We start from the raw sequence: 57,671 nt of genomic DNA on the forward strand, positions 1-57,671 counted from the left end.
ACACTGAACTCCCCTAAGTCTAGCCCGGGGGCTGCAAAATCAACAGGCTTTGTTGTTCTTCATGAGCGAACAGATTCTTCCAAGGAGTAGCACGTTGGCACAACTTATTGATTCAACTCGCAACGTGTTAAACGCCTTCATAAGGTGGTTGCCCGCCACCGTTGACCGTCGTGTTCGGGTTGCGGCCTGGGGCACCTTCGTTGTGCAGACCCTGATTGTGGTCACCGGCGGGGCTGTTCGCCTCACGGCCAGTGGCCTGGGCTGTCCGACGTGGCCCAAGTGCACCGCTGACTCTCTCGTGAACACCTCCGAGATGGGAATTCACGGCGTCATCGAGTTCGGTAACCGAATGCTCACGTTTGTGCTCGTGATCGTTGCCATTGCGGCGTTCGTTCTCATCCTGCGGATGCGGAAGCAACGTCGTGATCTCTTCTGGCTCACCCTGCTCATCGGCCTGGGTATTCCCGCGCAGGCGGTTATTGGCGGTATCTCTGTTCTCATGAAGTTGAACCCCTACGTGGTTGGATTTCACTTCGTGGTCTCCATCGGTTTGATCATCCTCTCGACGATCTTGGTTTTTCGCGTCTACCGTGGCAACGCACCACGATCGTGGCGGGTATCGCCGGCACTGGTCTGGATTGCGTGGCTTATGGCTGCTTTTCAGACAGTCACACTCACCGTGGGAATTCTGACTACCGGCTCAGGACCGCACGCCGGGGACGCCGCCGCACCACGAAACGGACTCGACAGCGAGCTTCTGCAACACATTCACTCGTACCCCGCTTACATTGCGCTGGGGCTCGCGGTACTGCTTCTGGTATTGGCCGGTATTTTTCGGCAATCGGCGCTGCGCAAGGCAATGATTGCCCTCATCGCCATAAACATTGCTCAGGCAGTTGTCGGCATCGCCCAATCTCGTCTGGGGCTGCCGGAGCTACTGGTGGGCACGCACATGTTCCTAGCGTGCCTCGTCACGGCCGCGGTGACGCTGGTGCTACTCAACCTCCGAAAGCCCGTTTAGCTTTTTTCTAAAGTTGTTGCGTTCGCTTGGCATGCGCAATCGCCGAGCCCATTGTGATGCGGCGGTGAGTGCCACGGTATTCGGCCTCAAGAAGGCCTTTGTCAATCAATTGGATGACATAGGTGCGCGAAATCCCTAAGAACTCGGCGGTTTGTCCGGTCGTCATGAGTTCATCCACCGAACCTACGAGCACTCCCTTGCCTTCGGCCAGTCGGGTCAACATGTCGATGACGGACTGCACAATGTTCTCTGATATGTCCAGCTCGTGGCCATTGATCACGAGGCTGTGGTCGACGTCACCCGGAAGCGTCTCGAGGGAATGGGCCAAAGCCCGCCGATCCGAATCCGAAAGCTGCAATGTGGCGCGCTTTTCGTAAATGCTCATGTGCTAGAGAATCCTTGTGTTAAAAGGGAAGGAGCGGATCAATCGCAATCACGAGAAAGATAATAGAAAGATAGGCGTTTGAGCCGTGGAAGAGGCGCATGGGCGACGGGTCAGTGTGACGAATGGCGCGTCCATATAACCGGTGGCTCTCGGTGACAAACCAAATTCCCGCAACCAGGGCGACGGCACTATAAAGAACGCCCATTTGGGCAACGGGAATCAAAAGAAGGGTTGCCGCGAGCGTCGCCCAGGCGTAGAGCACTATCTGCAAACCGACGGTGACCCGACCGCGAACGACCGTCAGCATGGGGACGCCAGCATCCTTGTAATCCTGACGATAACGCCAGGACAGGGGCCAGTAATGCGGTGGTGTCCACAAGAAAATAATGGCGAACAGGATGACCGGCGCCCACGTGAGGGAATCGGTCACGGCCGCCCAGCCGATAAGAACCGGGAAGCCTCCGGCAGCGCCGCCCCAGACGATATTCTGCGGGGTGCGTCGCTTGAGAAGAAGAGTGTAGATGACGACGTAGAACGCAATCGCGCCCACGGAGAGCAACGTCGCCAGAAGATTCGTGAAGACGGCAAGCCAAATGGTGGAAACAATCGCCAATGTCCAGGCGAACACAAACGCCTCGCGATCGCTGAGCTCTCCGGTCACGAGAGGTCGACCCTTGGTTCTGCGCATGAGGCGGTCGATATCGCGGTCAATATAACAGTTGAACGCTCCCGCGGCACCGGCGCTCATCGAGCCCCCGATGAGCACGGCGAGAACGAGAAGGAGATTCGGAATGCCCCCTTGGGCTAAGAACATGGTGGGCACGGTGACGGCCAGCAAAAGCTCCATGACGCGGGGCTTCGTGAGAGAAAGATACGCGGCTGCCTTACGACGGAACCCAATGTGCTGGGCTCCTAGTCGAGGATCAAGGGCAACGTTCATGGTTCCTCTAAGGCAGGTGTTTACAAGGTCGTCAAAATTCTACGTCACAATGCACGGTAGCAACGAGCCCGAGACAAGTCGTTCTGTTGTCGAAAACCCTATAATTGAGGGACGGTGTTGGGTGACCCCTGGCAGGAACATTCTCTGAATTTCCACTCAGTGCGAGTGGTCACTGGCTTGTCGGTGTCATGTTCTTCCCAACATTTCCTGCGAATAATCTTCGCGCTGAAAAACGACACCTCGAAGGGCCACCAACACATGGCACATCTTGACTGGAATGAACTCGACAGCAAAGCAGTAGATACGGCCAAGATTCTTGCTGCGGATGCCGTTGAGAAAGTAGGAAATGGCCACCCCGGCACCGCGATGAGTTTGGCTCCCGCGGCATATCTCCTCTTCCAAAAGATCATGCGCCGTGACCCCAGCGACGACACCTGGGTTGGCCGTGACCGCTTTATTCTCTCCGTCGGTCACTCTTCGTTGACGCAATACGTGCAGTTGTATCTGGGCGGCTACGGTCTTGATCTGGAAGACCTCAAGGCGTTGCGTACCTGGGGCTCCCTCACTCCCGGCCACCCGGAATACGGTCACACCAAAGGGGTCGAAATTACCACCGGTCCCCTCGGCCAAGGCCTGGCATCGGCCGTGGGCTTCGCCTACGCTTCCCGTTTCGAACGCGGCCTCTTCGACCCCACGGCTGACACCGGCATGAGCCCCTTCGATCACTTTGTTTATGTGATTGCGGGCGATGGCGACATGCAGGAGGGCGTCACGGCAGAGGCTTCCTCTCTTGCCGGCCACCAGCAGCTCGGCAACCTGATTGCCATCTACGACTCAAACCAGATTTCGATTGAGGATGACACCACCATTGCCTTCACCGAAGATGTGGCGAAGCGCTACGCGGCCTACGACTGGCATGTTCAGACGGTCGATTGGAAGAAGACCGGTGTGTACGTTGAAGACGTAGCCGCCCTCAACGACGCGATTGCAGCAGCCCAGGGTGTCACCGACAAACCTTCGCTCATCATTCTGAAGACCATCATCGGGTGGCCGTCGCCCAAAAAACAGAACACCGGCAAGATTCACGGGTCTGCCCTTGGCGCCGAGGAACTCGCCGGACTCAAAAGTGTTCTGGGCTTTGACCCCGAGCAGAACTTCGCTGTCTCTAACGACGTCATCGCCCACACCCGCGGCGCTCTTGCTCGTGGGGCCAACGCGCGTGCCGAATGGCAAAAGGGCTTCGATGCCTGGGCGCTCGCCAACCCCGAAAACAAACGACTCTTTGATCGCCTCGAGACCGGTGCCCTTCCGACCGGTGTCGAAGCAGCACTGCCCGTCTTCGCGGGGGGAACCGAGGTTTCGACCCGCGCCGCATCCGGCAAGGTATTGAACGCCCTCGGGCCCGTTATCCCTGAGCTGTGGGGCGGATCGGCTGACCTTGCCGAGTCGAACAACACCACGATCGAAGGAAACAAGAGCTTTGTTCCCGCGCAGTGGTCAACCCATGAGTGGACCGGAGACATCTACGGTCGCGTTTTGCATTTTGGAATTCGCGAACATGCCATGGGCGCCATCCTGAACGGCATCGTCTTGCACGGCAAGACCCGCGCGTTCGGCGGAACGTTCCTCATCTTCAGTGACTACATGCGCCCAGCGGTTCGTCTGGCGGCCCTCATGAAGGTGCCCTCGATCTTCGTCTGGACCCACGACTCTGTTGCCCTCGGCGAAGACGGGCCCACTCACCAGCCGATTGAACAGCTTGCAACATTGCGGGCCATTCCCGGACTGGATGTCGTTCGGCCAGCCGATGCCAATGAGGTCGCCTACGCCTGGAAGACCATTCTGGAGCGCCGCGAAGGTCCTGCAGGAATTGCGTTGACCCGTCAAAACATTCCTGTGTACGAACGTGGTGACGGCGTTGCCACCGGCGACACGTTTGCTCATGCTCGCGAGACGGCGAAGGGTGCCTACGTGCTCATCGATGCCGCCAACGGTATGCCCGATGTCATCTTCATTGCCACGGGATCCGAGGTTCAGCTCGCGGTTGCCGCTCGCGAGCAACTTGCTACTGAGGGTGTTCACGCTCGTGTCGTCTCGGTCCCCTGCCTCGAGTGGTTCCACGAGCAATCTACTGCGTACCAAGAAAGTGTCTTGCCCGCCGCCATTACGGCTCGTGTCTCGATTGAGGCCGGCCTTGCCCTCACGTGGGACAAGCTCGTGGGAACCCGTGGTCGCAGCGTCTCAATCGAGCACTTTGGTGCTTCTGCTGACTACAAAACCCTCTTCAGCAAGTTTGGGATCACTACCGACCATGCCGTTGCGGCAGCGCACGAATCCATCGCCGCACTTTAATCCTTTTTCACCCTTAGCTAGGAGTACACGAACACATGTCAGAAACTTCCACCACCCACCTTTCCGCCGCAGGCGTTAGCATTTGGCTCGATGACCTTTCTCGTTCGGCGCTGACGTCTGGTTCCTTGCAGAGATTCATCGACGAGATGAATGTCGTCGGCGTAACCACGAACCCGACCATCTTCGCTGGCGCTTTGACCGATGGTCGAAGCTACGCCGACCAGGTTGCGCAGCTCGCTACTGCCGGCGTAAGCGCCGATGAAGCAGTCTTCGAAATTACAACGGATGACGTGGCGAACGCCTGCACCATGTTCCGTGGCATCTACGACGCCACTAACGGTGTCGATGGTCGCGTCTCCATCGAGGTATCCCCCACCCTTGCGCACGATGCTCCCGGAACGATCGCCGAGGCTAAACGCCTCTGGGCAAAGGTTGACCGCGAGAACGCGCTCATCAAGATTCCCGCTACGCTCGCAGGTCTCGATGCCATCACCGAGGTCATCGGTGCCGGTATTAGCGTCAACGTCACGTTGATTTTCAGCCTGGACCGTCACAAGGACGTCATCGATGCTTACCTTGCCGGGCTGGAAAAGGCCCGCACTGCCGGTATCAACCTGGCAGAAATTCACTCCGTTGCCTCATTCTTCGTGTCACGCGTTGACACCGAGGTTGATGCGCGTCTTGTCAAAATCGGAACTCCTGAGGCGCTTGAGCTCAAGAGCAAGGCTGGAATTGCCAACGCACGTCTCGCGTACCAGCTGTTTGAGAACGAGTTCAACACACCGCGAGCAGTCTCATTGCTCGCCTCTGGTGCGAACCCGCAACGTCCCCTTTGGGCTTCGACCGGTGTCAAAGATCCGTCGCTTCCCGACACTCTGTATGTCACGGAACTCGTGGCCGCGGGGGTCGTGAACACCATGCCCGAAAAGACGCTTCGGGCTACTTTCGATCACGGAATCGTCACGGGCGACTCCATCACCGTCAACTACGGCGATGCCGAGGCCGTGTTCGCTGCTCTCGCGGCGGTTGGTGTGGACATTGATGATGTCACCGCTCAGCTCGAGCGAGAGGGTGTCGAAAAGTTCATCATCTCGTGGGGCGAACTCCTGGATACCGTTCGCATTGCCATGGAAGGCGCAAAATGAGTTTTCGCATTCGTGTCTCGGGGGCGGCCGAAGAAGCAGTTAACCGTCATCTTCCCTCTCTCGTCGCTGATCTCGTGGCCTCGAGTATTACCGATCTGAACCCAACCCTCTGGGGTGTCGCTGCTGTCGATGAGGCAGCGGTGCGTCTGGGGTGGACGGAGTCTGTTGCTGTGTCTCGTCCGCTGGTCGCCGAGATCGAAGCGCTGCGTGATGAGCTCCGGGCTCAGGGGCTGACCCACATCGTTTTGGCGGGAATGGGCGGATCCTCCCTCGCGCCTGAGGTCATCACCCGGACATCCGGTGTTGAACTCACGGTTCTGGACTCAACGGAACCCGGACAGGTTGCCGATGCCCTGTCGGATCGTCTGGAATCCACGGTCTTGGTGGTTTCGAGCAAGTCGGGATCGACTGTAGAGACTGATTCGCAGCGTCGTGTTTATGAAGGTGCTTTCCGCGCGGCTGGTATCGATCCGGTTGGGCGCATCATCATCGTTACCGATCCCGGGTCACCGTTGGACGTATCGGCTCGTGCCGCGGGCTATCGCGTCTTCAACGCGGATCCCAATATCGGCGGGCGATACTCGGCACTCTCGGCATTCGGGTTGGTGCCCTCGGGCCTCGCCGGGGTCAACGTGGGTGAGCTTCTTGATGAAGCCGAAGCCATCATGCTTCTCCTCGCCATCGACAACGAAGACAACCCGGGTCTTATTCTCGGTTCCGCCATTGCCGGGACGATCCCCCTGCGGGACAAATTAGGGCTTGTCCCCGATGGTACTCACCTCGTCGGATTCCCGGATTGGGTCGAGCAACTCATCGCGGAGTCCACCGGCAAGGAAGGCACCGGGATCCTTCCCGTTGTGCTGGATGTTGTGGCCCCCGAGCTCAGCGAGAATCTTCCGGATCTGCAGATTGTGCGCCTCGTAGAGGACGCCCATGAGCACCACCTGCTGAACCGCGATCGGCACGAAGGTGAGATCCTGGTTTCCGGCACCTTGGGCGCGCAATTCCTCGTCTGGGAATACGCGACGGTCATCGCGGGCCGCATCCTCGGAATTAACCCGTTTGATCAGCCCGATGTCGAATCGGCAAAGATTGCGTCGCGCAGCCTTCTCGATTCCCGCCCGGCGCCAACCGCGCCCATTTTTGTGGCGGATGGTATTGAAGTTCGGGCGCACGGTGAATTTCTGGGCGAGGCATCGACCGTACGAGATGCCATTTCGGCGATTCTGGGCGAAGTCCCCGAAAACGGCTACGTCTCTATTCACGCGTATGTCAACCGTGTCGCGATGCCACAGCTCTCGGGTGTCCGTCAGCTCGTTGCGGCTCGAGCTGGGCGCCCCGTCACCTTTGGTTGGGGGCCACGGTTCTTGCACTCCACCGGGCAATTCCACAAGGGTGGACCGGCTGTAGGGGTCTTCATCCAGATCCTTCAGGCTTCCGAATTTGAGGTTGTCATTCCCGAGCGTCCCTTCACCTTTGGGGAGCTCATTGCTGCTCAGGCTGCGGGAGACGCGAATGTCCTTGCGGACCACGGTCGCCCCGTGCTCACGCTGACGCTCACTCATCCAGAAGCTGACCTGACGTCACTTTTTGAAGCATTCAACTAGATCACTCGGCGTTCCCCAACTTCGGTTCAACCTGTACAAGGAGTTTAATGTCGCCTGTTGACATCACACCCGAATTCAACCCCCTTCGCGTTGCCGAGGATCGTCGGCTGAACCGCATTGCCGGGCCCTCCGGGCTCGTCATCTTTGGTGTGACGGGAGACCTGTCACGCAAGAAATTGATGCCGGCGGTTTACGACCTGGCGAACCGCGGACTGCTTCCCCCGGGGTTTGCCCTCGTGGGGTTTGCGCGGCGTGATTGGGTTCATGAGGACTTTGCTCAGGTCGTGCATGACTCCGTCAAGCAATACGCCCGGACAGAGTTCAAAGAGGACGTCTGGAAGCAGCTTGCGAAGGGCATCCGTTTCGTTAAAGGGACGTTTGACGATGACGCTTCCTTTGACCGTCTGAAGTCCACGATTGAGGAGCTGGATCGCAAACGAGGAACCATGGGGAATCATGCGTTCTACCTGTCGATTCCCCCGCGATCATTTCCCCAAGTGACGGAGCAGCTCCGTCGGTCTGGTCTCGCCGAACAGGTCGTGGGCCAATGGCGTCGCGTGGTGATTGAGAAACCTTTCGGCAGTGACCTCAAGACGGCGCGCGAATTGAATGATGTTGTGGAGTCCGTTTTCCCGCCGGACGCGGTCTTTCGAATCGATCACTACCTCGGCAAAGAGACCGTTCAGAATATCTTGGCGTTGCGTTTTGCTAATCAACTTTTTGAACCACTGTGGAATGCGGAGCACGTGGATCACGTGCAAATCACCATGGCCGAAGATATTGGTGTCGGGGGGCGCGCCGGATATTACGACGGCATTGGTGCCGCCAGAGACGTCATCCAGAATCATCTTCTGCAACTCCTGGCCTTGACCGCAATGGAGGAGCCCATCTCCTTTAACGCGGAAGATCTTCGTGCCGAGAAAGAGAAAGTCTTGGCAGCGGTTCGCCTTCCGAAGGACTTGGGTGCTGCTACGGCTCGCGGTCAGTACTCGAGCGGCTGGCAAGGCGGCGAAAAGGTCGTCGGTTTTCTGGAGGAAGACGGCATGAACCCGGAGTCCATGACCGAAACGTATGCGGCCATGCGTCTCGACATTGGAACCCGTCGGTGGGCCGGGGTGCCCTTCTACCTTCGGGCGGGAAAGCGGCTCGGGAGACGAGTGACCGAGATCGCCGTCGTCTTCAAGCGCGCACCCCAGTATCTTTTTGCTGACCACCAGACGTCTGCTCTGGGACAAAATGCTCTCGTTATTCGGGTCCAACCTGATGAGGGTGTCACCATTCGCTTCGGTTCTAAAGTGCCCGGCGCCGGCATGCAGGTGCGCGATGTGACCATGGACTTCGGTTATGGCCACGCTTTCACTGAGGCCAGCCCCGAGGCCTATGAGCGCCTTATCCTTGACGTCCTCCTGGGCGATCCTCCCCTGTTTCCCCGTCATGAGGAAGTGGAATTGAGCTGGAAGATTCTCGACCCCATTGAGGAGTTCTGGCGTGCTCAAGGACAACCCGAGCAGTACAGCCCGGGAACGTGGGGCCCCTCCTCCGCTGACGAAATGATGGCCCGTGACGGCCGAGTTTGGAGACGTCCATGATCGTCGAATTCCCGAACACGACATCCGCCAAGGTTGCCAAGGAACTGGTCAAGATTCGTGAAGAAGGTGGCGCTGTTGCGCTCGGGAGGGTGCTGACCCTGCTTATCGCAACGCATCCCGGTGAAGAAGAAGAGGCTATTTCGGCCGCCAACGAGGCGTCGCGGGAACATCCCATGCGCGTCATTGTGGTGAGCATTCCCGAGGAATCCACGGGCATCACAAACCGTCTCGACGCCGAAGTGCGGGTCGGCGGCGACGCCGGGGCAAGCGATGTCATCGTTCTGCGCGCCTATGGTGATGTCGCCTCCGACCCGCAAGGTCTCGTGATGGGCCTGCTGCTGCCCGACGCCCCCGTCGTGGCGTGGTGGCCTGGCAAGGCTCCCGCGATCGTTTCCCAGTCGTCTTTGGGGCAAATTTCCCAGTGTCGCATCACGGATGCGGCCACGCAGATTGATCCCATTGCCACGATTGAGGCGCTGGCCAAGACCTATTCCCCGGGCGATGCGGACTTCGCGTGGACGCGACTCACGTTATGGCGCACGCAACTCGCCGCCGTTCTCGATCAGCCGCCCTACGAGCCGATTATCGAGGCTCACGTGACGTCTACGCTCGATTTCCCGTCAGCCAAGTTGCTGGCCGCCTGGCTGCAGCTTCAGCTCAAGGTGCCGGTGTCCTGTGATCACGGGCACAAGTCCAGCACGTGGCAGGGAATCTTAGGAGTTCGACTCGTCCGCGCTTCTGGTGAAATCCAGCTCCAACGCGTTGAACCAGGAATCGCGCGCTTGAGCCAGCCTAACCAGCCCACCCACGACATCTCGATGCCGTTGCGCAACCTCCGTGACTGCCTCTCTGAGGAGTTGCGTCGACTAGACCCCGATACGGTCTACGGCCGCGTCATTCAAGAGGGCATCCCCCTCGTCAGCGTTAAGGCGTAACTTTCGTGAGTGCCGTTTCGGGCGAAGGCGTTATTCGCGTTGACCACGGCGTGACGCGCGAACTGATGGTGGCGGCAGGTCCCGAAGCCCTGATTGCAATCATCGATCAGCGTTTTGAGAGCGTGGTTTCGGAACTGCTCGAAACTCAAGCCCTGGTTCATGTCGTGCTCACGGGAGGGACGATCGGAATCGGTCTTCTTCGCCCCTTAGACGGTGAGAATCGTCTCGATTGGTCGCGCATTCACGTGTGGTGGGGCGATGAGCGCTGGGTTGCGGCCGGTCACTCCGACCGAAACGAGGGCCAGGCGGCACAAGCGCTGTTGAACCGTGTTCCCATCCCCACTGATAACGTGCACCGCTTTCCTGCGTCGGATGCTGGACTCACCCTTGATCAAGCGGCGCGGGCGTACCAATCAGAACTAGAGAGCTTTGCTCCCGCCTTGAAGCGTGCCGATTTTCTCGGCGCAACCTTCAACGGCACGGAAGCCTTCCGTACACCAGCCTTCGACATCACCTTTCTCGGGGTCGGGCCGGATGCGCACGTGGCAAGCCTCTTCCCCGGACTCGGGGGAATTTCGGCCAAGAACGCTTCGGTCATTGCCATTCGTGACTCCCCCAAGCCACCCGCCGAACGTCTAAGCCTCACGTTGCCGGTTATCAACGCGTCTGCGCGGGTCTGGGTGGTCGCCGCGGGCGCCGACAAGGCCGAAGCTGTTCATCAGGCGTTCCATGCCTCAGATCCCGCCACAGCGCCCGTGAGTGGTGTTCACGGAACCCTGGAGACGGTTATCTTTGCGGATGCTGCGGCAGCGGCGCGGCTTTAGAGCTTAAACGACGTCTCACTCAATGTTCCGTTCGGCCGTTCCGGCCCTCCCGTTGGATTAAGCAAAAGAATGTCCTCGCGTTTAAGACGTGAAGACATTTCTTTTGAGTACGTTTTTGATTACGCCTTGGCGGTGCCGCGACGAACGCGGAGCTGGTGCAAGGCGTCATCAAGAATCTGCTCGGCCTCTTCGGTCGTGCGACGCTCCTTGACATAGGCCAAGTGCGTTTTGTAGGGCTCGAGCTTTGCGAGCTGAGGAGGATTGGCTTGATCGCGACCAGCAGGAAGGCCCGACTGGGGGCTGTCAATAGTCTCGGGGATTTCATCCTCGGGAAGAGTTGCCGAGAAGAAACGTTGCGTGTGGTTCCCCAACGCGTCCCAATATGAGACCGCTACGCGATCAGCGTGAACGCCATGATCTTGTTCGCCCATGGGACCAGCGCCAACGCGCGAACCCCGAATTGCACTGCCGCCCGAGGCCATTATGCTCCTTGAAACTTAGTAATGAGGCCCAGGATCACGATGCACGTGATCCAGATGAGGCCCAAAATGATGGTGATGCGGTTAAGGTTTCGCTCGGCGACCCCGGAAGAACCAAGGGTTGATGACATACCGCCGCCGAACATGTCGGAGACACCGCCGCCACGTCCCTTGTGCAGCAGGATGAGGAGCGTCAGCAGGAGGCTGGTAATACCCAGCAGGACCTGCATGATGACTTGGAGGATCTCCACAGAAAAAACCTTTCACACGTTCTTGGTACACCCGACGAACACTGTCGCAGTGCGCCTTGTAACTATATCTGACTAGATGACGTGCTTTTGAAATCGAGCAATGCTGGAAAACTCGGCCACGTCGAGGCTAGCCCCGCCGACAAGGGCGCCATCGATGTTCGTTTGGCGCATGAACCCCGCAATATTCGTTGACTTCACCGAACCGCCATAGAGGATTCGGGTTCGCTCCGCCGCGTCTGTTCCGAGTTCTTCGGCCAAAGCAACGCGAAGAGCGGCACAGACTTGTTCGGCTTGCTCCTCTGTTGCCGCGAGCCCCGAGCCGATTGCCCAGACGGGCTCGTAGGCGATGACAATATTTGCGTCAGCGGAAACTCCGGCGAGGGCAGCGCGCATTTGAGCTACGGGCACGGCGCTCGGACCAAATTCCTCGAGGTCCTCGGCCGTTTCCCCGACACACAACACGGGAACAACGTTGTGCTTGAGCGCAGCCTTGACCTTGGCATTCAAGAGTTCGTCGTTCTCACCGTGGTACTGGCGTCGCTCGGAGTGGCCCACAATGACGTAGGTGCACTCAAGCTTGGCGAGAAACGCGCCGGAAATCTCGCCGGTATAGGCACCGGAATCGTGAGCCGAGAGGTCTTGGCCACCGTAGACAATGTCGAGCTTGTCCGCCGCGATCAGGTTTTGCACGCTGCGGAGATCGGTAAAAGGCGGGAAGACGGCCACTTCGGCCTGGGTGTAATCGTGGTGGGCGTCTTTGAGCGTCCACGCCAGCTTCTGAACGAAAGCGATGGCTTGGAGGTGATCCAAGTTCATCTTCCAGTTGCCCGCAAGTAGGGGCGTGCGTACAGTTACCATCCGAGGACCTCCAGGCCTGGCAGACGCTTGCCTTCGAGGAACTCGAGGCTGGCACCGCCTCCGGTTGAAATGTGACCAAATTGGTCATCAGTGAAGCCAAGAACGCGAACGGCAGCGGCCGAGTCGCCGCCACCAACGACCGAGAGGCCGTCGACTTCAGTGAGCGCTGCGGCAATAGCACGCGTTCCTTGGGCAAAAGCAGGGAATTCAAACACGCCAGCCGGTCCGTTCCAGAATACCGTCTTGGAAGCACGGATGCGACGGGCGAAGTCTTCGGCCGTTGCCGGGCCAATATCGAGTCCCAGGCCTTTTTCCGCGAAGGGAGTATCTTCAATGCCGTCGATGGGGGTGACGACGAAGTCTGCGTCTGGCCCAAACTTGGCGGCGACGACAATATCGGTCGGAAGCACAATTTCAACACCGCGTTCGGCAGCATCGGTTAGATAGCCACGAACCGTATCGAGTTGGTCAACCTCTAGAAGGCTCGCCCCTACCTTGTGGCCAGCCGCCGCCAGGAACGTAAAGACCATTCCGCCACCGACCAATATAGTGTCGACCCGGGGCAGGAGATGAGCAATGACGCCCAACTTGTCGCTGACCTTGGAACCGCCGAGAACGACCGTGTAGGGGCGCTCGGGGTTCTCCGTCAAACGATCCAGAACTTTGAGTTCCGTTTCTATCAGCAGGCCAGCGGCGCTGGGCAAAAGTTCGGCCAGCTCAAAAACGCTGGCCTGTTTGCGGTGAACGACACCGAAGCCGTCGGAAACAAAGGCATCGCCAAACGCCGCAAGCTGTGAGGCAAAAACCCGCCGCTGGTCGGCATCCTTGGAGGTTTCACCCGGGTTGAAACGCAGGTTCTCAAGGACGGCGAGTTCGCCATCTTCGAGAGCGGCAACGGCCGTTTTTGCCGAGTCCCCCACAGTGTCCGTGGCGAAGGCTACAGGTTTACCGATGAGCTCGGCCAAGCGCTCGGCAGCCGGCTTCAAGCTAAAGCGAGCTTCTGGAGCGCCGTCAGGGCGCCCGAGGTGCGAAATTATCACAACTCGAGCTCCCTGAGCGAGCAGAGCATTCAGTGTGGGCAGTGACGCCCGGATGCGACCATCATCCGAAATTTTTGAATCTGACAGTGGAACGTTCAGATCACAGCGAACGATGACGCGTTTTCCGGAAAGGGATCCCAAGGATTCCAAGGTGCGCAGGGCCAACAGTGCTCGTTTCTCTAGAAGTGGTGCAGAGACTGTATTTACAGAGTTTCTGCGACGTACTCGGTGATGTCGACAAGACGGTTGGAGTAACCCCACTCGTTGTCGTACCAGCTGGAGATCTTGACCTGGTTGCCCAGGATGCGCAGGAGCCCGGCATCGAAGATCGAGGAGTGAGGGTCGGTCACGATGTCGCTGGAGACAATCTCATCTTCGGTGTACTTGAGGATGCCTTTGAGCGGACCCTCGGCGGCAGCCTTGAAGGCAGTTTTGACCTGCTCAGCGGTGACGGGTGTCTCCACCTGAATCGTGAGGTCGGTGATCGAACCGGTGGGAACGGGAACGCGAAGTGCGAATCCGTCGAGCTTGCCCTGCAGTTCGGGGAGGACCTTGCCAATTGTCTTGGCGGCGCCGGTGCTGGAAGGCACGATGTTGATTGCGGCAGCACGCGCACGGCGGAGGTCGTTGTGCGGGCCATCCTGAAGGTTCTGGTCGGCTGTGTATGCGTGAACCGTCGTCATCAGGCCCGTAACGATTCCGAACTCCTCGTTGAAAACCTTGACCAGCGGCGCGAGACAGTTGGTCGTGCAGGAGGCGTTGGAAATGATGTGGTCCGTTGCGCCGTTGTAGGTCGTGTGGTTGACCCCCATAACGAACGTTGCGATGTCGTCTCCGGTGGGAGGCGCGGACAGGATGACCTTCTTGGCACCAGCGTCAATGTGCTTCTGCGCGGCAACGCGGCTCGTGAAGTGTCCAGTTGACTCAATGACAACGTCTACTCCGAGGGCACCCCAAGTAAGGTTTGCCGGGTCGCGCTCGGCAAGAACACGGATCTTCTTGCCATTGACGATGATGTTCTCAGCGTCGTGGCTTACCTCTGCGTCAAGGCGACCGGTGACCGAGTCGTACTTGAGGAGGTGGGCGAGCACCTTGGTGTCGCTGAGGTCGTTGACAGCAACGATCTCAATGTCAGCGCCCTGCGCCATTGCGGCGCGGAAGTAGTTACGACCAATACGGCCAAAACCGTTAATACCAACTTTTACAGTCACTTCGTCTCCAAGTGAAATGGGGGCGAATCAGGAGGGCTAATTCGCATTAATTGAAAGGGAACATTTCGGAACAACCGGCGATGTGGCCGGGAGAACAAGAGAGGGTGCCCTGAAAAACTCTCAGGACACCCATGTCTAATTACGAGAATAGCAGGACGCTTGCTGCACCCTTGCGTGACGCCTCGAAGCGCGCAGAAACATCTGCCCAGTTGATGATGTTCCAGAAGGCAGTGACGTAGTCGCCCTTTACATTCTTGTAGTCCAAGTAGAAGGCATGTTCCCACATGTCGAGCATGAGCAAGGGGACGGTACCGGCGGCAATGTTACCTTGCTGGTCATAGAGCTGCTCAATGATGAGCTGCTTTCCCACGGCGTCATACGCGAGGAATGCCCAGCCGGAACCCTGAAGGCCCAAAGCGGCAGCGTTGAAGTGGGCACGAAATTTGTCAAACGAACCAAAGAATTCGTCGATGGCGGCAGCAAGCTCGCCTGAGGGGCGCTCTTCGGAGTCAGGGGTGAGATTCTTCCAAAAAATGGAGTGGTTCGTGTGTCCACCGAGGTGAAAAGCGAGATCCTTTTGCAACTTGTTGATGTTGGTAAAATCGCCTGCGTCGCGGGCTTCGGCGAGTTTGTCGAGGGCGGTGTTCGCGCCATCGACATAGGCTTTGTGATGCTTGCTGTGGTGCAGTTCCATAATTGTCGCGCTGATATGCGGCGCGAGGGCGGCGTAGTCGTAGGTCAGTTCCGGTAGCGAATATGTAGCCACAGTGTTATCTCCTTGATTGAGAGGCCGTGCGCCGGACGTAATAATCGTCGGCCACACGCCCCAGTTTACTCTTGCGAAAAGGGTTATTCCACGTCGAAGTCATCTGGTACAGCAGACTCTGTGCCAGGGATACCGAGCTCTAGTGCACGCTTATCGGCCATGGCCAGGAGGCGGCGAATACGACCGGCAACGGCATCTTTTGTCATGGGGGGATCAGCGTGGTGCCCGAGCTCGTCGAGGCTGGCGTCTCGAAAATTCAATCGCAAGGCACCGGCGTATTTGAGGTGGTCCGGAATATCTTCGCCGAGAATCTCGAGAGCGAGAGCCACTCGGGCGCAGGCGGCGACGGCGGCTTGGGCCGAGCGACGAAGGTTAGCATCGTCGAAGTTGACGAGCCGGTTTGCGGTGGCGCGAACTTCTCGACGTTGGCGCAATTCCTCCCATTTGTGAACGGTCTCCTTGGCGCCCATGATCGTCAGCACGGCGCTAATGGCCTCGTCTTCACGGATCACAACACGGTGAACACCACGAACCTCCCGCGCTTTCGCAGCGATCCGAAGGCGGTTGGCAGCGCCGACGAGGGCCATCGCCGCTTCATTAGTCGGGCACACTATTTCAAGGGCGGCCGAGCGACCGGGATCCGTGAGGGTTCCGGTCGCAAGGAAAGCCCCGCGCCAGATGGCGGAGAGGTCTTCGAGGTTTCCGGTTGTGAGTTTATTGGGCAGGCCACGAATGGGCCGACGCCTCGCATCTAACAAACCTGTTTGGCGGGCCAGGGTCTCGCCCCCTTCGACAACGCGCACGAGGTAGGTGGGGGCAGTTTTGGCTCCGGAATTGGAAGAGATTTTACCTTCACTCCGCACACCATAGATCTCCGCTAGATCCTTGCGAACCCGTGTTGCGAGTTCCTGCGAGTCGAGTTCTGCTTCGACCGCAATGCGACCCGAAATCGTGTGGAGCCCTCCCGCAAACCGCAGAATAGTCGCGAGTTCGGCCGTGCGAACGCTGGTCTTGCCGGCACCAACGGTAATGAGCTCTTGTTTGACGTTGTCTGTTAATCCCACGCTAAATTCCTCTGTCTACCAACTGAAAACTGAAATGAACTATTCGCGCCCGAGGTCGCGATGTTTGATGCGAACAACGACACCAGGAAGTTTGGCCAGCTCAATTGCTAAAGCCTGCGCTAGTGCAACGGAGCGATGTTTTCCTCCGGTGCAGCCAATCGCAATTGTGGCGTGGCGCTTGTTTTCGCGCTGGTAGCCCGCCATGACCGGAGATAAAGCCACCGCATAGGCCTGAACAAATTCGCTTGCTCCGGGCTGGGACAGAACGTACTCGGAAACTTCCTTGTCGAGTCCCGTAAATGCCCGAAGCTCCGGCATCCAGAAGGGGTTGGGCAGAAAACGCCCATCGGCAATGAGGTCAACATCGGTTGGTGTTCCGTATTTGAAGCCGAAACTCATCAACGTCAGACGTACGCCGGCCGTGTCTTCTTGTGCGAATGTTTCAGTGATATTCGTGGCCAGCTGGTGAATATTGAGGTCGCTGGTATCGATGACCATGTCGCTATTTTCTCGCATCTCTCGCATGCGTGAACGTTCAGCCACGATGCCATCAATAATGGTGCCGTCACCTTGCAAGGGGTGTGGCCTGCGCACGGACTCGAAGCGACGAACGAGAGACTCATCGGTGGCATCAAGAAAGAGAATGCGTAACTTGGTGCCCGAACGAATCGATTGAATAATTTCTTGCAGGTCAGCAAAAAAGTTGCGACCACGAACATCCACGACAGCAGCGATTTTCGGAAGGTTTGTTCCGGCCTTTTCTGCTAGTTCGACCAAAGGCCTTAGCATCTGGGGCGGGAGGTTGTCGACGACGTACCAACCGAGGTCTTCAAGGGCATTGCCTACGGTTGAACGCCCGGCACCGGACATGCCCGTCACAATGAGCACCTCTTGCTCGGTGTTGGTCGTTTCTGGCATAGCCACCTTCGTCTTTTATTTGCTTCGTTAAACTCTACTCACTCGCGACACGCCCGGGCGACCTAAGCCTTCAACGCATCCTTGATAGTTGTCGCCAGAGCGTGATTGATTCCCGAAAGCGATGCAATTTCTTCCACCGTCGCATTCTTCAAGACCGTGACAGAACCAAAATGACTGAGCAGTTTCTTGATGCGAGTGGGCCCTAAACCGGGAATGTCATTCAGCACGGTATTGATGTCGCGCTTGCGACTGGTTCGTTGAAAGGAGATGGCAAAGCGGTGAGCCTCGTCGCGGACCTGTTGAAGCAGGAAGAGACCCTCCGAGTTGCGGGGCAAGATGATGGGATACGACTCCCCAGCCACCCACACTTCCTCGAGACGTTTGGCGAGACCAACGAGAGGAATGTGGCCGAGGCCAGCTTCGGCGAGGGCCCGTTGAGCTGCGTTGACCTGGGGCTGTCCTCCATCGACGATGAGGAGCCCCGGGGGATACGCGAAGGATTTCTTTTTTGGCACGGTCGTGACAATCTCCCCCTCGGCGACCGGATCGATTTCCCCGCTGAAGCGGGGAGCCTCCGGGTCCTGTACGGCTCCCGTGAGGTAGGCCAAGCGACGGGAGAGGACCTGGTGCATGGCGTCAGTGTCGTCTCGTGCCTCGGGAATGGCGAACTTGCGATAGTCACTTTTTTTGGCGAGACCGTCTTCGAAGACAACCATGGAAGCGACGATGCGCGTGCCCGAAAGGTGAGAGACGTCGAAGCACTCGATGCGGAGCGGGGACGCTGGCAGACCGAGAGCGATCTCAAGTTCGGCCAACGCTTTGCTCCGGGAGATGTAATCGGCGCTGCGTCTGGTCTTGAACAGCATGAGGGCCTGTTTTGCGTTTTTTTCGACCGTTGCGGCGAGGGCTGCCAAGTCGCCCCTGGATGCCACTCTCAATTTGACCCGTGCTGCGCGGGGGTCACTTGTTCGTTCGCGACGAATCTCTGTCAGCCAGTCTCGAACGGCATCCTCGTCATCGGGGATCAGTGGCACGATGACGTCCCGGGGCGGCGAATCCTCTGTCTCATATGCCACGCGAAGCATATTGTCGACAAGCTCGCCATCCTCTACGTCTAGGGCGATATCCACAGTCCAGGAACGAACACCACGCACACGGCCACCGCGCACGATGAACTGCTGCACGGCCGCGGAGAGTTCGTCACGGGCGAGACCAAAGACATCGGCATCAACTTCTTCGGGTAAGACCACGGAGCTCTTCGAGGCGACAGTCTCCAGGGCCGCAATGTTGTCGCGATATTTTGCGGCGCCTTCGTAATCCTGGTTTTCTGACGCATCAAACATTTTCTGTTTGAGCTGCTTGAGGTGTCCATCATTTTTTCCGCTCATGAAGGCCGAAAGGTCTAAGGCGATGGAACGGTGCTCTTCCGGAGTCACGCGACCAGCACAGGGCGCCGCGCAACGACCGATGTCACCGAGGAGGCAGGGACGCTTTGCTGCCTCCGCTTTCTTATAGATTCCATCACTGCAGCTGCGCATCGGAAAGACGGGAAGGATGAGATCAAGCGTCTCGCGAATGGCCCAGGTCTTCGTGTAGGGCCCAAAGTATCGGGCGTTTGGAATCTTGTGGTTGCGGGTAATGAGAACCCGGGGCACCTTCTCCCCCAACGTCAAGGCAAGGTAAGGGTAGGACTTGTCGTCCCGGAACTGGATGTTGAACGGAGGCTCAAACTCCTTGATCCAGGTGAACTCCAGCTGCAGCGCCTCGAATTCAGTACGGACGACCGTCCACTCCACGCTTGCGGCTGACGTGACCATCCGACGAGTTCGCTCGTGGAGTTTTTCCAGCGGAGCAAAATAACTCGTGAGGCGGGCACGCAGGTTCTTGGCCTTGCCGACGTACAGAATGCGCGCGGTCGCATCCCGAAATCGGTACACCCCCGGATTCGTGGGGATGTCACCGGTTTTGGGGCGATAGCTGAGCATGTCGGCCATAGGCGTCGTTAGACCTTGAGAATCTCGCGGAGGAAGGTTGCCGTATGGCTCTTCTTAGATTTTGCAACGGTTTCGGGGGTTCCCACAGCGATGATCTGGCCTCCCCCGGCGCCACCTTCCGGACCCATATCGATGAGCCAATCGGCACTCTTGATGACGTCAAGGTTGTGCTCAATAACGATGACGGTGTTGCCCTTCTCAACGAGGGAGTTCAGCACCAAAAGCAATTTGCGCACGTCTTCGAAGTGAAGACCCGTGGTGGGCTCATCCAGAACATAGACGCTGCGGCCGTTGGAGCGCTTCTGCAACTCTGTTGCAAGCTTCACTCGCTGGGCCTCGCCGCCGGAGAGTGTCGTGGCACTCTGACCGAGACGAACGTAGCCGAGGCCCACCTCGACGAGGGTGAGGAGGAAACGGTGGATGGACGAAATGGGTTCGAAGAAGTCTGCTGCTTCGCTGATGGGCATATTCAGTACCTCGGCAATGTTTTTGCCCTTGTACTTCACCTGCAGAGTGTCGCGGTTATAGCGGGCACCGTGGCAGACATCGCAGTCCACATAGACATCCGGCAAGAAGTTCATCTCGATCTTGATCGTGCCATCACCGGAACACGCCTCGCACCGGCCGCCCTTGACGTTGAAGCTGTAGCGACCGGGAAGGTAACCACGTGTCTTGGATTCGGTGGTCTCCGAGAACAGAGTGCGAATCTTGTCGAAAACACCCGTGTAGGTCGCCGGGTTCGATCGGGGGGTGCGACCGATGGGGTTCTGGTCGACGTGGATGACCTTGTCGAGGTTTTCCAGGCCCGTGACGCGGGTGTGCTTTCCGGCCACCGTGCGGGCACCGTTGAGCTTGTTGGCAAGCACCTTATAGAGAATGTCGTTGATGAGCGATGACTTGCCCGAACCAGAGACGCCTGTCACAGCAACGAATAGGCCGAGGGGGAACGTGGCCGTGACTTTGCGCAGGTTATTGGCCTGGGCGCCGATGACGGTGATTTCGCGGCCGGGTTCGGCCTGACGCCGCTGGGGGGGAATCGCGATTGACTTGCGACCGGAAATGTAGTCGGCTGTGAGAGACTCGGTGTTCTTCAGGAGAGACTCGTAATCTCCTGAGTGCACAACCTTGCCGCCGTTGACGCCGGCACCCGGGCCAATGTCAACAATCCAGTCTGCGGTCTGGATGGTGTCTTCGTCGTGCTCCACGACAATCAGCGTGTTGCCGAGGTCTCTGAGTTTGAGGAGGGTATCGATGAGTCTGCGGTTGTCTCGTTGGTGCAGACCGATGCTGGGCTCATCCAAAACATAGAGAACTCCGGTCAGGCCTGAACCAATCTGGGTCGCAAGACGGATTCTCTGCGCCTCTCCGCCGGAGAGAGATCCAGCGGCACGCGCGAGATTCAAGTACGTCAGGCCCACTTCGATGAGGAAGTCGAGACGCGCACGAATCTCTCGCAGAACCTGAGCGGCGATGTGCGCCTCGCGGTCTGTGAGGACGAGCTCATCCATGAAGGTACGGGCAGCTGTCAAAGGAAGTTCGGCGATGTCGGCAATCGACTTGTCGTTGATGAGAACCGCGAGAACCTCGGGGCGCAGACGTTTGCCACCACAGTCGATGCATGGAACCTCACGCAGGTACTCTGCCCAGCGGGCGCGTTGAACATCGGTCTCGGCCTGCAGATACTGACGCTCAATGTAGGGAACGACACCCTCGAAGCCCGAGCTATAGGCAACCTCGCGGCCGTAGCGGTTCTTCCAGCGCACCTTGACGTTGAAGTTGTTGCCGTTCATGACGGCCGTGCGCACGCCGGCCGGCAGCTTGTTCCAGGGGGTGTCGAGCGAGAAGTCGAGGTCATCGGCCAGGCCGGTGAGTAATTTCTCATAGTACTGAAAGAGGCCCTTGCCCTGAGTTGCCCACGGGATGATGACGCCCTCGTTGACGCTAAAGTCGGGGTCGCCGAGAAGGAGGTCTTCATCCACGGACATTCGAGTGCCGAGCCCCGAGCACGTGGGGCAGGATCCAAACGGTGCGTTGAAGGAGAAGGTGCGAGGCTCGAACTCGGCCACGGAGATGGGGTGGTTGTTCGGGCACGATAGTTTCTCGGAGAAGGACAGCCACGCATCGTCGCCTTCCTCGTCGATGAAATTGATCATGACGGTACCGCTGGAGAGTTTGAGGGCCGTCTCGAGTGAGTCGGTGAGGCGCGAGAGTAGTTCCGGGCCAGCAACAAGACGATCCACGATGACGGAGATATCGTGCTTGAAGCTTTTCTTGAGCAACGGTGGTGCGCTGAGCTGAATCTGATCGCCGTCGACGAGAGCACGGGCGTAGCCGCTTGCGGCCAGCTCGGCGAAGAGCTCAACGAACTCGCCCTTCTTCTGGCTCACAATGGGGGCTACGACTTGGTAACGGGTCTCGGGCTCAAGTTCCATCAGGTGGTCGGCAATTTGCTGAACCGACTGAGCTTGAATCTTCTCGCCGCACTCAGGGCAGTGGGGAATACCGATGCGGGCCCAGAGAAGACGCATGTAGTCGTATATTTCGGTAATCGTGCCTACGGTCGAGCGCGGGTTGCGGTTCGTTGATTTCTGGTCAATGGAGACGGCCGGACTCAAACCCTCGATGAAGTCCACATCGGGTCGATCTACCTGGCCGAGAAACTGGCGGGCGTAGGCCGAAAGAGACTCAACGTAACGACGTTGTCCCTCGGCAAAAATGGTGTCAAAGGCGAGAGAAGACTTTCCCGAACCTGATAGTCCCGTGAAAACAACGAGAGAATCGCGAGGAATCTCTAGATCAATGTTTTGCAGATTGTGAACCCTGGCGCCTTTGACGCTGAGCGTGGAATGAGAGGTTACCTTCGAGACAGACACCCTTCAAGTCTACGAGTGTAAAGACACTGCTTGAGGCGTGGTCAGCCTTCGTGGACAGTCTTCATGACTAGGCATGCCCTGCCTTCTCAATCTGGCGCAATTCACGTTTCATCTCGGAGACCTCATCCCGCAAGCGAGCGGCGAGCTCGAACTTCAGCTGTGCGGCAGCCTCCAGCATCTGGGTGTTCAGATCGGAGATGATGCCTTCCAATTCCCGAGCACCCTCCTGGCCGATACCGGTGCGCACGGGAGCGCTCTTGCCGCCGCCGGACTTGTTCTTGCCCGAACCGCTGGAACGCGCCAGGAGATCGGCAGTGTCGGCATCCTCCCGCGACAGCATGGCCGTAATATCGGCAATCTTCTTGCGCAACGGCTGAGGGTCAATTCCGTGTTCGGTGTTGTACGCAACCTGGCGCTCGCGACGACGGTTAGTCTCGTCGATAGCAAGTGTCATCGATCGCGTCATCACGTCGGCGTACATGTGAACCTCGCCGGACACGTTTCGGGCAGCGCGCCCGATGGTCTGGATGAGGGAGGTCGCCGACCGCAGGAAGCCCTCCTTATCGGCATCCAAAATGGCCACGAGTGAGACCTCGGGGAGGTCGAGACCCTCACGCAAGAGGTTAATCCCCACGAGCACGTCGTAAACGCCCTGACGCAGTTCGGTCAGCAGTTCCACGCGGCGCAGAGTGTCGACGTCGGAGTGAAGATAGCGAACGCGCACTCCGGCTTCGGTGAGAAAGTCGGTGAGCTCCTCCGCCATTTTCTTGGTGAGAGTAGTGACGAGAATGCGCTCATCCTTGGCAGCACGAACACGAATCTGCTCCAGCAGATCATCAATTTGGCCCTTGGAGGGTTTGACGACGACCTGGGGGTCGATCAGGCCGGTGGGGCGGATGATCTGCTCGACGACGCCATCCGCAATTTCCATTTCGAACTTTCCGGGGGTAGCCGAGAGGTAGACCGTCTGGCCGACGCGTTCCTTGAACTCATCGAACCGAAGGGGCCGGTTATCCAGAGCACTGGGCAGGCGAAACCCATGTTCGACGAGCGTGCGTTTGCGCGAGGCGTCGCCAGCGTGCATCGCACCAATTTGGGGAACGGTGACGTGGGATTCGTCGATGACGCACAGAAAATCATCCGGAAAGTAATCGAGAAGACACTTGGGAGCCTCGCCGGGTTCGCGAACGTCGATGTGGCGAGAGTAGTTTTCAATGCCCGAACAGAAGCCGATCTGTTCCATCATCTCAAGGTCAAAGGTTGTGCGCATCCGGATGCGCTGGGCCTCGAGAAGCTTCCCCTCCTTTTCTAGCTCGGCGACGCGAACCTCCATCTCGGCTCGTATCGTGATGACCGCGTTTTTCATGATGTCGGGATCGGCCACGTAGTGGGAACCGGGAAATACTGAGACAAACTCAAGCTTCTCCACAACATCCCCGGTGAGAGGATGGAGGCTATAGAGCGCCTCCACCTCGTCGCCAAAGAACTCTATGCGGATGGCGAGCTCTTCGTACATGGGAATAATCTCGATCGTGTCGCCGCGCACGCGAAAGTTGCCCCGCGAGAAATCGATGTCATTGCGTTGATATTGCATCGCCACAAATCTTCGGATCAGGTTGTCGCGCCCTAAGCGATCCCCCACGTTGAGTGTCACCATGGCATTGAGGTACTGCTCGGGAGCGCCGAGGCCATAAATGCAGGAGACCGTGGAAACGACAATGACATCTCGGCGCGTGAGCAGGGAGTTTGTGGTGGAGTGGCGAAGGCGCTCAACCTCGGAGTTGATGGAGGAGTCTTTCTCGATGAAGGTGTCGGTCTGCGGCACGTACGCTTCGGGTTGGTAGTAGTCGTAGTACGAGACGAAATATTCGACCGCATTATTGGGCATGAGTTCGCGAAATTCCGTAGCCAATTGAGCGGCCAGAGTCTTGTTGTGAGCCATGACCAAGGTCGGCCGGTTCACGGCCTCGATGAGCCACGCCGTGGTCGCAGACTTACCCGTGCCGGTGGCGCCGAGCAGAACGACATCCGTCTCACCAGCATTGATACGCCTCGTCAGATCAGCAATGGCGGTGGGCTGATCTCCGCTGGGAACGTAGTCGCTAATGACCTCGAAGGGGCGTCTTTCGCGGCGAGTATCCATGTCTCTATTGTACGAAGGGCACTGTTCAGCTTTCGCGTAATTCGTTAGAAGCGGAACCTGCGTGGGGTTTTGGTGATGGTTGCTCGGAAACTAGCCGAGTCGCCGAGCGGCGCGAATAGCGCTTTCGTGGGCTGCAGCTAGCTCAGAGTGCTGGAGAGTGACTTCGGCGGCAGGTGCCCCGAAGCGTTCGCTGAGCGTTCGGGTGGAGATGATGGTTTCCAATGACATGCCGAGCGCATCCCGCAGGATGATCGACAGGGCGGGAATCGCGTGATCATCGAACTCGGTGGGAGTACCTGTGTCATAGGCGCCACCCCGTGTTGAAATCAAAACGACGGGGCGGCCCTTCATCGGTTGCGTCTCGACAGGGCCAAATGAAGCCGTGACGGCCGGAACGTGAATATAGTCGACCCATGTCTTGAGGGTCGCGGGCATCGAGTAGTTGTAAAGCGGCACGCCGATGAGGACGACGTCGGCGCCTAGCAATTCATTGATGATCCTCTGCTGAAGAAGCTCCTGTGCGGCGTCGGGGCTGGCATCAGCCGGGCGGAGGTGGGCAGGAAAGTGCAGATTGGCATCCGTCAGGTAAGGCAAGGGCTCCCGGTGCAGGTCGCGGTAGACGACCGTGTGGTCGTTGCTGAGGTTCCGCCACGTGTCAGCAAAGGACGCCGTAATCGCCCTCGATCGTGAGGTCTTCAGGTCGGCAGAGGAATCCAGGTGCAACAAAACGGGCATGATTCAAGACTAGAGGACTGATTTTTCGACAACGCTCAACGTAGCTGGGGTGCGGGGTGCATGCTCAACCCAACGCGTCTCGCCGTCAACTTCATGCAACGTGAGCCATTCGATCATTGCCGTTGTCGCCTCGGACGCGCAGCCCTTGCATTGCCAGGCAGGAGAAATTACCCACGCAATGTCGGCCACGAGCCGCGATTGCACGGATTGCCCGGATTGCACCGTGGCCTGCACGAACCCTATTGACTCATTCGTGGCTGTGTGGCGCAGAATCCAATTGAGCCACCATTGTGATTCGTCAGCGGAGTGTCCAACGGTCTGCCGTGCATAGCGCTCCTGAAGCTCGTCGAGCGAGGGGGCTTCGCCTCCGGTAAAAACGTATAACGAAGGATGCGCCAAGACGGAAACCATGGATGGCGCGTGATTCACCGACAGAGGCTCGAGCACCAATCGTGCTGTTGAGATTCGTTCAGGATGCGGCCTGCGTGAGAAGCCTGCTCTGCCTTCAGCTTCCAACGCGAGCCCAGAATGCATCGACCTGATCGAGAGTGTGCTGCAGCTCTCCCCCGGTGTCGATGACAACATCAGCAATGGCAAGGCGTTTGGACTCAGGTGCCTGGGCTCGGATGCGAGCGCGTGCCGCTTCATCGGTCATGCCGCGCAACTCGATCATGCGCTGCACCCGAATGTCTTCGGGGGCACTCGTGACAACAATTTCGGCATAATTGTGGGCCACGTCGGCTTCCACCAGGAGGGGTACGTCGTAGACGATGACGGCGTCGGGGTTTTCAGCCTTCGCGCCGGCTAAAAGCTCGGCGGTTCGTGCCTTGACAGCGGGATGCACGATGGCGTTTAGCTCTTCCAGTTGTTCAGAATTTCCGAAGACGATGGCGCCGAGCTTTGAGCGATCCAAAGCACCGTTGGCATCGAGAAGTCCGAGACCGAATTGCGCGGCAATTGCAGCAAGTGCTGGGGTTCCGGGGGCAACAACCTCACGCGAAACGACGTCGGCGTCAATAATGATGGCCCCGTGTTCGGCCAGTCTGCGAGCCACCGTAGATTTGCCCGAGGCGATTCCACCGGTGAGACCTATGAGATACATGGCCCTAGCTTAAACGACTGTCGGCCGGACTCAAGAAAGAGCCCGGCCGACAGTGGAACGAAGAAAAATTATGCTTCGTCGTTACCGTTGGTCAGCTTCGCACGAAGGGCCGCGAGTGCCTCGTCGTCGGCAAGCGTTCCAGCCGAAGCTGATTCGCTCGAGAACGTGGATGCGTCGCTTGTGCCCGTTGCGATTGCTTCGATCTCGGCTTCGTTGGAAGCCTTGACCTGAATCTTGTGCTGCTCCCAGCGAGCTTGAGCAGCTGCGTAGTCCAGCTCCCACTTCTCGCGCTGGGTGTCGAAGCCTTCACGCCACTCGTTGGTCTCGGAGTCGAAGCCCTCGGGGTACTTGTAGTTGCCCGCCTCGTCATACTCTGTGAGCATTCCATAGAGAGCAGGCTCGAACTCGGTACCTTCGGGGTCAACACCGTCGTTAGCCTGCTTGAGGCTGAGCGAGATGCGGCGACGCTCGAGGTCAATGTCGATGACCTTGACGAATACTTCGTCGCCAACCGAAACAACCTGCTCGGCGAGCTCAACGTGCTTGCCGGAGAGCTCGGAGATGTGAACGAGACCTTCGATGCCATCGGCAACGCGAACAAAGGCGCCGAAGGGAACGAGCTTCGTGACCTTACCCGGAGCAACCTGACCGATTGCGTGGGTGCGGGCGAATACCTGCCAGGGGTCTTCCTGCGTGGCCTTGAGCGACAACGAAACGCGCTCGCGCTCCATGTCGACCTCGAGGATCTCGACGGTAACTTCCTGGCCAACTTCAACAACCTCAGAAGCGTGTTCGATGTGCTTCCAGCTGAGCTCAGAAACGTGGACGAGACCGTCAACGCCGCCGAGGTCAACGAATGCACCGAAGTTGACGATAGAGGAGACAACACCCTTGCGGATCTGGCCCTTCTGAAGGTTCGTCAGGAACGTGCTGCGGCTTTCAGACTGAGTCTGCTCGAGGAGGGCGCGACGCGACAGCACAACGTTGTTGCGGTTCTTGTCGAGTTCGAGAATCTTGGCTTCAATTTCTTGGCCAAGATAAGGCGTGAGGTCGCGGACGCGACGCAGCTCGATGAGCGATGCGGGAAGGAATCCACGAAGACCGATGTCAACGATAAGTCCACCCTTGACGACCTCGATGACCGAACCGGTAACAACACCATCGGACTCTTTGATCTTCTCAACGTCGCCCCATGCACGCTCGTACTGTGCGCGCTTCTTGGACAGGATGAGGCGGCCTTCCTTGTCCTCCTTCTGGAGAACGAGTGCCTCGATGGTGTCACCAACCTTCACAACCTCATTGGGGTCAACGTCGTGCTTGATCGACAGTTCGCGAGAGGGGATAACACCCTCGGTCTTGTAACCGACATCGAGGAGAACCTCGTCGCGGTCGATCTTTACAACGGTTCCTTCAATAAGGTCGCCGTCGTTGAAAAACTTGAGTGTTGCTTCGACAGCGGCGAGGAAATCCTCAGCCGAGCCGATGTCGTTGATGGCTACCTGTGTGGCTGCCTTTTTTGCTACTAGCGTCATGTAGAAACTGCTCCAGTATTAACTTAATTCGGGCCCATCCACACGACCTACGGTCGAGAAAAGTGGAAGGCATACGGATATAACTGCACAAAACGTGCCCTGTTAGCATAGCCGACCAAAGCCAGTCCCGCGAATGCTCGGTAACTAGTCAGGCTCTTTGGGGTGGCCGACCGTTTCCCTAAGCAGCGTGGCTTCGACGGTACTTTCGCATCAGGACAAGCAGCCCGGCGCCGATAAGCAATGTCAGGACTCCCCCAACGCCCCAAGGCAGAACATCGAATCCGGTGGTTGCCAAAACAGACCCAACGGCCGCGTATGCGAACCCGCCCGTGCTCGTCGCCGTGCCACCAGGGGTGGTTACTACAACATTCACGGCGCCTGCAGCATGTGCGGGGCTGGTCACGGTGATACTTGTCGCCGAGACCACCACCACGCTTGTGCCCGCTACACCGTCAAAGCTGACACCGGTGGCACCGGTGAAGCCTGTACCGGTCAATGTCACTGACGTGCCGCCAGCGGCTGGACCGCTAGAGGGCGTGACACCGGTCACTGTCGGTGTGTAACTGGTCATCACCCGATTCCCCGTACCGCTGTCGGCGACGGCAACGAGCAGGCCACTCGCATAGGTGACCGAGCCCCAGCTGTTGTCGACGGGGGTGGTGCGGATCGTCCAGGCGATGCCATCAGGGCTGGTCATGACCCGGTTCCCGGCACCGGTGATGGCGACGGCAACGAACAGGCCACCGCCATAGGTGACCGAGTACCAGGCGTTGTCGGCGGCGCTGGTGCGAGAGGTCCAGGCGATGCCATCAGGACTGGTCATGACCCGGTTCCCTGCACCGGTGATGGCGACGGCAACGAACAGGCCACCCGCATAGGTGACCGAGAGCCAACTGTTGTCGACGGGGGTGGTGCGGATCGTCCAGGCGATGCCATCAGGACTGGTCATCACCCGGTTCCCGGCACCGGTGTAGGCGACGGCAACGAACAGGCCACCGCCATAGGTGACCGAGTACCAGGCGTTGTCGGCAGCGCTGGTGCGGGTCGTCCAGGTGATGCCGTCAGGGCTGGTCATCACCCGGTTCCCGGTACCGGTGACGGCGACGGCAACGAACAGGCCACCGCCATAGGTGACCGAGAGCCAACTGTTGTCGACGGGAGTGGTGCGGATCGTCCAGGTGATGCCGTCAGGACTGGTCATCACCCGGTTCCCGGTACCGGTGACGGCGACGGCAACGAACAGGCCATTGCCATACGTGACCGAGACCCAGGCGTTGTCGGCAGCGCTGGTGCGGGTCGTCCAGGTGATGCCATCAGGACTGGTCATCACCCGGTCCCCGGCACCGGTGATGGCGACGGCAACGAACAGGCCACCCCCATACGTCACCGAGCGCCAGCTGTTGTCGGCGGCGCTGGTGCCGATGACCCAGTCCGTACCTGCCAGAGCCGATGCCGGCGTTGCCGTGCTGACTAAACCAGCCCCGACCACAAGCAGGATCGTCCCAAGTGCGACTAAACGTTGCGCCCAGCGAGAGCGTCTAACTATGCGACGCGCGCGGCCGGAGGGGGTAATCATGTGCTCTAAACTAGCAGGCTCGATCCCTCCTTGCTAGAAAGTCCCTAGGGCCTTTTCAAAGGCCCTGCAAACTAGCGAATTAGTGCGCTGCTTCGTTCCAGTTCTGGCCTTTGCCGACTTGAACATCCAGCGGAACGCTCAGTTTGGCGGCGTTCTCCATGCGATCGACGACGAGCTTCTCGACGACGTCCCATTCTCCCTCGAATACTTCGAGCACGAGTTCGTCGTGTACTTGAAGGAGCAGGCGTGACTTGAGATCGAGGTTGGCAATGTCTTGTTCAATACCGAACATCGCAATCTTCATGATGTCGGCGGCAGTCCCTTGCATGGGGGCATTCAAAGCTGCGCGTTCGGCGTTGTCACGAAGCACGCGGTTGGGGCTGGCGAGATCTGGGAACGGACGGCGGCGGCCGAAAAGAGTCTCCGTGTAGCCCTTGATGCGAGCATCTTCGACGACGCTGCGCAGGTAATCGCGCACTCCCCCGAATCGCTCGAAGTAATCAGACATCAGTTTCTTGGCGGCACCGTTGTCAATTTTTAACTGCTTGGCCAGACCGAAGGCGCTCAGTCCATAGGCCAGCCCGTAGCTCATGGCCTTGACATGTGAGCGCATGTCGCCCGTGACGTCTTCGGGAGCAACGCCGTAGATTTGCGATCCCACAAAACGGTGCAGGTCTTCGCCAGACTTGAAAGCCTCGATCAGCCCGGCATCCTTGGAGAAGTGCGCCATGATGCGCATTTCAATCTGGGAATAGTCGGCGGTCAATAGCGTTTGAAAACCGACCCCCACCTCAAATGCTTCACGGATGCGGCGTCCGTCGGCGGCGCGCACGGGAATGTTTTGCAGGTTGGGATTGATCGAGGAAAGGCGACCCGTGCTCGTGCCGGTCTGTACATACGTCGTGTGGATGCGGTGGTCGCTGCCGATCGCGGTGTCGAGGGATTCCACAATCTGACGAAGTTTGGTGACATCGCGGTGTTCCAGAAGATATCCCAAGAACGGATGGGGACTCTTTTCCTGGAGGTCAACGAGCGCCGCAGCATCCGTGGTGTAACCGGTCTTGGTGGCCCGGGTTTTGGGCATGTTCAACTGATCAAAGAGAACCTCTTGGAGTTGCTTGGGAGAAGCGAGGTTTACCTCTTTGCCAATTTCGGCGTAGGCGCTGGTCGCTGCGGCCGCAGCGCGATCGCCGAGCTCGGTGCTGAGAGCCGAGAGCTTCTCGTGGCTGACGGTCACACCGCGCAGTTCCATAGCGGCAAGAGCCACGAGGGTGGGGATTTCAATTTCGAGCAAAAGGGCCAGAGATCCGGCATCGAGTTGCAAACGGATGGCCTTCGACAGGCGCTCTACCAGCCAGGCATGTCCGGCGGCGCCGAGTTCATCTTCCTCGGGAACAAGTTGATTGGGGTCTGGCGTCGACAGGGTCTCACCGAGGTAGAGACCAACGAGTTCGGACAACTCGCGCTTAGAGGAGTCTGGCCGAATGATCCAATCTGCAATCTCCGTGTCGAATGCCATACCAGCTACAGGGATGCCGGCGGCAGCAAGAGTCTTTATCTGCTGCTTGGCCCCGTGCATGAGCTTGGGGCTGGGACCGGCCAGCCAGTGCACCAAGGGAGCCATATCGGCATGACCTGGCGAGAAAGGCACGAACGCCGTTTCCATTTCTGTGGCCAGCCCAAAGCCAGCAATCCCACTGGCGTAACTTTCCACGACAACGGCGACACCCAGCGGTGCGGCGTCTGTAGCGCGCTCGAGCCAGCCACGCAGTTCCTCGTCGAGAAGGTTTTGCGTGCGCGGTGCTACGCGGACCGGGTTTAGTTCTTCGGGCATCGTAGGGGCGGAATATGCGGACGCCGAGGTCGAAGACCCGTCGGAGGTTTTTGCCGCTGAGACAGCGGCGCCGGATGCGGGGAAAGAATCGGCCGACGGAGCTCCCCCGCCGAGCTTGATCACCCGCTCCAGCAACGAGCGAAACTCGAGACGGCCAAAAACTTCGCGCACCGCATCGAGGTCAAAAGCATTGCGCTCAAGGTCGTCAGGCAGAACGGGAAGCTCGACGTCGGTTACGAGGTGATTGAGGCGACGGTTGCGAACAGCATTTTCGGAGTGCTCGCGCAGGCTCTCGCCAACCTTGCCACCGATCTCATCGGCGCGGCGCAGAATTTCATCGAGAGATCCATACTCGTTCAACCATTTGACGGCTGTCTTCTCGCCGACCTTCGGAATGCCGGGAAGATTATCGCTCGTTTCCCCTACGAGAGCAGCGACCTCGGGGTACTGGTGGGGCTGAACGCCGTACCGCTCAAATACTTTTTCAGCGTCGTAACGAGTGAGCTCGGCAACCCCTTGTTTTGAGGGGTATAACAGTGTGACGTTGTGATCGATCAGTTGGATGGTGTCGCGGTCCCCCGAGACGACCAATACTTTGTAGCCGGCGGCTGAACCCTGGTGTGAGAGCGTCGCCAGAATGTCATCCGCCTCGAAGTCCTCTTTGGTGATGGTGGTAATCCCCATGGCGTGAAGAGCATCCTGCAAAAGGGGAACCTGGCCAATGAACTCGGGCGGAGTCTCGCCACGGGTTCCCTTATATTCCGCATACTCGCGCGTTCGAAACGAATAGCGCGAGATATCGAAGGCAACCCCGAGGTGCGTGGGCTTCTCTTTGGCCAGCAGGTTTAGGAGCATGGAGATGAAACCGTGGATGGCGTTTGTGTGCTGGCCATCGCGCGTCTTGAAACTGTCGAGGGGAAGCGCATAAAACGCCCGGAATGCGAGTGAATGCCCGTCGATGAGCATGAGGGTAGGCTGTTCGCTAGTGGTCACAGTCCAAGCCTACACAGGGCAGTGGGCCAGAATCTTTGAGAAGGACAGCGGCGTTATGTCAACAGAATATGTGCGTCCTCCGGCTCTCGACCTAGAGGTAATGGCCGGGCGAGGTGCGGGTCCGCTCTCCGTGAAGATGGGCATTCAATTTCACAAACTAACGGCTGAGCATTCCATTGCGACGATGCCTGTTGAAGGCAACACGCAGTCATTTGACATCTTGCACGGTGGCGCGCATGTCGTTCTTGGTGAGGGCCTAGGTTCCATTTCGGCGAACATTCACGCCGGAGAAGGCCGAAACGCTGTTGGCATCGAAATCAACGCGACGCACACAGGAAGCGCCGCTCATGGTTTTGTCATCGCCGAGTGCCGTGCTCTTCATCTCGGACGCACACTGACATCGCACGAAATTGTGGTGAGAGACGAAGACGGCCGCCGACTATCGACCATCAGAATCACAAACCTCATCAAAGAGGCGCAGTAAACGAGAGCCCGAAAAAAGGCTACTTCTTGGTCCCCAGCTGATCGACGATGGTAACGGCCACGTCTTTCATGGTGAGGCGACGATCCATGGATGCTTTCTGAATCCAGCGGAAGGCTTCGGGCTCGGTGAGGCCCATCTTTTCGTTCAGGATTCCTTTGGCGATGTCCACAATCTTGCGCGTCTCGAAGCGTTCGGACAGGTCAGCAACCTCGTTCTCAAGGGCAACAATCTGGGCCCATCGCGAAAGGGCAATTTCAATCGCGGGGAGAAGATCATTGGGAGTAAAGGGTTTTACCACGTAGGCAAGGGCGCCGGCCTCTGTGGCTCGCTCCACGAGCTCTTTCTGACTGAAAGCGGTCAACAGCACGACAGGGGCAATGTGCTCCTTGTTGAGCTTGTCCGCGGCCGTGATGCCATCCATCTTGGGCATTTTTACGTCCATGATGACCAAGTCCGGGCGTAATTCCATGGCTAAGGCAACAGCGGCCTCACCGTCGGCAGCCTCACCGACGACATCGAAGCCATTGTCACGAAGGATTTCGACAATATCCATGCGGATAAGCGACTCGTCTTCGGCTACAACTACACGGCGGGCGATGGGCTTTTCGATCTCTTGGTCAGTCACACCTCCAGCCTAGGATATTCTTGGTCGTGTTGTGTTCAGCCGAATTGGCGGAATGGCAGACGCGGAGCACTCAAAATGCTTTGTCTTCGGACGTGTGGGTTCAAGTCCCACATTCGGCACAACGAAATATGGCCCTGTTCTGAGATGAACAGGGCCATATTTTTTGTCTCTCAGAACTCTTGTGAAGCCCTAAGAAAACTCACTCAAGGTCTCTTATGGGAGATTCGCGTACGCAGGGGCTGCGGCGTTTCGTGCATCGCCCACGCGGTGCACACGAAGGTCGTTCGTGGAACCTGTGATTCCTGGGGGTGTTCCCGCGATTACCACGACCTTGTCGCCAATTTCAGCGAGACCGTTTCCGAGCAGAATTTCATCTACCTGGGCAAACATGGCATCCGTGTGCGTTACTGGCTCAACGTGGTACGACTGAACGCCCCACGTCAGTGCCATGCGGCGACGGATGTTCTCATGAGGAGTGAAGACCAACATGGGGATCGGCGAACGCAGACGTGCCATTCTGCGTGGCGAGTCACCCGACTCTGTGAAGATGCAGAGGTATTTTGCATCGACGAAGTCCGCAACCTCGGCGGCCGCCAAAGTGATGGCGCCACCCTGGGTGCGTGGCTTGGTGCCCAGCGCAGGAATGCGCTCGAGACCATGTTCCTCAGTCGATTTGATGATGCGAGCCATCGTCTCGACCGTAACGACAGGGAAGTCACCGACGCTGGTCTCGCCCGAGAGCATGACAGCGTCGGTTCCGTCGAGGACTGCATTTGCACAGTCGGAGGCCTCGGCACGGGTCGGGCGCGGGCTGGAAATCATTGATTCCAAAACCTGGGTGGCCACAATGACGGGCTTGGCCCACCGGCGAGCGAGCTCCACAGCTTGCTTCTGGACGATGGGGACTGCTTCGAGTGGCAACTCCACGCCGAGGTCTCCACGAGCCACCATGATGGCGTCAAAGGCATCCACGATGGCTTCGAGGTTCTCTACAGCCTGAGGCTTCTCGATTTTGGCGATAACGGGAAGGCGGATGCCTTCCTCATCCATGATCGCGTGAACGCGAACAATGTCGGAAGCATCACGCACGAAGCTCAAGGCGATGTAGTCGGCACCCAGGCGAATACCCCACCGCAGGTCGGCTTCGTCCTTTTCGGAGAGCGCCGGAACGTTCACTGCAACACCGGGAAGGTTAATGCCCTTGTTGTTCGAAATAGAACCGGGAACCTCTACGACGGTGGTGACAACGGTACCGTCGGTTTCGAGAACGCGTAGGCCCACTTTGCCATCATCGATCAGCAAAGGATCGCCCGGCTTCACGTCGCCGGGGAGACCCTTGAATGTGGTGGAGGAGATTTCTTTGTTACCGATGATGTCGTCAATGGTGATTTTGAAAATATCGCCTTCGGCCAAATCGTAGGGTCCGTTCTCGAACTTGCCGAGACGAATTTTGGGACCTTGAAGGTCAACCATGACCGCTACAGACTTGCCCGCGTCAGCCGCAGCACGACGAACGTTTTTGTAGACCTCTTCGTGCACGTCATAGGTGCCGTGGCTGAGGTTCATTCTGGCAACGTCAACACCGGCCTCGATGATTGCCAGGAGGCTTTCATAACTGGATGTTGCCGGCCCGAGGGTCGCGACAATTTTTGCTCTTCTCATGAAACGGTCTCTTTCATTTCGGTGGTGCAGGCGCCGAGGGAGGGATCCACGGCGAGGATACTAGACAGAAAAACCTCTGTCCGAGGCAACGATGGGAACGGGTAGGAGGGTCTCGCCTTCGAGGAAAGCATCGACCGCGGCGGCCGCAGCGCGACCTTCGGCGATGGCCCAAACGATGAGCGACTGACCGCGACCAGCGTCTCCGGCGACAAAAACACCAAGCTCACTCGTGGCGTACGTATCATCCCGCGAAAAGTTACCGCGGCCATCCGTGTGCAAGGAAAGTTGCTCTTGGGCGTGAGCCGTTTCGGGACCGGTGAAGCCCATAGCGATCAACACAAGATCGGCCGGTATTTCTCTTTCCGTTCCGGATTTTGGAACCCGGAGTCCGTCCACAAATTCTGTCTCGGCGATGCGAACGGCGCGAACGTTGCCGTTTCCATCGTTCAGGAACTCGACGGTGGAAACCAGGAACTCACGGTCACCGCCTTCTTCGTGAGCGGAAGAGATCTCGAAGAGGTTGGGGAACGTCGGCCACGGCTGGTGGTCAGCGCGCTCCTCTGGGGGGCGCGTGCCAATGGCAAGGTTCGTCACGCTCAGTGCCTGCTGGCGGTGCGCGGTTCCGATACAGTCGGCTCCGGTATCGCCACCACCGAGAATCACGACGTGCTTACCTTTGGCTGTGATCTGGTCGCTAACCGTTGCCCCTCCGACAACGCGGTTGGACTGCGTTAGAAAGTCCATAGCGAAGTGAACGCCGGCGAGATCGCGGCCTGGGATCGGAAGATCGCGGGGCACCATGGCACCCGTCGCCACAATGACGGCGTCGTAGCGTGCCTTGAGGTCGGCCCATGAAATGTCAACGCCGATGTTTATCCCGACGCGGAAGCGGGTTCCTTCGGCCTCCATCTGCACGAGACGTTTGTCAATATGGACTTTCTCCATTTTGAAATCCGGGATACCGTAACGAAGCAGTCCCCCAATTTTCTCATCGCGCTCAAAGACTGCCACCGTGTGGCCGGCGCGCGTGAGTTGCTGTGCGGCGGCGAGCCCGGCAGGCCCGGATCCGACGACCGCAATCCTCTTGCCCGTCAGACGCTCCGGGATGTGGGGTTTCACCCATCCGTTATCAAACGCGTCATCGATGATCGACACTTCAACCTGCTTGATCGTAACTGCGGGCTGGTTGATTCCCAAAACACAGGAAGACTCGCACGGAGCAGGACAGAGGCGTCCCGTGAATTCAGGGAAGTTATTGGTGGCGTGGAGGCGCTCGATTGCTCCTTCGCCGTCGCCGCGCCAGACGAGGTCGTTCCACTCAGGAATCAAATTTCCCAGGGGGCAACCCTGATGACAGAAGGGGATCCCGCAGTCCATGCAACGTCCCGCTTGACGCTTCAGTACCGCCAGGTCCCCCTTCTCATAGACCTCTTTGTAGTCCATGAGCCGAATGGGGACGGGGCGCCGTGCGGGAGTCTCTCGAACCGTTGTGTTGAGAAAGCCTTTTGGATCAGCCACCAGTTACCTCCAAGATTTTCTTCCACGTCTGTTCACCATCGGGGTCAAGACCAGCGGCTTCCGCCGAACTTCGCGTCTCCAAGACTGCCGCGTAGTCACGTGGAAGTACCTTGGTGAAGTTCACACTCTCCGTGGCGAACTCCGCCAGAAGATGCGTGGCTCGAGGTGACCCGGTCTCAGCAACGTGACGTTCGAGAAGATCCCGCACTATTTCACTGTCGGCACTGCCGAGTTCCAGGAGCCGCAATTCTCCCGAGGAGCGTGAATCCTTGTTCACCTTGGCCACGTCGAGATTGTGAATGTACGCGGTTCCGCCGGACATTCCTGCGCCTAAGTTACGACCGGTCTCTCCCAGGATGACTGCCAGTCCCCCGGTCATGTATTCGAGGGCGTGATCTCCCACACCTTCGACTACCGCCGTCGCTCCGGAGTTGCGCACGAGGAATCTCTCACCGACGCATCCGGAAATGAACATACTTCCCGAAGTCGCGCCATAGCCGATCACGTTACCGGCAATCACGTTCTCTTCGGGAGCAAATGTTGCGGCGGGGTGCGGGCGCACAATAATGCGGCCCCCGGAAAGTCCTTTTCCTACGTAGTCGTTGGAGTCACCAATGAGACGGAGCGTAATGCCGCTTGGAACGAATGCCCCAAAAGACTGTCCGGCCGAACCACGCAGGGTGATGTCGATGGTGCCTTCCGGCAGACCGTGCTCACCATATTTCAACGTAAGTTCATGGCCGAGCATCGTGCCGACAGCACGTTCCGTGTTCTGAATGGGCAAGTCGATGACCACGGATGTTCCATTGGCCAACGCACCACGACTCAAGTTGATGAGCTCGTTGTCGAAGTGCTTCTCGATCTCGTGTTCTTGCTCGCGACCGTGGCGCCGAGGCTCCGCAGCGGAGAACGTTGGGCCGACGAGAATTGGGGCGAGGTCAAGACCATCAGTTTTCCAATGCTCAATTGCCTCGTTCACGTTGAGGAGATCGTTCCGACCAATAATCTCGTCAAGGCTGTGGAAGCCGAGCTCGGAGAGGTACTGACGCACTTCCTGGGCGATGAATTCGAAGAAGTTGACGACAAATTCTGGCTTGCCAGTGAAACGCTCCCGCAGGAGTGGGTTCTGAGTGGCAACACCCACGGGGCAGGTGTCGAGGTGACAGACGCGCATCATTACGCAGCCGGAAACCACGAGCGGAGCTGTGGCGAAGCCAAACTCTTCGGCGCCAAGCAGAGCGCCAACGATAACGTCACGCCCTGTCTTCAGCTGGCCATCTACTTGGACCGAGACGCGGTCACGCATGCCGTTGAGCATGAGAGTCTGCTGGGCTTCGGCAAGGCCGAGTTCCCACGGTGTGCCAGCATGCTTGAGTGAATTGAGCGGGCTGGCGCCAGTCCCACCGTCGTGCCCGGAGATCAGGATGACGTCGGCCAAGGCCTTGGACACCCCCGCAGCAACGGCGCCAATACCGGACTGGCTCACGAGCTTGACATGAACCCTGGCCGTGGGGTTGGCGCGCTTCAAATCGAAGATGAGTTGCTTGAGATCTTCGATCGAATAGATGTCGTGGTGCGGTGGTGGTGAAATGAGCCCGACACCGGCAGTGGCATGCCGCGTGCGCGCGATCCAGGGGTAGACCTTGTTATTGGGAAGCTGGCCGCCTTCACCCGGTTTCGCACCTTGGGCCATTTTGATCTGAATATCATCGGCGTGCGTCAGGTACATACTGGTCACGCCGAAACGACCGGAGGCAACCTGCTTCACGGCACTGCGACGTTCGGGGTCCAGGAGACGGGCAACGTCTTCGCCGCCCTCGCCCGTGTTGGACTTGGCGCCAAGGCGGTTCATCGCAATCGCGAGAGTCTCGTGGGCTTCGGGTGAGATGGAGCCGTAGCTCATCGCTCCTGTAGAGAAACGCTTGACGATTGACTCAATCGACTCAACCTCATCGAGGGGAACGATCGGGCGTTCCCCCGTGTTGAATTCGAAGAGACCACGAAGGGTCATCAAGTCACGCGACTGGTCGTCGACAAGTTTCGTGTACTCGCGGAACGTGTCGTAGCGGCGCTCACGTGTGGAATGTTGAAGTTTGAAGACCGTCTCGGGGTTGAAGAGATGCGGGGCGCCATCGCGGCGCCACTGATATTCGCCGCCCGTGGCCAAACGTTCGTGGCTCGGAGCGGCACCGTCCGTTGGATACGCACTCTCGTGACGCCGACTGTTCTCCGTAGCAATGACATCGAGCCCCACACCACCAAGCTGGCTTGAGGTGCCGGTGAAGTACTGATCGATGAACGTTTGGTCCAGACCAATCGCTTCAAACGTCTGAGCGCCCGAATAGGAAGAGACAGTTGATATCCCCATCTTCGACATGATTTTAAGGACACCCTTGCCGAGTGCTTTAATCAGGTTCTTCGTGGCTTGCTCGGGGGTTACCTCTGTAATGAAGCCCGTACGAACCATTGTTTCGCAGGATTCCATGGCGAGGTAGGGGTTGACGGCTGAGGCGCCATACCCAATGAGGAGCGCAACATGATGCACCTCACGAACGTCACCGGCCTCCACAACAATCCCTACGCGCATGCGGTTTTCGGTGCGGATGAGGTGGTGATGAACGGTGGAAAGCATGAGCAGGGATGGAATGGGGGCAAATTTATTGTTGGCATCCCGGTCCGAAAGAACGATAAAGGAGGCGCCGTCATCGATGGCGTCGTCAACCTCTACACACATCGCGGCGAGACGGGCTTCCATCGCCTTGGGCCCGCTATCAACGGAATAGAGGCCCTTCAGCAACACGGACGCGCGGGAACCATTGTCGTGCCGAATGTGTTCGATCTTGGCGAGCTCGTCGTTGTTGATGACGGGAAAATCAAGGACAACTTGATGGGCGTGTTTCGCCGTTGCCGTCAAGAGGTTGCGTTCTGGACCAAGGCCCAGGCTCAGGCTCGTGACGACTTCCTCGCGAATGGAGTCCAAGGGAGGATTCGTTACTTGAGCAAACTGCTGCACGAAGTAGTCAAAGAGCAGGCGGGGTCGCTTGGACAGAATGGCGATGGGGGTATCGGAGCCCATAGCACCGAGGGGTTCGCCACCCGTGCGCGCCATGGGCGCTAGCTGAATCCGAAGCTCTTCCTCGGTGTATCCAAAGGTGCGCTGGCGCCGGGTGACTGAAGCCGGTGTGTGCACAATGTGTTCGCGCTCCGGAAGGGCCTCAAGGTTGATGCGGCTCTGATCGATCCACTCCTGCCACGGTCCGCTGCGAGCGAGGTCGTTTTTGACTTCATCATCGGTGATGATGCGACCGGCAACAGTGTCGACCAAGAACATCTGCCCGGGGCGAAGGCGACCCTTTTGCACGATGCGGGCAGGATCCACGTTGTGGACGCCAATCTCGCTGGCGACAACGATGAGGCCTTCATCCGTCACGAGGTAGCGTCCGGGGCGTAGGCCGTTGCGGTCCAGCGTGGCACCGACGAGAGAACCATCGGTGAAGGCGATGGCTGCGGGCCCATCCCACGGTTCCATCATCGAAGAGTGATACTCATAAAATGCACGACGCTCGGCGTCCATCTCGGGCTGGTTTTCCCATGCCTCGGGAACCATCATCATGATGGCGTGAGGAAGCGAACGACCCGACAGGGTTAGCAGTTCAACGACTTCGTCGAACGATGCGGAATCGCTGGCCCCCGGGGTGCAGATGGGTAGGAGGTCGGCGATGTCGCCCAACACTTCAGATTCGAGCTGGGATTGGCGCGCACGCATCCAGTTTCTATTTCCCTGCACGGTGTTAATTTCACCGTTGTGGGCGATGAAGCGGAAAGGGTGTGCCAACGGCCAAGAGGGGAACGTGTTGGTGGAATACCGAGAGTGCACCAAGGCGAGGGTGGAGGCAAAACGAATGTCTGAGAGGTCGGGGTAGAACGGTTCAAGCTGCAGAGTCGTGACCATGCCCTTATAGACCAGGGTTTGGCTTGAGAGCGAAGCAAAGTAGATGTTGCACTCCCGTTCGATGCGCTTGCGCAGCCGATACGTGAGGCGGTCGAGAGCAATCCCCGACAGGTCAGCCGTGCTGCTGGTGACAAAAAGCTGCCAAATTGCGGGCATAGCTTCGCGAGCCAAGATTCCGAGATCCTCGGGCGAGGTAGGAACGAGTCGCCAGCCGATAACGATGAGTCCCTCTTCGTGAGCCACAACCGCGAGGCGGGCAAGAATCGAATTGCGTTCGGTGTCATCGAGAGGAAGAAACGCGTTGCCAACGGCGTAGTGACCGGCAGCGGGTAGTGAAAAACCTGAAACCGCGCGCAGGAAAGCGTCGGGTACCTGAGTCATGATGCCGGCGCCATCGCCGGTTCCAGCGTCGGAACCAACGGCGCCACGGTGTTCAAGGTTGCGAAGCGAGGAGAGGGCAACATCAATGATGTCGTGCCCGGGCGTTTTGCGCAGAGTGGCGACCATGGCAAGGCCACAGGCGTCTTTCTCCGAGGCAGGGTTATAGAGACCTTGGGCCGCAGGGACCATGGAAAAGCGCTGGTAGGGAGTCGTTACCGACATCAAACCCTCCTTATAAAAAACCGGGAGCAGAAAGGGACGTCGTCGGCCCAGGGGTCAAAATTGTTGAAATAGCGGTAAATAAACGCTGGGCGGTTAGCTCACGGGCTTATTGGGTTTTCTGAATACTGTGCGCCCAGTTGTGGCGGTCGCTTTTGTTTTCGAATCTGAACTATTGGAGGCGTCGCCGCCGGTGCCCACAGTGCTGGATGTGCTACCTGAAGAGTTTAGCGCAGGTCGCGGCTCCTCCCTTCCTGCTTGGTAAACAGAAAGCTCGAGGCCAGTATGACGCTTACTTTGAATGATCAGGATGACGATGCCCACGACGATCGCAAGCCAAGAGGCCCAGATATTGGACCGTACGCCCAGGAACATTTCACTCGGATCAATGCGGATCGATTCAAACCAGCTGCGGCCGATTCCATACCAAATAATGTAGACGGCGAAAGCACGGCCCCACCGCAGATTAAAACGACGTTCAAGCGCCAGGATGAGGATCACGCCGATCAGGTTCCAGATGATCTCGTAAAGAAATGTCGGGGTGAAGAGTGTTCCTGAGGGAAGTCCCGCAGGGAATGCTGCGTTCGTCGATTCAATTTCGAGGCCCCACGGCAACGTAGTTGGAACACCGAAGAGTTCGTGGTTGAACCAGTTCCCGAGGCGCCCCGTAGCCTGGGCGACCAGCATGGCCGGCGCCACGGCATCGGCAAAGGACCAGAATCGTACGCCTGTTTGGCGACAACCGATGTACACACCGAGTGCCCCGCCAATGAGGGAACCGAAGATCGCGTTACCGCCCTCCCAAATGTAGAGAGTGCGCAGGAGGTCTGCTCCTGGGTAGAAATAGTCGTTGACGTGCGTCAGCACGTGGTAGATGCGGGCACCAACGATGCCGAGGGGGACGGCCCACAGAACGATGTCGAGGACGGCACCGGAACGGCCGCCGCGAGCCGTGAGTCGTGAAGATGTCATCCATACGGCAAGAACGATTCCCAGAAGGATGCACAGCGCATAGATGTGAATGCGAAAGGGGCCTAGGTCAAAAAAACTCACCGGTGGGCTCGGGATACTGGCGTGCAATGCTGTTGCAAGAACGTTCACAGGAGGGCGAACCTTTCGGGTGGATGAGTCTTTAGTCTAAAAGATAAGGAGGTTGGCGGATCTCACTTGGGGGAAAGTTCAGCGGCGCAACGTCCGACGGCGGGCACTCCCCCATCAGCGAGGGCCTTGACCAAGACCGAACCGACAATAGCGCCCTCGGCGTAGGACAGGACTTCGGTGACTTGGTCTGCGGTTGAGATTCCCACACCAACCCCGATGTGGGTAGCGCCGACAGAGCGGAGGCGTGTGACGAGTGAGTGCGCCGCTGCATCAACATCGGTGCGAGCGCCGGTGATGCCCATTGTGGACACGGCGTAGACGAATCCGCGACACTGCTTGACAGCTTGGGCGAGACGCTCATCCGTGGAGGACGGCGCGGCAAGAAACACGCGGTCGAGATCGTATTTCTCGGCCGCGGCAATCCACTCGTGCGCTTCGTCTGGGATGAGATCTGGCGTTATCAGACCAGCGCCTCCGGCGGCGGCAAGATCCCGAGCAAAGTTGTCGACACCGTACTGGAGGACGGGGTTGTAATACGTCATGAGAAGAACGGGCGCACTCACGCGAGCCGTGATCTCTTTGACGGCCGTAAAGGCATCGCTCAGACGAAAACCGCCGGCAAGCGCCGTCTGAGTGGCCTCTTGGATGACCAGGCCATCCATCACAGGGTCCGAGTATGGGACGCCGAGCTCGAGAATATCAACACCATTTTCGACCAGTGTTACCGCTGCTTCGATGCTCTCGGCCAGCGTGGGAAAGCCCACGGGCAGGTAACCAATAAGGGCACCGGTACCCGTGACTTTAAGTGCGTCGAGAACGGCCTCTACTTTCGAGGTCATTTCGTCTCTCCATCAAGAATTCCGAAGTACTTCGCGGCGGTTTCCATGTCTTTGTCTCCACGCCCGCTGTTATTGATCAGAATGATCGAGTCCGGGCCCAATTCGCGACCCAGCTTCAATGCCCCAGCAAGGGCATGGGCAGTCTCGATGGCAGGAATAATTCCCTCGGTTCGGCTCAACAGACGCAACGCATCCATTGCCTCTGCATCGGTAATCGACCGGTACGTAGCCCGGCCAATGTCTTTGAGCCATGCATGCTCCGGACCGACGCCCGGGTAATCTAGTCCAGCAGAAATGGAATGCGACTCGACGGTTTGGCCGTCGGCGTCTTGAAGCATGTAGCTCCGAGCACCGTGCAAGACTCCTGGGCGACCCATTGCCATTGTGGCGGCATGTTCGCCTGTCTCAATTCCGCGGCCGGCGGCCTCGAACCCAACGAGTTTGACGTCAACATCGTCAAGGAATGCATGGAAAATGCCGATGGCGTTTGAGCCGCCACCCACGCATGCCGTTACGACGTCGGGAAGGCGACCGGTGAGGGCGAGAACCTGTTCGCGTGCTTCCTCGCCAATGATTTTATGAAAGTCACGAACCATGACCGGGAACGGATGCGGGCCGGCGACAGTGCCCAAAAGGTAGTGAGTGTTATCAACATTGGCTACCCAATCGCGCATGGCCTCGTTGATGGCGTCCTTGAGGGTTTTGGAGCCTGTGGTCACCGGAACGACTTCGGCCCCCAATAACCGCATGCGAGCAACATTCAAGGCTTGACGAACGGTGTCGACCTCGCCCATGTAAACGACGCACTCCATACCAAACAAGGCGGCAGCCGTTGCGGCAGCAACTCCGTGTTGGCCGGCTCCCGTCTCCGCAATAATGCGGGATTTACCGAGGCGTTTTGCCAAGAGTGCTTGGCCGAGAACATTGTTGATCTTGTGGGAGCCCGTGTGGTTGAGGTCCTCGCGCTTCAAGATGATGCGCGCTCCGCCGGCGTGCTCGGCGAAACGCGGTACCTCCGTGATGATGGAGGGTCGTCCCGTGTAGGTGCGATGCAACTCTGTGAGTTCAGATTGAAAGGAGGGGTCGAGCTTGGCGGTCATGTACGCAGCCGACAACTCATCCAGAGCCGCAACGAGTGATTCTGGAACGAAGCGTCCCCCAAATTCACCAAAATAGGGGCCCAATTCATCGCGCAGTGCCATTTAGATCTCCAAAAATGAGGCGAGGGTGACCAGAGGGTCGCTGGTGACGAGGGCCTCACCAACAAGGACGACGTCGGCGCCTGCGGAGCGGTAGTGCCGAATGTCGTCAACGTTTCGCACGCCGGACTCGGCGACACGGATGCTGCCGGAAGGGAAACGGTCAGTGAGACGCTCGAAGAGGTCGCGATCTAACTCAAACGTGCTGAGATTGCGGGCGTTGACTCCGATGAGCTGAGCGCCGAGATCAATGGCACGTTCGAGCTCGTCGCCAGAGTGCGTCTCCACCAAAACGGTCATACCGAGTTGAGTGGCCAGGTCGTAAAGCTCCTGCATGTGAGCCTGCTCCAGTGCGGCAACGATAAGGAGCACGAGGTCCGCGCCCGCGGCACGCGCCTCAAACACTTGATACGTCTCGGCCATAAAGTCTTTGCGGAGGAGCGGCACGGAAACGGCCTGACGCACCTGGCGAAGATCGTCTAGCGACCCCAGAAACTTGCGTTCCTCGGTCAGCACGCTGATGGCGGATGCTCCGCCGGCGGCGTAGGAAGACGCGAGTGCCGCGGGGTCAACAATGCTTGCCAGGGAACCCTTTGAGGGGCTCGCTCGTTTGACTTCCGCAATAATTTTGACGTGCTCCGAGGGCGCCAAGGCTGCCAGGGCATCGAGCGCAGGAATCTGGGCGAGCGCGAGACGTTCGACTTCGTTCAGGGAGACGGTCTCTCGGCGACGCTGGGCGTCCACAAGCGCTCCGGCCGTTAAATCGGCAAGCACTATTACGAGTGGTGAGACTTAGGAATGTACTTGGGCCCGTTTACGCCGAAACCCGCGCGCGACAGGAACCAACCGGTTCCAATGCCGACGACTAAGAGTCCGACAGAAGCCCAGACAAGCCACGGAACCTCCAGCACAAAGGCAACAGTGCCGAGGGTGATGGCAAACAGCATCGAAAGAACGCCGGTCCATGCTGCGGGAGAGTGGCCCTCGCCCAGGTCGTCAACTTCGTTGCTCATGGTGCTCCTAGATTGGCGGAAATGTACTCGCTCATTCTAACGTGAGACGGATACTCGGCTGGGGATTTAGGAGGTGGGATCTCCGCCACGGGACAGATCGTCCCACGCGTCAATGCGGGCATGACTCGCGTCGATTTCCTCCGTTTGCCGCGCTGGGTTCAAGGGGGCTACCGTCGGATCAACAGGTGCGGTGGGAGCAGCATACTTTCGCCCAGACTGAGGCCACGAACGTGATGAAACAATGACGAGGATTCCGGATACAGCCGTCAGGACGCCAAAGATCAGGCTGACGAAAGGCCAGGCCGTAAAGACTTCTTGGGTGACGAGGTCCTTCAGCGCTGGAACATCCTGAATTCCGGTGAGGACAATCAGGGCAGGGGCGGCTGCGGCTACGGGATCACTCACTACACCGATTGTGGTGACGACTATTCCCGCGCCGAGTGCAAGTTGGACTCCGCCAAGGATAAGGCGAAAAATGACCCCGGCGAGGGCTAAAGCGGCCAACAGAGCGAGGCTGGTAAGCCCAAACGCGCTCAGACCGGGAGCCATTGTCTGGCCGGTTACCGGCAGGAGGGTGTCGCCAGCAGCCCCTGAGGTCAATGCGAGAGTGGCCCACGGTTGACTCCAGGCAACCATCGTGGCAGCGGCACACAGTGCGACGAGGAGAAGAATTCGCGATTTCACTTTTGAACCGGTCATCGGCATTACAGCTTGACTAACGAATTAGCGATGGCAACCGCTCTCAACGGAGCCGCCGCTTTGTTTTGAGTCTCGACATACTCGGTCTCGGGGTCGGAGTCCATGACGAGTCCAGCTCCGGCCTGCACGTAGGCCATGTTGTTGATGAGAGTCGCCGTTCGGATGGCGATGGCCAGGTCAGCATCCCCGGCGAAACCAAAGTATCCCACTACCCCGCCATAAGGGCCTCGTTGTGATGGTTCGAGGTCATCAATGATGCGCAAGGCACGGGGCTTAGGAGCACCCGACAGGGTTCCCGCGGGAAAAGTCGCCCGAAAGGCATCCACGGAGTTGAGGCCCGGAGTCAGGTCCCCCTCTACAGAAGAAACGATGTGCATGATGTGGCTAAAACGTTCTACGCGCATGAACTCGGTTACTTCGACGCTGCCGGGCTGACAGACTTTGAGTAGATCGTTACGCGAGAGATCAACCAGCATGAGGTGCTCAGAGCGTTCCTTCTCGTCTGCCAGCAGTTCGTGTTCAAGCTCGTTGTCACGTTCCGGGGTGTCACCACGAGGACGCGACCCAGCAATGGGGCGCGTAAAGACACGACGATCAGAAATTTTGACGAGTGCCTCGGGTGAGGAGCCAACGATGGCGTAGGGCACGTTATCGACCGTCTCGAGTGCTAAAAGGTACATGTATGGACTCGGGTTCAAACTTCGCAAGACCCGATATACGTCAATGGGGTCAGCGTTGTTGTGGATATCAAAACGCTGCGACAGGACTACCTGGAAGACATCACCGTCGACAACGTGACGCTGCGCCGTGACAACGGAGGCGAGAAAGTCCGCGTGGGCTGTGCGCATGGCCGCGCTGGGGGGCGCTTCTAAATCAATGCGGGCGAGCCCAACTTCTGCTGGTTGTGCTAATTGTGCTTGAAGGGCATCGAGACGGGCAATGGCTTCATCGAAAAGAACTCGCGGCGATGTGGTGGGCTCGAGACCGAGGACATTGGAAATGAGCGTGACAGTTCCAAATTTATGATCCAGAACAATGAGATCGCGGGCGAAACTGAGGGCCTGCGTGGGAATGACGTAGTCTGCCGGCGGGGCCGTGGGGAGATTCTCAATCTGGCGGATAGCTTCCCAACCGATAAAACCAACGAGACCCCCAGTGAGGGGTGGCATGTGGGCGAGGTGAGGTGTTTCCCACCGCTCATACAACTGTCGAAGAGCGGCCAGCCCGGTCGGTGCCATGCTGCCACCAAACGCTGTCTCCTCCGAAAGTCCGTAGGAGATCCAGTGCGATTCATCGTCAATATCGGTGAGAACACCAAAAGAGGAGACTCCGACGAAAGAAAAACGTGACCAAATGCCACCTTGCTCGGCCGATTCCAAAAGAAAAGAACCGGGGCGGCCCGCTGCCAGCTTGCGATAAATGCTGACAGGGGTTTCAGCGTCGGCGAACAGTGACCGCGTCACGGGAATTACGCGATAACCAGAGGCAACCAAGCCTTCAAAACTCTCACGTGACGTATCTTGCGGGGGGGCAATCATGAGGAACCTTCAGTGCCAGTACTAGGTTCAGAGTCGGGAGCGGAAGCATCAACATCGGCGCGTGCCGGAATGAACCTGTCATCGAAGCAGGAGCGCGATCCAGTGTGGCACGCCGCACCAACCTGAATAACTTCGAGAAGTAGTGTGTCGCCGTCGCAATCGAAGCTCATCGAACGAACGAACTGAGCATGACCCGACGTGTCACCCTTGCGCCAAAACTCTTGGCGCGACCGGGACCAGAACGTTACGCGGCCCTCTTTGATTGTCCGAAGGACGGCTTCCTGGTTCATGTATCCCAACATGAGCACACGGTGTGACTCAACGTCTTGAATAATCGCGGGAATGAGACCATCGTCGTTAAAGACGAGGGTTGAAGTATCGAAAGTCATACTCTCTGTCATAGTGTCCTCACAGGGTAGCCGTGGCGAGCGAGATCCGTCTTCACCTCAGAAACTAATACTTCGCCGGAGTGGAAAATAGAGGCCGCCAAGACGGCATCCGCGCCGGCAGCAATGGCGGGGGCAAAGTCTTCCACCCGACCGGCGCCGCCAGAGGCGATGACGGGAACGCTACTCAAGGCGCGAATGGCCGCAACGAGCTCAAGGTCAAAACCATCCTTAGTACCATCGGCATCGATCGAATTTACGAGGAGTTCGCCGGCGCCGAGTTCGATCGCCCGCTTCGCCCACTCGAGAGCATCAAGAGTCGTTTCTTGACGACCACCATGGGTTGTCACCACAAATCCAGAGCGAGTGGATGGCGACCGCGTTATATCCAGGGACAGTACGAGAACTTGCGCTCCATAGCGCCCTGAAATGTCCGAAAGAAGTTCCGGGCGAGCAATCGCGGCGCTGTTGACGCCGACCTTGTCGGCACCGCTTGCTAAGAGACGACCGACGTCATCTACAGTTCGCACTCCCCCGCCCACGGTGAGGGGGATGAAGACATTCTCGGCCGTTCGGGCTACCACGTCGTACATGGTTGATCGATTGTCGACGGTGGCCTTGACATCCAGAAATGTCAACTCGTCGGCACCCTGAAGGTAATACTGACGTGCGAGCTCTACGGGATCACCGGCATCGCGCAGATCCCGAAAATTCACGCCTTTCACGACGCGACCATCGGCCACGTCGAGACAGGGAATTACCCGAACCGCGAGAGTCATAGAGATTCCTAAAGGCGCGCCGCGTGAATGGCGCTCACCAAGATGGCACGAGCGCCGAGGTCATACAACTTGTCCATGACGTCATTGCGATCGGCGCGTGGCACCATGACACGAACAGCGACCCACTCGGGGTCGTGAAGCGGTGACACCGTAGGCGATTCGATTCCGGGCGCTACCAGGCACGCCGCCTCGAGCAAAGTTGCCGGAACGTCGTAATCCATCAAGACATACTGCTTGGCAACCAGTACGCCCTGCAGGCGGCGAAGCAACGTGGATATTCCGTCAATGCTGGGATCCCGACTAATGAGAACGGCCGTGGACTGCAAGATTATGGGACCAAAGATCTCCAACCCCGCTTGACGAAGAGTGGATCCCGTAGAAACCACATCGGCAACAGCGTCAGCCACCCCGAGGCGGACGGCAGATTCAACGGCACCATCGAGCATGACGAGATTGGCCGTTACGCCAGCGGAGGCAAGAAACTTTTCTACGAGGCCCGGGTAGCTCGTGGCGACTCTCTTGCCTTGCAACTGACTCAGGTCAGAAAAAGTGTTCGCGGGGCCCGCAAAGCGAAACGTGGAGTCGGCGAAGCTCAGCTCCGCAATTTCTGTTGCCTCGGAGTGCGAATCAAGGAGGAGGTCACGCCCTGTGATACCGACATCGAGGGCACCGGAACCAACATAGGTGGCGATGTCTCGTGGCCGCAGGTAGAAAAACTCGACACCGTTGCGATCATCGGCATAGTGCAGGTCGCGGGGGTCGCGACGGCCTGAATAGCCGGCTTCGTAGAGCATTTCGGCCGAAGTCTCGGCAAGGGAACCCTTGTTGGGGATGGCGACACGCAGCATGGTTGACCTTTTTAGTGGAGGTGGGTGGTGCGGGAGGAATCAGCGTTTAGAGGTGCTGATTCACATCGTTGAGCGAAATTCCTTGCGCAATCATGAGGACTTGCAGATGGTACAGGAGCTGGGAAATCTCTTCGGCGGTACGGAGGGTGCCCTCATGCTCAGCAGCCATCCAAACCTCGGCGGCTTCTTCAACAATTTTCTTGCCGATCGCATGCACGCCAGCATCCAATTCAGCAACGGTTTTAGAGCCGACCGGGCGGCTCAGGGACTTTTCGCTGAGTTCTGAGAATAGGGAGTCGAAGGATTTCACTCTTCAAGATTACCGTGTCAGGGTCAAGGCTCTTCCCGCGTTTGACGCGGAGTGAGCGAGATGTGCGGACTGAATCCTGAGAAGAATCGGCCTAATGTCGATGAACGGATGCTGACGTGGCGGCGTGACGAAGCTCCAAAATGGCCTGATCGCGGTCCGGCGCGTTGTACACGCTTGAGCCGGCGACGAAAGTATTTGCACCGTGTTCAGCTGCAATCACGATGGTGTCCAACGTAATTCCCCCATCCACTTGAAGCCATACATCGAGGCCAAGCCGCGTGTTTGCTGCCGCGAGGGCATCGAGCTTGGGCATGACATCGGCGATGAACGACTGACCGCCGAATCCAGGCTCAACGGTCATCACAAGGATTTGATCGAACTCAGGAAGGAGGTCGAGGTACGGCTCAATATCGGTTCCTGGCTTAATAGCCAGCCCTGCCCGCGCTCCGATTGCGCGAAGTCTTCGGGCGAGTGCAACCGGGTCAGTCGTTGATTCAGCATGAAAAGTGACCGAAAAGGCCCCGAGCTCTGCATAGGTGGGAGCCCAACGCTCGGGATTCTCAATCATGAGGTGCACATCGAGCGGAATGGGCGAAACGTCTTGAAGACGACCAACCATCTGTGGACCAAACGTGAGGTTGGGAACAAAATGGTTGTCCATGACATCGATGTGCGCGAAGTCCGCGGACGAAATAACGCCCAAATCACGCTCCAGGTTCACGAAGTCTGCCGAAAGAATACTCGGATTGATGCGCACGCTCATGAGGTCAGTCTAGTTTTTAGATTTCGTTAAGAGGGCGATGAACATGGCATCGGTTCCCTGCCGATGAGGCCACAGCTGCACCGAGAGGTCTTTCCCGGCAAGATCAACATCCTGCAACGCAACCCGTGCGAGGGCCTCACGAGCATCAAGCTCGGCGACATGGGCATTTTTGCGCAAGGCCCCTTCGACGATGCCCCGCGTTTCGGCCAAGTGGGGGGAACAAGTAACGTACGCCAAGAGGCCACCAGGCTTGAGCGCCTTCAGGGCACTCTCCAGAAGCTTGGCCTGAAGGCCCGTGAGTTCGGCCACGTCCCGGGGAGTCTTGCGCCAACGAGCTTCTGGGCGCCGACGCAGTGCTCCAAGACCAGTGCACGGAGCATCCAACAGAATTCTGTCGTAGGTGTTGGGGTGGGCGGTTCCGTACTCCGTTCCATCGCCAACGACAACCTCAACCCCAGGCACGGCTTTCAGAGCATTTCGAACCAGGTCCGCGCGACCGGGAATGATTTCATTAGCGGTCAGCATCGCGCCTCCGGCGAGAGCCTCCGCTGCGAGAAGGGCCGCTTTCCCCCCGGGACCGGCGCATATGTCGAGCCACTTTTCTCCCTCCACAACGTCGTGGTGGCGCGAGAGGGTCAGAGCGGCGAGCTGGGACCCCTCATCCTGCACGCGAACGATACCGTCACGAACGCGGGCAAAGCGAAGGGGATCCCCACCGGTATTCAGGGACATTCCTACGGGAGAATACGTAGTCGGTTCGCCCTCAACTTCATCATTGGTTTCAGCAAAACCAGGTAGTTCGACCAAGGTGACGCGTGGGGAAATGTTGTCGGCGGCGAGACACTTCTCAAGCTCACTCCCCCGACCTTCAGCATCGAGCGCTTGACGAAAAGCCCGTTCAATCCAAAGGGGATGTGAGTAAATTATGGACAGTCTGCTGTCGTCGTTCTTCTCGTCTTTGGTGACAAATTCTTGCCAGTCCTCAAGGTCGTGGCGCGAGGTGCGGCGCAAAACAGCGTTGACGAACCCCACGGCCCCCAAGCTCGCGAAATGCTCGGCCATATTGACGCTCTCATCCACGGCAGCGTGCGTGGCAACACGCATATTAAGGAGCTGATGGACGCCCAGGCGAAGAATGATGAGGACAACCGGATCGATGGTGTCAATATCGCGGGCCGCTGCATTGGCGATGACCCTGTCGTAGAACCCTTGCATTCGCAGAGTTCCATAGGTCAGCTCCGTGGCCAGCCCGGCATCATTGGTCGAAAGCCCCGCAGCTTTAATGCGATTGGGAAGGACGAGGTTGGCATAGGCGTCGTCGAGCATGACAGCCATCAAGACGTCAAAAGCCACCCCGCGGGAGGGAGTGACGGGGCGCGAGCGCCGGGCGGCGGGCTTGCGGCGCTCCCGAGGGGCCCCATTAGAAGCGTCATTCATGCTTTTACTGGTCTCGAGACGAGATTTTTCGGGCGAATCGTTCACGAGATAACAACGCTTTCCTGTGTGTGGAGTCCTCTGAACCAGTCTGTGGCCGTCATCCGAGATTTACCCGCTGGTTGAACCTGCAGAAGTTCGAGAGATTGAGTTTGGGTTCCCAGCCAGACGCGCTTGGCCTGAAATTCAATGTGCCCTGGGGTAAGTGTGGGAGCTTCACTTGAGAGGGCGGCACGATGAATCTTGAGGCGCTCGCCCGCTAACTCTACGAAAGCTCCGGGCTCCGGAGTTACTCCCCTCATCTGCGCGTAGACGACGTCCGCGGGTGCCTCACACAACACGTGAGCGTCATCCAAAGACATTTTGCGAGCGAGCGTAACGTGACCCGACTGCGGTACCGCATGTGCGGTTCCGAGAGACAGTGATTCGACGACGTCACACACCTGGGCAGCGCCACTGATCGACAGCCGTGCCAGTAATTCCCCGGCCGTTTCGTCGGGGCCGATCGGGCTCCGTGAGGTCGAGAAGATATCACCGGCATCAAGCTCCGAAACGAGAGAAAACACTGTGGTCCCAATTTCTTGATCCCCCGAAATGATGCTCCATTGAACGGGGGCGGCTCCTCGCCATTTTGGTAGATCCGAAAAATGAAGGTTGATCCACCCATGATCTGTTGCGTTGAGTGCCGACTGCGGCAACAGGCCTCCGTAGGCCACGACGACCCCAAGATCGGCTGTGAACAGAGCCAGTTCTGCGCTTATCGCGGCGTCGACGCGCGCCGCCCGCACGAGGGGAATTCCGAGTTCGAGGGCGGCTGTTGCGACCGGGGACGGCGTCAGGATGCGCTTGCGTCCGAGCGGGGCATCGGGGCGGGTGAGTACGGCGCAAACATCGTGACCAGCGGTGACGAGGGCACGCAAAGTTGGAACGGAAACTTCCGGCGTGCCGGCAAAAATGATTCTCATGAGACCCTGACCTTAATGCTCAAAGCGAGTCGATATCCGTGTCATCGAAGCGAACTCTCAGTCTAAGGACTCTCTTGGGCTGATCGGGGCGTTTGACGCGCCTGGTGCCACGGGTGGCACTTTGAATGACGGATGCCCGCAGCGCCGTCGCAATGACGTCACCATCGCGATAGTCGAATGTTACGAGAGCCCGCGAGTTACCTTCGCCCGTTCCGACGGGACCGAGGACCCGCACTCCGGAGTGTGTCGAAACGGTCTCGCACGTCGTCGTCACGTCGGCCAGGGGTCCGCTAACCGAGACGACACGAACGGCGGGGGGAAGGCGCAGGGCGTGACGATCGGCAAGTTCGCGTTTAGCAAATTCCGGTTGTGTCCAGCTGGTCATGATGGCCCCCAGCTCGTCACCGGCGCCGACGAGGTAGACCGTGGCATCCTTCGCGGCCAGTGCCGAAGCATTACTCCAATGACGGATGACGTCCTCATTGACGCGCAAGTTTTCTCGCATCCGCATCCGTTCACCATCCAACAGAAGAATCGCTCCGTACCCTCCTTCGGCCAGGGGCTCCGCGCCGGGGGTCGCGATGACGAGGGAGGGGGTGGCATCCACGTTCTGAATCGAGTGACTGCCGTCGGCCACGATGACCTTCACGCCCGGGAAGACACGCCCCAGCTCATCGGCGGTGCCTTCGGTTCCGGGTGACAGGGGCTTGAGTGCCCTGTTGTTGCAGGTGGCACACGCCCAGGCGGAAGCCAGCATTCCGCACCAACGACAGGTGGGTGGTGCCCCCTTCCGTGCGGCTCCTAAGGGGCCAGCACACTGGTTGCAGCGAGCACGCTCGCGACATCTGGTACACGCGAGGGCAGAGGCATATCCGGGGCTGGAAACCTGGATGAGGATAGGTCCCACTTTTGCGGCGGCTCGGGCAGCGAGGAGTGCCTGGGAAGGAATGCGGGCGTGACGAGCATCCTCACTGGCGGTCTGCTGATCGCTGAGAACAACGTTGGGGTGATACCCGTCACTGCCGGTTATCTCACGCGCCCAGCCCACACTTACGAGACGTTGCGCCTCCGTTGAGCGGGTATGACCCGCAAGCACGAGGGTGGCGGCATCTGCCTGTTGCCGCATGAGGGCCACATCACGAGCGTGGGCGTAAGGGGCGAGCGGCTCGCGAAAGCTCTCGTCACCGTCGTCCCAGAGGGCGACGAGGCCGAGGTTGTGAACCGGTGCGAGGGGCGCGGAACGATTGCCGAGGACGATGCAGGGTACGGGTTCCAAGCACCGCAGGTAGGTCAGATAGCGCTGTTGCCCCGTCTGCTTGGCGTCAACGCGACACAGCGCGGATTGCAGCCCCAGGGCGATCAGTGCCTTTTCGAGGACATCGATATCGCGAAAATCAGGAACCGCCAGAATGGAGGAATTCCCACGGCTCAGTTGTTGCCCAGCAAGTTCCGCCAAGAGGAGCGCCCACAAGGGAACCCACTCCCCCGTCGAAAGTTCGACAACATGCGCCGGGACATCGACGATATATTTGTCTCCGATTTCTGGACTCCAGCCAGCGAAGCCCGTCAGAGCGTGCTCGGGTTGTGCCTCACCGACGATACCAAAGGACTCCCGGGAACTGACACCGCCTACCTGTCCTGTCGTTACGGGTGCTTTGGGCTCGGAATCGGCGGCTTCCTTCGCTAGTCTCGTCGCAAGATAGGCCTTTTCTGCCCGAACGTAGCGTGGAGGAATCGCGAGACGGAGAACATCAATAACAGAGCCGGCTTGGCGATCTGCGACGGCCCGTGCTAAGGCATAGGTCGAAGCCGTCAGCACAGGAACAAGGGAAACGACGGATTCGATGTCCCCCAGTTCACCAGGAAATTCTGCCGTGTCGACACACTCGATCACAAAACCATCGGCAAAGCGCGTTCCGCCGCGAAGCGGAACCGTGACGCGCATTCCGGCCGTGACTGTGCTGGCTAAAGCAGTCGGAATGCGGTAATCAAAAGGATGATCAAGCTGAGGGAGGGGCGTGTCTAATAACACGCGCGCAACCCTGCCCTGGGCGGTCATGCTTAGAGACCCGCTTTGCGCCGTAATTCTTCGACCTTATCCAGGCGCTCCCACGTGAAGTTGGGAAGGTTGCGACCGAAGTGCCCGTAGGTGGCCGTCTCCTTGTAGATGGGGCGAAGCAGATCAAGATCCCTAATGATGGCGGCGGGACGCAGGTCGAATGTCTCGCGGATGGCATCACTGATGCGCTTCTCATCCGTGTGCGCGGTGCCAAAGGTCTCCACATACAACCCCACAGGTTCGGCGACACCAATGGCGTAGGCGACTTGAACTTCTAGGCGATCGGCAAGCCCGGCAGCGACAGCGTTCTTCGCAACCCATCGCATGGCGTAGGCCGCCGAGCGGTCAACCTTTGAGGGATCCTTGCCGCTAAAGGCGCCGCCGCCGTGGCGAGAAGCGCCGCCATAGGTGTCCACAATGATCTTGCGGCCGGTCAAACCAGCATCTGATCCGGGGCCACCTTCGATGAAGGTGCCCACGGGGTTAATCATGAACCGTGTCCCCGAAGAGTCAATGCCCGCCTTGGCCAGAACGGGGCGAACAACGGCTTCTTCGACCTCGCGCTTGAGCTGGGCAAGAGAAACCTCGGACTCGGGGCCGTGTTGGGTAGAGACGACGACCGTATCGACCGTGCGTGCTGCGAATCCGTCGTAACCGATGGTCACCTGGGTCTTGCCGTCGGGTCGAAGGTAGGCCAGCTCACCCGATTTACGAACGTAGGCCAACTGCTCGGCAATGCGGTGGGCGAGCCAAATGGCGGATGGCATGAGTTGCGGGGTCTCATTGGTGGCGAACCCAAACATGATGCCTTGGTCGCCAGCGCCTTGGTTTTCTTCGTCTGCCTTTTCGAAAACCATGTGGGCAATCTCGGGTGACTGCTGACCGATCGAGACCGAGATGCCGCAGCTCGCTCCGTCGAAACCGACCTTGGACGACGTGTAGCCAATATTGGACACGATGCCCCGAATGAGATCGGGAATCTCGACATATCCCTTTTCCAGGGTGACTTCCCCAGCAACATGAACGAGGCCCTTGGTCACCATGGTTTCGATGGCCACTCGGGCATGGGGATCTTCGGTGAGCATTGCATCCAAGATGCCGTCAGATATCTGGTCACAAACCTTATCGGGGTGACCCTCAGTGACGGATTCCGAGGTGAAGAGCCGCAAATCGCTCATGGCGTAGTTCCTTTCGTAGGCGAATGTATCAACATGCCCCGCGAAAACGCGATCTGGTGTGGCACTTATCTGGTGATGTCAAGAATGCGCTCTGCTATCGCGCGCTTCTCCCCCGACACCTCTACAAGAATATCTCCCCCACGGGCGAGAATAATAACGTCATTGACTTCTGTGCCGAAGCCGGTATCCCAACCAACTCCGTTCACCACGAGAGCATCACAGCCCTTTCGAGCAAGCTTTTCGCGGCCCAAGGCGAGTAACGATTCTTTGTCGTCGCTGGTCTCAGCGGCGAACCCAATGATGAATTGATCGGGTCGGGCGTTCGCGGCCAGAGCGGCTAGGAGGTCGGGATTCTGAACCAACTCCAAGGTTGAACGTTCGCCGAGGGCATTCTTCTTGAGCTTGGAGTCGCTGACGATAGCCGGCCGATAATCCGCAATCGCGGCGGCCATAATGACGATGTCATGGGATTCCGCTTCGCGTTCAAGGGCACCCTGAAGCTCCGCCGACGAACTAACGGCGATGAAGCGGGCTCCAACGGGAACTTGCACCTCGAGATTTGCCCCGATGAAGGTAACGTCGGCACCGCGCTCCAACGCTGCGGTGGCAAGGGCTACAGACTGTCGACCGGTGGAACGATTGCCGATGAAACGAACAGGGTCGATTGGCTCACGGGTTCCGCCCCCGGTAATGAGAACACGTTTGCCCAGGAGGTCCTTCACGCCGAGGATAAGGGTGTCCTTCTCGGTCACACGAGCATCTAGCCAGCCGCTTGCGCGATAGGCTGCAGCGACGATCTCTTCGGGCTCGCTCATGCGCCCGGCACCGCTATCGGTTCCGGTAAGAGCCCCGCTGGCGGGCCCAATGATCACAATTCCGCGGCTGGTCAGAAGATCAATGTTCGCCTGAGTCGCGGGATTCAGCCACATCTCGGTGTGCATGGCAGGGGCCAGTACGAGGGGGCAACGCCTAGCCAAGATGGTGTTACCGAGGAGGTCCGGCGCGAGTCCGGCGGCTATGCCGGCAAGAGTATTCGCCGTAGTGGGGGCAACCACGATGACATCAGCGCTTTGGCCCAGGGCAACGTGCCGTACCTCTGCGACGCCGTCATACAGCTCCGTGTGTACCGGATTGCGACTGATGGCCTCGAGAGTGGGGCGGCCGATGAACTCGAGGGCGCCGGCAGTTGCTACGACATCAACGTGGTGTCCATCAAGCACAAACGCCCGAATAACGCTGACGGCTTTATACGCAGCAATGCCGCCCGTTACGCCAACAACAATGCGCAGGCGACGAGCGGCAGGGGCGGTCATTTCAGACCGAAAAATTAGACTGCGAGGGGACGAGCAATGAGCTTGTCTTCGTTGATCTCGTGGAGAGCAACCGACAGTGGCTTGTCGTCAATGTTCGAGTCGACGAGGGGTCCAACATTGTCGAAGAGGCTGCCTTCGTGCAAGTCGGAGTAGTAGTCGTTTATCTGGCGGGCACGCTTTGAGGCAAAAATTACCAGTGCGTACTTCGACTCGACCTTCGACAACAAATCGTCGATGGG

49 protein-coding genes and 1 tRNA gene (1 of these 50 only partly in view) are annotated in these 57,671 nt (G+C 58.4%); 9 read left to right on the top strand and 41 right to left on the bottom strand.

Annotation, left to right across the window (positions count from 1 at the left end):
* Nucleotides 1-94 precede the first annotated feature (94 nt).
* Nucleotides 95-1,021 carry a COX15/CtaA family protein gene (locus tag FB555_RS02650; protein ID WP_246323501.1) on the top strand — a complete coding sequence of 309 codons (927 nt, stop codon included), beginning with the start codon at nucleotides 95-97 and terminating at the stop codon, nucleotides 1,019-1,021.
* Between the two features lie 7 nt (nucleotides 1,022-1,028).
* On the opposite strand, the gene FB555_RS02655 is transcribed toward FB555_RS02650, so the two are convergent.
* Nucleotides 1,029-1,406, bottom strand: coding sequence for a helix-turn-helix domain-containing protein (locus FB555_RS02655; protein WP_182483874.1), 378 nt, complete (start codon nucleotides 1,404-1,406; stop codon nucleotides 1,029-1,031).
* Between the two features lie 19 nt (nucleotides 1,407-1,425).
* Entirely contained in the window at nucleotides 1,426-2,346 is a 921-nt protein-coding gene (locus tag FB555_RS02660) for a heme o synthase (protein WP_182483875.1), read from the bottom strand.
* A gap of 258 nt (nucleotides 2,347-2,604) precedes the next feature.
* On the opposite strand from FB555_RS02660, the gene tkt reads away from it, so the two are divergent.
* The 6 genes from tkt to pgl are packed head-to-tail and all read left to right on the top strand — an operon-like array spanning nucleotide 2,605 to nucleotide 10,798.
* Nucleotides 2,605-4,698 carry a transketolase gene (tkt, locus tag FB555_RS02665; protein ID WP_182483876.1) on the top strand — a complete coding sequence of 698 codons (2,094 nt, stop codon included), beginning with the start codon at nucleotides 2,605-2,607 and terminating at the stop codon, nucleotides 4,696-4,698.
* 35 nt (nucleotides 4,699-4,733) lie between these two features.
* Nucleotides 4,734-5,843, top strand: coding sequence for a transaldolase (gene tal, locus FB555_RS02670; protein WP_182483877.1), 1,110 nt, complete (start codon nucleotides 4,734-4,736; stop codon nucleotides 5,841-5,843).
* Entirely contained in the window at nucleotides 5,840-7,450 is a 1,611-nt protein-coding gene (locus tag FB555_RS02675) for a glucose-6-phosphate isomerase (RefSeq protein ID WP_182483878.1), read from the top strand. Before tal ends, FB555_RS02675 begins: the two co-directional genes overlap by 4 nt.
* A gap of 47 nt (nucleotides 7,451-7,497) precedes the next feature.
* Nucleotides 7,498-9,039, top strand: coding sequence for a glucose-6-phosphate dehydrogenase (zwf, locus tag FB555_RS02680; protein WP_182483879.1), 1,542 nt, complete (start codon nucleotides 7,498-7,500; stop codon nucleotides 9,037-9,039).
* Nucleotides 9,036-9,974: a glucose-6-phosphate dehydrogenase assembly protein OpcA gene (locus FB555_RS02685; RefSeq protein ID WP_182483880.1), complete on the top strand. Its 939-nt coding sequence runs from the start codon at nucleotides 9,036-9,038 to the stop codon at nucleotides 9,972-9,974. Before zwf ends, FB555_RS02685 begins: the two co-directional genes overlap by 4 nt.
* A gap of 5 nt (nucleotides 9,975-9,979) precedes the next feature.
* The gene (gene pgl / locus FB555_RS02690) at nucleotides 9,980-10,798 is read left to right on the top strand and encodes a 6-phosphogluconolactonase (RefSeq protein WP_182483881.1); all 819 of its coding nucleotides are present in this window, start codon (nucleotides 9,980-9,982) and stop codon (nucleotides 10,796-10,798) included.
* Between the two features lie 119 nt (nucleotides 10,799-10,917).
* Here the strand turns inward: pgl and FB555_RS02695 are convergent, their stop codons facing one another.
* The 17 genes from FB555_RS02695 to polA all read right to left on the bottom strand — a co-directional run bounded on the left by FB555_RS02695 (nucleotide 10,918) and on the right by polA (nucleotide 32,167).
* Entirely contained in the window at nucleotides 10,918-11,280 is a 363-nt protein-coding gene (locus FB555_RS02695; RefSeq protein WP_182483882.1) for an RNA polymerase-binding protein RbpA, read from the bottom strand.
* Nucleotides 11,280-11,528 (bottom strand): preprotein translocase subunit SecG, encoded by a 249-nt coding sequence (gene secG, locus FB555_RS02700; RefSeq protein WP_182483883.1) that lies wholly within the window; start codon nucleotides 11,526-11,528, stop codon nucleotides 11,280-11,282. The genes FB555_RS02695 and secG overlap by 1 nt, the downstream gene beginning before the upstream one ends.
* Nucleotides 11,529-11,600: 72 nt before the next feature.
* The gene (gene tpiA, locus FB555_RS02705; RefSeq protein WP_182483884.1) at nucleotides 11,601-12,386 is read right to left on the bottom strand and encodes a triose-phosphate isomerase; all 786 of its coding nucleotides are present in this window, start codon (nucleotides 12,384-12,386) and stop codon (nucleotides 11,601-11,603) included.
* Complete coding sequence (locus tag FB555_RS02710; protein ID WP_182483885.1) at nucleotides 12,380-13,591, bottom strand: phosphoglycerate kinase; 1,212 nt, start codon at nucleotides 13,589-13,591, stop codon at nucleotides 12,380-12,382. Before FB555_RS02710 ends, tpiA begins: the two co-directional genes overlap by 7 nt.
* Before the next feature lie 38 nt (nucleotides 13,592-13,629).
* Nucleotides 13,630-14,637: a type I glyceraldehyde-3-phosphate dehydrogenase gene (gene gap / locus FB555_RS02715; protein ID WP_182483886.1), complete on the bottom strand. Its 1,008-nt coding sequence runs from the start codon at nucleotides 14,635-14,637 to the stop codon at nucleotides 13,630-13,632.
* Nucleotides 14,638-14,776: 139 nt separating this feature from the next.
* The gene (locus tag FB555_RS02720; protein WP_182483887.1) at nucleotides 14,777-15,403 is read right to left on the bottom strand and encodes a Fe-Mn family superoxide dismutase; all 627 of its coding nucleotides are present in this window, start codon (nucleotides 15,401-15,403) and stop codon (nucleotides 14,777-14,779) included.
* Nucleotides 15,404-15,486: 83 nt separating this feature from the next.
* Entirely contained in the window at nucleotides 15,487-16,467 is a 981-nt protein-coding gene (gene whiA, locus FB555_RS02725) for a DNA-binding protein WhiA (protein ID WP_182483888.1), read from the bottom strand.
* Nucleotides 16,468-16,506: 39 nt separating this feature from the next.
* Nucleotides 16,507-17,385, bottom strand: a complete 879-nt coding sequence (gene rapZ / locus FB555_RS02730) for an RNase adapter RapZ (protein WP_182484267.1) — start codon at nucleotides 17,383-17,385, stop codon at nucleotides 16,507-16,509.
* Between the two features lie 62 nt (nucleotides 17,386-17,447).
* Entirely contained in the window at nucleotides 17,448-19,379 is a 1,932-nt protein-coding gene (uvrC, locus tag FB555_RS02735) for an excinuclease ABC subunit UvrC (RefSeq protein ID WP_182483889.1), read from the bottom strand.
* An 8-nt stretch (nucleotides 19,380-19,387) separates the two neighbouring features.
* Nucleotides 19,388-22,252, bottom strand: a complete 2,865-nt coding sequence (gene uvrA / locus FB555_RS02740) for an excinuclease ABC subunit UvrA (protein WP_182483890.1) — start codon at nucleotides 22,250-22,252, stop codon at nucleotides 19,388-19,390.
* A gap of 67 nt (nucleotides 22,253-22,319) precedes the next feature.
* Nucleotides 22,320-24,395, bottom strand: a complete 2,076-nt coding sequence (uvrB, locus tag FB555_RS02745) for an excinuclease ABC subunit UvrB (RefSeq protein ID WP_182483891.1) — start codon at nucleotides 24,393-24,395, stop codon at nucleotides 22,320-22,322.
* Nucleotides 24,396-24,485: 90 nt separating this feature from the next.
* Nucleotides 24,486-25,130 (bottom strand): FMN-dependent NADH-azoreductase, encoded by a 645-nt coding sequence (locus FB555_RS02750; RefSeq protein WP_182483892.1) that lies wholly within the window; start codon nucleotides 25,128-25,130, stop codon nucleotides 24,486-24,488.
* Nucleotides 25,131-25,139: 9 nt separating this feature from the next.
* The gene (locus FB555_RS02755; RefSeq protein WP_343046381.1) at nucleotides 25,140-25,715 is read right to left on the bottom strand and encodes a GNAT family N-acetyltransferase; all 576 of its coding nucleotides are present in this window, start codon (nucleotides 25,713-25,715) and stop codon (nucleotides 25,140-25,142) included.
* Nucleotides 25,636-26,232 carry a dephospho-CoA kinase gene (coaE, locus tag FB555_RS02760; RefSeq protein ID WP_182483894.1) on the bottom strand — a complete coding sequence of 199 codons (597 nt, stop codon included), beginning with the start codon at nucleotides 26,230-26,232 and terminating at the stop codon, nucleotides 25,636-25,638. The genes FB555_RS02755 and coaE overlap by 80 nt, the downstream gene beginning before the upstream one ends.
* A 68-nt stretch (nucleotides 26,233-26,300) precedes the next feature.
* On the bottom strand, nucleotides 26,301-27,764 hold the full coding sequence (rpsA, locus tag FB555_RS02765) for a 30S ribosomal protein S1 (protein WP_182483895.1): 1,464 nt from the start codon (nucleotides 27,762-27,764) through the stop codon (nucleotides 26,301-26,303).
* Between the two features lie 178 nt (nucleotides 27,765-27,942).
* A complete protein-coding gene (locus FB555_RS02770; RefSeq protein ID WP_182483896.1) occupies nucleotides 27,943-29,340 on the bottom strand; it encodes an IPT/TIG domain-containing protein in 1,398 nt (465 codons plus the stop codon).
* A 79-nt stretch (nucleotides 29,341-29,419) separates the two neighbouring features.
* Nucleotides 29,420-32,167, bottom strand: coding sequence for a DNA polymerase I (gene polA / locus FB555_RS02775; protein ID WP_343046382.1), 2,748 nt, complete (start codon nucleotides 32,165-32,167; stop codon nucleotides 29,420-29,422).
* A gap of 55 nt (nucleotides 32,168-32,222) precedes the next feature.
* Here polA and FB555_RS02780 point away from each other — a divergent pair, with 55 nt between their 5' ends.
* Nucleotides 32,223-32,651, top strand: coding sequence for a hotdog fold thioesterase (locus tag FB555_RS02780; RefSeq protein ID WP_182484269.1), 429 nt, complete (start codon nucleotides 32,223-32,225; stop codon nucleotides 32,649-32,651).
* Nucleotides 32,652-32,670: 19 nt separating this feature from the next.
* Here the strand turns inward: FB555_RS02780 and FB555_RS02785 are convergent, their stop codons facing one another.
* Nucleotides 32,671-33,276 carry an ANTAR domain-containing response regulator gene (locus FB555_RS02785; RefSeq protein ID WP_343046383.1) on the bottom strand — a complete coding sequence of 202 codons (606 nt, stop codon included), beginning with the start codon at nucleotides 33,274-33,276 and terminating at the stop codon, nucleotides 32,671-32,673.
* A 38-nt stretch (nucleotides 33,277-33,314) separates the two neighbouring features.
* Here FB555_RS02785 and FB555_RS02790 point away from each other — a divergent pair.
* Nucleotides 33,315-33,395: transfer RNA gene (locus FB555_RS02790), tRNA-Leu, on the top strand.
* 94 nt (nucleotides 33,396-33,489) lie between these two features.
* Here the strand turns inward: FB555_RS02790 and pyk are convergent.
* From pyk to rpoZ, 21 genes are all read right to left on the bottom strand, one after another.
* Nucleotides 33,490-34,938, bottom strand: a complete 1,449-nt coding sequence (pyk, locus tag FB555_RS02795; protein WP_182483897.1) for a pyruvate kinase — start codon at nucleotides 34,936-34,938, stop codon at nucleotides 33,490-33,492.
* A 60-nt stretch (nucleotides 34,939-34,998) separates the two neighbouring features.
* Nucleotides 34,999-36,456, bottom strand: coding sequence for a glutamate synthase small subunit (locus FB555_RS02800; protein WP_182483898.1), 1,458 nt, complete (start codon nucleotides 36,454-36,456; stop codon nucleotides 34,999-35,001).
* Nucleotides 36,449-41,011 carry a glutamate synthase large subunit gene (gene gltB, locus FB555_RS02805; protein WP_182483899.1) on the bottom strand — a complete coding sequence of 1,521 codons (4,563 nt, stop codon included), beginning with the start codon at nucleotides 41,009-41,011 and terminating at the stop codon, nucleotides 36,449-36,451. The genes FB555_RS02800 and gltB overlap by 8 nt, the downstream gene beginning before the upstream one ends.
* Before the next feature lie 93 nt (nucleotides 41,012-41,104).
* On the bottom strand, nucleotides 41,105-42,109 hold the full coding sequence (gene lgt, locus FB555_RS02810; RefSeq protein ID WP_182483900.1) for a prolipoprotein diacylglyceryl transferase: 1,005 nt from the start codon (nucleotides 42,107-42,109) through the stop codon (nucleotides 41,105-41,107).
* A 62-nt stretch (nucleotides 42,110-42,171) separates the two neighbouring features.
* Nucleotides 42,172-42,948 (bottom strand): tryptophan synthase subunit alpha, encoded by a 777-nt coding sequence (gene trpA / locus FB555_RS02815; protein ID WP_182483901.1) that lies wholly within the window; start codon nucleotides 42,946-42,948, stop codon nucleotides 42,172-42,174.
* On the bottom strand, nucleotides 42,945-44,150 hold the full coding sequence (gene trpB / locus FB555_RS02820) for a tryptophan synthase subunit beta (RefSeq protein ID WP_182483902.1): 1,206 nt from the start codon (nucleotides 44,148-44,150) through the stop codon (nucleotides 42,945-42,947). Before trpB ends, trpA begins: the two co-directional genes overlap by 4 nt.
* A complete protein-coding gene (gene trpC, locus FB555_RS02825) occupies nucleotides 44,151-44,921 on the bottom strand; it encodes an indole-3-glycerol phosphate synthase TrpC (protein WP_182483903.1) in 771 nt (256 codons plus the stop codon).
* Nucleotides 44,922-44,923: 2 nt separating this feature from the next.
* Nucleotides 44,924-45,160 carry a DUF6704 family protein gene (locus FB555_RS02830; protein WP_182483904.1) on the bottom strand — a complete coding sequence of 79 codons (237 nt, stop codon included), beginning with the start codon at nucleotides 45,158-45,160 and terminating at the stop codon, nucleotides 44,924-44,926.
* A 66-nt stretch (nucleotides 45,161-45,226) separates the two neighbouring features.
* Complete coding sequence (locus FB555_RS02835) at nucleotides 45,227-45,859, bottom strand: Trp biosynthesis-associated membrane protein (RefSeq protein ID WP_182483905.1); 633 nt, start codon at nucleotides 45,857-45,859, stop codon at nucleotides 45,227-45,229.
* Between the two features lie 5 nt (nucleotides 45,860-45,864).
* Nucleotides 45,865-47,397: an anthranilate synthase component I gene (locus FB555_RS02840; RefSeq protein WP_182483906.1), complete on the bottom strand. Its 1,533-nt coding sequence runs from the start codon at nucleotides 47,395-47,397 to the stop codon at nucleotides 45,865-45,867.
* The gene (gene hisI, locus FB555_RS02845) at nucleotides 47,394-47,786 is read right to left on the bottom strand and encodes a phosphoribosyl-AMP cyclohydrolase (RefSeq protein WP_425485579.1); all 393 of its coding nucleotides are present in this window, start codon (nucleotides 47,784-47,786) and stop codon (nucleotides 47,394-47,396) included. Before hisI ends, FB555_RS02840 begins: the two co-directional genes overlap by 4 nt.
* Before the next feature lie 8 nt (nucleotides 47,787-47,794).
* Nucleotides 47,795-48,562 (bottom strand): imidazole glycerol phosphate synthase subunit HisF, encoded by a 768-nt coding sequence (gene hisF, locus FB555_RS02850; protein WP_182483908.1) that lies wholly within the window; start codon nucleotides 48,560-48,562, stop codon nucleotides 47,795-47,797.
* Nucleotides 48,563-48,570: 8 nt separating this feature from the next.
* The gene (hisG, locus tag FB555_RS02855) at nucleotides 48,571-49,410 is read right to left on the bottom strand and encodes an ATP phosphoribosyltransferase (RefSeq protein ID WP_182483909.1); all 840 of its coding nucleotides are present in this window, start codon (nucleotides 49,408-49,410) and stop codon (nucleotides 48,571-48,573) included.
* A 46-nt stretch (nucleotides 49,411-49,456) separates the two neighbouring features.
* Nucleotides 49,457-49,720, bottom strand: a complete 264-nt coding sequence (locus tag FB555_RS02860) for a phosphoribosyl-ATP diphosphatase (protein ID WP_182483910.1) — start codon at nucleotides 49,718-49,720, stop codon at nucleotides 49,457-49,459.
* Between the two features lie 91 nt (nucleotides 49,721-49,811).
* Nucleotides 49,812-50,483 (bottom strand): ribulose-phosphate 3-epimerase, encoded by a 672-nt coding sequence (gene rpe, locus FB555_RS02865; RefSeq protein ID WP_182483911.1) that lies wholly within the window; start codon nucleotides 50,481-50,483, stop codon nucleotides 49,812-49,814.
* A 9-nt stretch (nucleotides 50,484-50,492) separates the two neighbouring features.
* Nucleotides 50,493-51,920, bottom strand: a complete 1,428-nt coding sequence (locus FB555_RS02870) for an RsmB/NOP family class I SAM-dependent RNA methyltransferase (RefSeq protein WP_182483912.1) — start codon at nucleotides 51,918-51,920, stop codon at nucleotides 50,493-50,495.
* Nucleotides 51,921-51,961: 41 nt separating this feature from the next.
* The gene (gene fmt, locus FB555_RS02875; protein ID WP_182483913.1) at nucleotides 51,962-52,882 is read right to left on the bottom strand and encodes a methionyl-tRNA formyltransferase; all 921 of its coding nucleotides are present in this window, start codon (nucleotides 52,880-52,882) and stop codon (nucleotides 51,962-51,964) included.
* A 19-nt stretch (nucleotides 52,883-52,901) separates the two neighbouring features.
* Complete coding sequence (locus FB555_RS02880) at nucleotides 52,902-54,914, bottom strand: primosomal protein N' family DNA-binding protein (protein ID WP_343046384.1); 2,013 nt, start codon at nucleotides 54,912-54,914, stop codon at nucleotides 52,902-52,904.
* Nucleotides 54,915-54,943: 29 nt separating this feature from the next.
* Nucleotides 54,944-56,119 carry a methionine adenosyltransferase gene (gene metK, locus FB555_RS02885; protein WP_182483915.1) on the bottom strand — a complete coding sequence of 392 codons (1,176 nt, stop codon included), beginning with the start codon at nucleotides 56,117-56,119 and terminating at the stop codon, nucleotides 54,944-54,946.
* Nucleotides 56,120-56,184: 65 nt separating this feature from the next.
* Nucleotides 56,185-57,432, bottom strand: a complete 1,248-nt coding sequence (gene coaBC / locus FB555_RS02890) for a bifunctional phosphopantothenoylcysteine decarboxylase/phosphopantothenate--cysteine ligase CoaBC (RefSeq protein ID WP_182483916.1) — start codon at nucleotides 57,430-57,432, stop codon at nucleotides 56,185-56,187.
* A gap of 14 nt (nucleotides 57,433-57,446) precedes the next feature.
* On the bottom strand, nucleotides 57,447-57,671 hold the 3' portion of the coding sequence (gene rpoZ, locus FB555_RS02895; protein WP_182483917.1) for a DNA-directed RNA polymerase subunit omega. It continues 33 nt past the right edge of the window; 225 of the gene's 258 nt are visible here — the last part of the coding sequence; the start codon falls outside the window, past its right edge; it ends in the stop codon at nucleotides 57,447-57,449.

Origin of the sequence: Alpinimonas psychrophila (assembly GCF_014137865.1) — a bacterium.
Taxonomy (GTDB): Bacteria; Actinomycetota; Actinomycetes; order Actinomycetales; family Microbacteriaceae; genus Alpinimonas; species Alpinimonas psychrophila.

Excerpts from the sequence above, each read along its gene's own strand:
- FB555_RS02755 (WP_343046381.1), bottom strand. The coding sequence starts at position 25,715 with ATGTTGTCATCGACACCGGGGGAGAGCTGCAGCACACTCTCGATCAGG.
- zwf (WP_182483879.1), top strand. The coding sequence starts at position 7,498 with ATGTCGCCTGTTGACATCACACCCGAATTCAACCCCCTTCGCGTTGCC.
- FB555_RS02750 (WP_182483892.1), bottom strand. The coding sequence starts at position 25,130 with ATGCCCGTTTTGTTGCACCTGGATTCCTCTGCCGACCTGAAGACCTCA.
- hisF (WP_182483908.1), bottom strand. The coding sequence starts at position 48,562 with ATGACTCTCGCGGTTCGGGTAATTCCCTGTCTCGACGTGGCCGATGGT.
- uvrB (WP_182483891.1), bottom strand. The coding sequence starts at position 24,395 with ATGGATACTCGCCGCGAAAGACGCCCCTTCGAGGTCATTAGCGACTAC.
- FB555_RS02655 (WP_182483874.1), bottom strand. The coding sequence starts at position 1,406 with ATGAGCATTTACGAAAAGCGCGCCACATTGCAGCTTTCGGATTCGGAT.
- rpsA (WP_182483895.1), bottom strand. The coding sequence starts at position 27,764 with ATGACGCTAGTAGCAAAAAAGGCAGCCACACAGGTAGCCATCAACGAC.
- gltB (WP_182483899.1), bottom strand. The coding sequence starts at position 41,011 with ATGTCGGTAACGACTCCCTACCAGCGCTTTTCCATGGTCCCTGCGGCC.
- tkt (WP_182483876.1), top strand. The coding sequence starts at position 2,605 with ATGGCACATCTTGACTGGAATGAACTCGACAGCAAAGCAGTAGATACG.
- FB555_RS02695 (WP_182483882.1), bottom strand. The coding sequence starts at position 11,280 with ATGGCCTCGGGCGGCAGTGCAATTCGGGGTTCGCGCGTTGGCGCTGGT.
- coaE (WP_182483894.1), bottom strand. The coding sequence starts at position 26,232 with ATGTATCTCATAGGTCTCACCGGTGGAATCGCCTCGGGCAAATCTACG.
- FB555_RS02770 (WP_182483896.1), bottom strand. The coding sequence starts at position 29,340 with ATGATTACCCCCTCCGGCCGCGCGCGTCGCATAGTTAGACGCTCTCGC.
- hisI (WP_425485579.1), bottom strand. The coding sequence starts at position 47,786 with ATGACTTTCGATACTTCAACCCTCGTCTTTAACGACGATGGTCTCATT.
- trpB (WP_182483902.1), bottom strand. The coding sequence starts at position 44,150 with ATGGCACTGCGCGATGAATTGGGCCCCTATTTTGGTGAATTTGGGGGA.
- fmt (WP_182483913.1), bottom strand. The coding sequence starts at position 52,882 with ATGAGAATCATTTTTGCCGGCACGCCGGAAGTTTCCGTTCCAACTTTG.
- coaBC (WP_182483916.1), bottom strand. The coding sequence starts at position 57,432 with ATGACCGCCCCTGCCGCTCGTCGCCTGCGCATTGTTGTTGGCGTAACG.
- tpiA (WP_182483884.1), bottom strand. The coding sequence starts at position 12,386 with ATGGTAACTGTACGCACGCCCCTACTTGCGGGCAACTGGAAGATGAAC.
- rpe (WP_182483911.1), bottom strand. The coding sequence starts at position 50,483 with ATGAGCGTGCGCATCAATCCGAGTATTCTTTCGGCAGACTTCGTGAAC.
- tal (WP_182483877.1), top strand. The coding sequence starts at position 4,734 with ATGTCAGAAACTTCCACCACCCACCTTTCCGCCGCAGGCGTTAGCATT.
- rapZ (WP_182484267.1), bottom strand. The coding sequence starts at position 17,385 with ATGCCAGAAACGACCAACACCGAGCAAGAGGTGCTCATTGTGACGGGC.
- FB555_RS02685 (WP_182483880.1), top strand. The coding sequence starts at position 9,036 with ATGATCGTCGAATTCCCGAACACGACATCCGCCAAGGTTGCCAAGGAA.
- FB555_RS02830 (WP_182483904.1), bottom strand. The coding sequence starts at position 45,160 with ATGAGCAACGAAGTTGACGACCTGGGCGAGGGCCACTCTCCCGCAGCA.
- FB555_RS02675 (WP_182483878.1), top strand. The coding sequence starts at position 5,840 with ATGAGTTTTCGCATTCGTGTCTCGGGGGCGGCCGAAGAAGCAGTTAAC.
- FB555_RS02840 (WP_182483906.1), bottom strand. The coding sequence starts at position 47,397 with ATGATTGCCCCCCCGCAAGATACGTCACGTGAGAGTTTTGAAGGCTTG.
- FB555_RS02660 (WP_182483875.1), bottom strand. The coding sequence starts at position 2,346 with ATGAACGTTGCCCTTGATCCTCGACTAGGAGCCCAGCACATTGGGTTC.
- FB555_RS02835 (WP_182483905.1), bottom strand. The coding sequence starts at position 45,859 with ATGACCGGTTCAAAAGTGAAATCGCGAATTCTTCTCCTCGTCGCACTG.
- FB555_RS02780 (WP_182484269.1), top strand. The coding sequence starts at position 32,223 with ATGTCAACAGAATATGTGCGTCCTCCGGCTCTCGACCTAGAGGTAATG.
- FB555_RS02870 (WP_182483912.1), bottom strand. The coding sequence starts at position 51,920 with ATGAATGACGCTTCTAATGGGGCCCCTCGGGAGCGCCGCAAGCCCGCC.
- hisG (WP_182483909.1), bottom strand. The coding sequence starts at position 49,410 with ATGCTGCGTGTCGCCATCCCCAACAAGGGTTCCCTTGCCGAGACTTCG.
- uvrC (WP_182483889.1), bottom strand. The coding sequence starts at position 19,379 with ATGGCCGACATGCTCAGCTATCGCCCCAAAACCGGTGACATCCCCACG.
- pyk (WP_182483897.1), bottom strand. The coding sequence starts at position 34,938 with ATGAGAAGAGCAAAAATTGTCGCGACCCTCGGGCCGGCAACATCCAGT.
- trpA (WP_182483901.1), bottom strand. The coding sequence starts at position 42,948 with ATGACCTCGAAAGTAGAGGCCGTTCTCGACGCACTTAAAGTCACGGGT.
- metK (WP_182483915.1), bottom strand. The coding sequence starts at position 56,119 with ATGAGCGATTTGCGGCTCTTCACCTCGGAATCCGTCACTGAGGGTCAC.